This window comes from Bradyrhizobium pachyrhizi, assembly GCF_029714545.1.
GTDB classification, from domain to species: Bacteria; Pseudomonadota; Alphaproteobacteria; order Rhizobiales; family Xanthobacteraceae; genus Bradyrhizobium; species Bradyrhizobium pachyrhizi.
Map to the genome: position 1 here is coordinate 7,269,327 of NZ_CP121667.1, position 57,671 is coordinate 7,326,997.

Consider the following 57,671-nt stretch of genomic DNA (forward strand, 5'->3'; position numbering starts at 1 on the left):
ACTCATTGGTCGCTGCTGCTCGTTGATCGACGAGAGCGGGCAAGGCCAATTGCCTATCACTACGACTCGTTGGCGGGCACCAACAATGCCATTGCAGCAGATCTCGCCGAAAGGCTGGGGGCTCGCCTGCAGCTGGCCCGCATTCCCCAGCAGAAGAATTTTTTTGATTGCGGCGTCTTTGTGGTGGCCGGCACGCGGGCGGTGGTCGGACGATTGGCGCAAGGAGAGCGGCCGGAGCACGAGCCGCTGCATCTCGACAACCTGGTTGCCGATCGGCAGGCGCTCCAGGACCGGCTCAGCGCTCACCCCCGCTTGGGCTGATGAATTTGGCGGGACGGCTCTCACCGACACCAGACTGTGGGGGGCGCCCAATCAGCGGATCAGGACGACAATGACCTCCCGCTGCTTGGAGGACCTGCCGATTTGTCGGCCGGCAAGGCGCCTCACGAGGCAAGCTGACGAGGAACAACACGATCGGCCAGGTCGCAGCAAACGCTCGCCCCCGACCCCCAAGCATCGCCACGCCAAGAACTCGATCAAGTCTAAGCTAAGCAAGATACCGCGGTCGCCCTGGACGCACATCAAAGGTCAGTCGCTCGGCTGCAAGCCCGTGTCGACCGTTGAGTTGAGCTGGTGATGTTGGAGGGGCGCGACAGCCCGCGCCACATGACCGTATTGCCGGGGGGCGGATGCTCGCGCGGGCGAGATAACGTGCAGTGGCGCCCCCTCGCGTCGCAATTGTGCATGGCTCCTGAGCAAGGGCCCACATCACTCGATGAGCCGACTGAGCGATTCTCTCACCATCTGAGAATGCGCCGGAGCTTGCGAACGCCGGTGAGCTCTCGACGTCTCGCGGCACTGATACGGGGCGATGACGATGCTGGTTGCGGCGCGGCAATCAGAATGGAAGTGCGCTCGGGCCGGGCGTCGGCACGGTTCAGCCATACAGTACTTCATATGCCATAAATCGCAATGAATGCGATTTTATGCATACAAAATGTCAGACACAAGGCGGACGGGCGCCTCGGTAAACAGGACTTCGCCTATTTCAAAAGATCATCAGTGAAAGGCCCGAACAATCAATTGCAGCCGCAGCCCGCCGATCCAGGCGACAGCGGTGGCTAACGATCGACATGCAGAATTGGCCGAACAGGCCAAGGCGACGCGTGGTGCGTGCACCTCCTAGTAGAAAACCCCGGCATTGCTGCCAGGGCTTTCGCATTTCGTGGTTCGGCGTGACGCAGCTGGATCAGAAGTCCATGCCGCCCATGCCACCCATGCCGCCGCCAGGAGGCATCGCGGGACCGGCCGCCGGCTTCTTCGGCAATTCGGCGACCATGGCCTCGGTCGTGATCAAGAGCGCCGCCACGGAGGCGGCGTTCTGGACTGCGGTTCGCACGACCTTGGTCGGGTCGATGATGCCCTTGGAGACCAGATTGCTGTACTCACCCGTCTGCGCATCGAAGCCGTATGAGTACTGCGTCTTCTCCAGGACTTTGCCGACCACGACCGAGCCATCTTCACCGGCATTGATCGCGATCTGACGGGCCGGCCAGGACAACGCCTTGCGCACGATCTCGACGCCGGTCTTCTGGTCATCGTTCTTGGTACGCAAGCCCTTGAGCGCTTCGGTGGCACGCAGCAGGGCGACGCCGCCACCCGGCAGGATGCCTTCCTCGACAGCCGCGCGGGTCGCATGCATCGCGTCATCAACGCGATCCTTGCGCTCCTTCACCTCGACTTCGGTCGCGCCGCCGACGCGGATCACCGCGACGCCGCCTGCGAGCTTGGCGAGACGCTCCTGCAGCTTCTCACGGTCGTAGTCCGAGGTGGTCTCCTCGATCTGCGCCTTGATCTGGGCAACGCGGGCGTCGATGTCGGCCTTCTTGCCGGCGCCGTTGACGATCGTGGTGTTCTCCTTGTCGATCATCACCTTCTTGGCGCGGCCGAGCATCTGCAGCGTGACGTTCTCGAGCTTGATACCGAGGTCTTCCGAGATGGCCTGGCCGCCGGTCAGGATCGCGATGTCCTGCAGCATGGCCTTGCGGCGGTCGCCGAAGCCCGGAGCCTTGATGGCTGCGACCTTCAGGCCGCCACGCAGGCGGTTGACGACGAGGGTGGCGAGCGCTTCGCCTTCGACGTCTTCGGCGACGATGACCAGCGGCTTGCCGGTCTGCACCACGGCCTCGAGCAGCGGCAGCAGCTCGTTCAGCGAGGAGAGCTTCTTCTCGTTGATCAGGATGTAGGCGTCGTCCATCTCGACGCGCATCTTGTCGGCGTTGGTGACGAAGTAGGGCGAGATGTAGCCGCGGTCGAACTGCATGCCCTCGACGACGTCGAGTTCGGTCTCGAGCGACTTGGCCTCCTCGACCGTGATCACACCCTCGTTGCCGACCTTCTTCATGGCGTCGGCGAGGAACTTGCCGATCTCGGCATCGCCGTTGGCGGAGATGGTGCCGACCTGGGCGATCTCCTCGTTCGAGGTGACCTTCTTCGAGTTCTTCTGGAGGTCCGCAACGACGGCTTCGACCGCGAGGTCGATACCGCGCTTCAGGTCCATCGGGTTCATGCCGGCAGCGACCGACTTGGCGCCCTCGCGGACGATCGCAGCCGCCAGCACGGTCGCGGTGGTGGTGCCGTCGCCGGCCGCGTCAGCGGACTTGGAGGCGACTTCGCGCACCATCTGGGCGCCCATGTTCTCGAACTTGTCCTCGAGCTCGATCTCCTTGGCGACGGTGACGCCGTCCTTGGTGATGCGGGGAGCGCCGAACGACTTCTCGAGAACGACGTTGCGGCCCTTTGGACCGAGGGTGACTTTCACGGCGTTGGCGAGGATGTCGACACCGCGCAGCATACGGTCGCGCGCCTCGACGGAGAATTTGACTTCTTTGGCTGACATGATGAGTTCCCTGAGTTTGATGTCTACTCACCTTGGCGGAGCGCCCGGCAGGCGCTCCTCAGGGCGAGCGGTGCGAGCGGGTGGATTAGGCAGCCTTCCTGCTGGACGACACGTCGGTGAGAACGCCCATGATGTCACTCTCCTTCATGATCAACAACTCATGGCCGTCGATCTTGACCTCGGTGCCCGACCATTTTCCGAACAGGACGCGGTCGCCGATCTTGACGTCGATGGGGATCAGCTTGCCAGCCTCGTCGCGACCGCCCGGGCCGACGGCGATGATTTCGCCCTGCGAGGGTTTTTCCTTGGCGGTGTCTGGAATGATGATGCCGCCAGCGGTCTTCTCGTCTGCGTCAATGCGTTTGACAACGACGCGGTCATGAAGTGGACGGAAATTCATGCAGCCCTCCTGAGTGTTTGCACGGTTTGATAACTCCAAGCTGTCAGCACTCGATGCCGATGAGTGCCACAGACGAAAGTGAAATAGGACAAGGGTTTTTCGGGAGCAAGTGTCCGTAGCAGAAAAAATTGGATACTTCGCCACCTGATCTGGGAGTTGCGTTAGCGATCATTGCCTCAACGCGGCCTCGGACCGTGTGGCCCAAGCTGCGACGCAGGCGCGGCACGACCGTGCGCCGACCATCTCTTGCGTCGCAGCAGACGGGGGTCTTTGGCCGCCGCTCAGGACAGTGGCTGGAAAAGCACAACAGCGATGAGTGGCGCGTATGCGAAATCACCCCTGAAGCGCAACTGCAGTCTATTGCTTCGTTATGCGCATGTGGCGCGCAACTTTGTCCGTATCGTACGAAGTTCGCGCATCGAACACGACGCCATTCAACATAAGCTCAATCCGATCAATCGCCGCTCGACCGTGGTCAGTGCCCGGCGAGAAGCTTGAGCAATTCGAGCGATGGTTTGTGAAGCTCTTCGTGCCGGCAAAGCGCGAGAGACGCATTTTTGGGCGGTTAGCAAGGAGCCTGAAGCCGGTGGAACGAGGCCTGGGCAACATTCTACCGGAGAGCGGCTGTCAATTAAGGAAGACGCAGGTTGACGCTTGACAGCCTACCGAGCAACTGATCGATGCATTCAGGCATGGTGGTTTTGAACATTCATTAGAGCACCCTCAAATTGCACGTCGGGATGTGCCCCCAAATGCGCACGGATGAGGACAATTGCGATGAGCGATGCATCCGATACTTCGACGCCACAAGTAGAGAATGCGCCCAAGCGCGATAGCTGGGTCACACGCTATCTCGGCGACTTCCGACCCGTCCGCGTTTTGGGCGGCTTTGTATTGAGCCTCCTCGTAGTCCTCTCCGCGGCGGGCGCCGTGACCTTTTTTGCGGCAGCCCAATTCCAATCGAGGATCGCTGAATTGAGCTTGAAGGGTGCGCCTTTGACGATCTGGCGGATTGATCAGTTTCGGGAGGACTTCAAAAATTGGCCCGAGGCGATCAGAAAATTGCGCGAAGGCATTGCGCAAGACAAGATAAACCTCGCAAAAGACAAGCAAAATAATCTGGTGCTCGCGGCCGAACAGCTAAACGAGGCTGCCCGGCTTGCCGAGGACGTCAGATCTCTGAAGCAAAAAATCACTACAGCATCAGGTCAGTTGACGTCGATTTCTACGACCTCGCCGCCAGAAAGCACCTCGACTGTCCCTGAGCTGCTTACCCAACTGGAACTACTGCTTTCTCGCGACGACCTGCAAAAGCAGTTCGGCAGCGAACTTGCGCAGGCGAAAAAGAGATACATCGAGAATATAGAACTTCGTGCGACGGTTGAAACGAATAAAGCCAAGATAACGGGCAAAGAAAGCTGGATCGCCAGCCTCCAGGAACAGCGGCAAGATCGCGAACAGGCGGCTGCCAAGCTATTTGGAGATTCCAGTTCGACAACCGCGCCCGAACTCGTCGAGCGCATCCTTAATGTCACCGCTGAACTGTCTTCGCTCTCCAGCGTCTGGGGCGGAGCGGTCTACACCGTGGCGCTGTGGACGAACGATATGGTCGTCTTGTCGTTGCTCATCTCAATGGGAGTGCTCGGCAGCGCCCTGAACTTGCTCGCCGCATTCATCAGCAACGATCAGGACTCACTTTCGTTCGGCGAATACCCGCTTCGGCTTGCATTCGGCGCAGTCTTGGCCATCGTCATGTTCATTATAGCAAAGGCCGGAGTGCCTGTGCTTGCCGACACAGGAAAACTCGCCGGCAACGCTCCACTCAACCCCTACTTCATCTCGTTGCTGGCGGTTGTTTCGGGATTGATGTCCGATCGCTCGATGGCCGCGATCCGCGGGGTCGCCAGCTCGCTGCTGCGAAGCGTCGGCGGCGCCGACTACAGCCCGCGCTACAGTCGCCTCGATCTGGATGAGGCGCTCAAGGCCACGAACCGCGATATCGCTGGCATGGCACGCCTGCTGGAGCTGGATGTCGACGATGTTCAGAAGCTGTTTTCCGGCAACGACAAGGTGTCTCCCGACCAACAAAAACTAGTCTCCGCGTACCTAGGGCTTCCTTTGCGCGACCTGTTTTCTGACTTACCGGCAACGTGATCGCGGGGTGTCCGATCTTACGATGCAAGCTGATGTCGTTCGATTGAGCAACATTTGTGAACGGACTGACGCGTTAACTGGAGGATATCTAGACAAAGAATATCGTGGTCTATTCGGACGGGACCGGCCAAGATGGCGGCGTGCGTCCCGAGCAGCGAGTCAGTAACGTCTACAAGATGTACCGCGCATCCCGGACAAGCCCCGATAACCCTATCGATCCTCACGAACAGGTGGCCTTCTACGACCCAGGGCTCGGTACCGATATCGGGGCCACCGCCCTAACCGCGCCCTGGCGATTCATTCAAAAATGCTCGGTTCGGTTACTGGCAATGACATCGTTAGAAACATCGCCGATTGCTATACCTTCATCATCAACCAATACGAACCCGGTGATCTTCCTTGTCGGCTTTAGTCGCGGCGCCTACACCGTCCGCAGCCTGGCGAACCTACTTATGTTGTGCGGGGTGCCGACTAGGACACCAACAGGCCCGCTAATGCGCTTCCGGAAGTAGGTGGGCGACATCGCCACAGAGGCTGTCACGGTGGTGCTCGAGCACGGTGCCGGATATCCTCGTGATCGATATGCAGCCGAACGCCTCGAACAAGCGCGACGATTTCGCGAGAAGTATGGATCCGATGGAGATTTTAACTCCAACGTAGCTCCCTACTTCATTGGCGTCTTCGACACGGTTGCCTCGCTGGGAGCCAAGGGTTTCCGTCGTTTCGTCATCCAAGCCGGATTGGCTCTGGCAATCGCGCTTACAGTCGGCTTGGCTGCGGCTTTCCCCATGCTCGCAGTCACCTTGCTCCTGACTCCGTGGACGGCATTTTGGCCCACTTGGTGGGGTCTCCTCGCGCTGACTGTCCTCGGCATGGGCGGCTGGTGGGCGCGTGCACAGAAACAATCTCGCCTGAAGGTCATCGGAGATTTTCCCAACGCTGGAGATCCTCCGCGCAAACACTATGCAGAATGGAAGGACGAGAACTTCGATCGTCTGCTCAGCGTCTACGTCCGTTTCGGCCGTGCGGCGAACGCGATCGACGAAAACCGGAAGGATTTCCAGCGAGTGCAGTGGGGGACCGTTGCCGATGATCCAGCGGTCAAGTCGGACGCGGAAGGACCACCCAAATTGGTGCAGATGTGGTTTGCGGGCAATCACTCCGATATCGGAGGTAGCTATCCTGAGACGGAGTCGAGGCTCTCAGACAATGCCCTTGCCTGGATGATCGAACAGGCTACTTCCATACCAAATGGCCTGAAGCTTGGTCCGGTGCTCGTGAATGGCAACAAGCTGGAGAACACCGGCGGCGCTGGCACGCACTTGAACCTCTATCCCCGGGCGGACGGCGTCGAGCATTGCGAACTTGCGGGCATGCGAGACGCCATCGATGACTACGTGGAGAAGTTGCCGGGATGGATGAAATGGCTCCGTGGGCAGCTTAGCCGACTCAATTGGGACGAAGAGATCCGAAAAATACCACATGACGCACGCGTCCATCCGTCCGTGAGGGAACGGTTCAAATTGGACGAGGTAACACAATGTGCGGGACATGGCCCATACAGGCCTGAGTCAATGAGACATCACGACGAATTCAAGATCTACTATCCGCCTTCTTGAAGGTGGTGAGGGCCGTAAACGTGAGCGAGGTTAATGGCCGTCCCGTCGGAATCGCCGGCTGCTCAGCGAGACGGTTGACAATTCGGGAGCTCACCAGACCGATGGGCGCTTGAATACCCACCCAGAAGGGAGCCAAATCGCTATCGGCTGTGCACGGCATCGTTGATCTCCGTAATGACCGGATATGCCCGGCGGCCGAACAAGTTCATGAAACTTCGATTTCATCGGCCCTCGCCGCACTGGTGCGTGCGCGAGCAACTCCACCATGATCCCCTCGCGGAAGCAGGTTTCGTCTTCCGTTCAAATCGAGCGGACCGTTTGATGATTGACGTAATTCTTCAGCTACGTTCTGGGTAGATGCGAACGCGTCGGCGACCGCCCGTTTCGTCCAATTCGCCCCTGTAAGGCACGCCGCGGATGTTGAAATACGTCGGGTTCTCGGCGTCCGGCATCAGGTGCTGGCCCTCCAGTGCGCGGACGAGGTGAGGCGGAAGGAAGCGTTCGCGGTGCTCCCACCCGCCGCGGATGAGATACCCAAGGTCGACGGCGCCTTCGTGTGATGCACGAGCAGCACTTGTCTGCGGCGGGCGATGGGGCTGCTGCGACGGCCCGGCTGCTTCATTTGTCTGCCTGGCGCGAGGATGATGGATAAGACGAACGTCCCGGCGCCCTCCCGGTCCGAGCGTGGCCGAGTAGCGCTCACCGTTGATCGCAAACTGGCTTGGCCCGAACTGGTTTGGCAGCAGATTGATATTGCCCAGTACGTCAATCAGGACGTCTGAGGCCGGTTGCGAGCGGTGCTCCCAGCCGTCCCCAACGATAGTCCCGATATCCCGCAGTTCTTGAGAGGCCCCTGATGGAGCAACGAACGACGGCGGTCCGGCAATGCCAGATGCCGGCATCGAGTGACCTTCGTGCTGCAAGTCATGAGACGTCGGCGGATTCAGATTAACCTCAAGATCGCCGTATATGTCTGAGGGCGGATGCCTTGCGGATGATGATGGGGCGGGTCCTCCCGCCGTTCCCCTCAACAAATCCCAAGCTCCCTCGCTCGGAGTGGCCGGCATTGCTGGAAGTTCGTAAAACGAGCTGAACTGGGGACCACGGTACGGCGTGGATGATGAGGGTCCGGGTTCTCGGCTCGGCTCCCTCAACAAGGTCGGCGGCGTCCCGTCGTAAGGTACGCTCGATGATCGAGAGGGTCCATGGATCGTCTCCCGAAACAAATCCCAGGCTCCTTCGCTCGGGGTGGCCGGCGTTGCTGGAAGGTCGTAAAACGCATTGAACTGCGGACCACGGTACGGCGCGGACGATGAGGGTCCGCGCTCTCGGCTCGGCTCCCTCAACAAGGTTGCTTGCGTTCCGTCGTAAGGTACGCTCGATGATCGAGAGGGCCCATGGATCGCCTCCCGAAGCAAATCCCATGCTCCCTCGCTCGGGGTGGCTGGTGTTGTGGGCAGCGCGTGCGGCGCCCCATACGGCTGCTCGGGTACCGGACCGGCTGAATGCGCTTCGGGAGGAGGCATCCCTAACTCTCTATTTGCATCGTGAACCTGTTGATATCGGCCAAGCCTCAGCAAATCAGGGCCGATTTTCGTGTCCTGGGTTTCACGCTTGTACGCCTCAACGTCACCGGCAAACCCGTTGGTGAAGAGACGACCAGCCATGGCTCCTCTGTTGTGAGTTTGCAGCCAATCACTCAGCCTGGAAAGGCGCCGAGCCTGCCTATCGACAGTCTCCGGCTCGATCCTGTGTGTCGCCTTTTCCGCCGCAGCCCACATGTCGATCAAAGTAGCGTCTGCGGGGTAAGGATTCAGACGGCGGATATCGGCTGGCAGGGCCCCTCCCGCGCGGGCCTCCCGGAGCTTATTCAACGCCGTCTTCATGCGACTGCCACGTTTTTTTACCTTCGCATAGGTCTCTGCATCGATGTCCAGCCCAGAGGTCAACGCGGGGTCGTCAATTCGGGCTGCAATTGACGGCCGACGGTTCTCGCTCAGGAGGGCGCTTAAAGCGCGCAGATCGGCCACGGCATTTCTCAGGGTGCCATCGCTCAAGTTGCCAGTGGCGCTCGCCGCGAACTCCTGAATGATCGCCTCGTCCTCGTCGCGAAGCCCTCGCGTTCGCGCCGGCTGCTTGGCAGGGTCGGCACGAAACGTGATCGAAGAAAACTCTTGATGCGCCCCGGAGCCAGACGAATTTCCGCTGCTGTTTCCCCGGAACGCCTTTCCAACTTCTGACTTGATGCGCGACCACAGTCCACGTCGTTTGCTGTTCTTGGGCTCGATCGCCGACTGTACCTCTGGTAAGGCGTAGCGCGCGCTGCTGAAAAGATCTTCCTGCAAATTGGACTGCGGCGATAGCTGGGTCGCCCCTCCGCGTCGTCCATGGGAGATATCTACGCTGTGGCGCGCGCTGCTGAACGAATCGTCCGTCAGCCGCGAACATGATGGCAACCGCATCGAACCGCCGAGTTCAGCGGGCCGAATCTGTCCAGACCGCGCCTCAGGACTCTCGTCAGGTGAATTCGAGCTTGCCGTACTTTCATCGGGTGAATTGAGTTGCAACCTCTCGATCTGCTGCTCAAAGCTGCTTTGCCGGCCATGGGGCCGTTGTCCCGCCCGCTGCCCTTGCTGCATGGCGGCGTATTGCCGCACCCAAGCTCCTGCATTGAATGGGTCGACTGGATCCATCATGCACTCCTGTTCTCAGCAAAGGTCATGTGCGCTCGCACACCTATGCCCTCATTGCGGGACGCGGGCGTGGCTAGAGCGAGACTTAGGCCTCTATAGGAGACAGCTGTCGAAAAGCTGACGAGTGTAAGAAATCCCGGATCACAACGGCGATCGAACTCAACTTCATCGAAAAATGCAGTCAAAAGCGTCTGCGCGCCGGCGACGCCTGTCTGAGTGCGCTGATTTCCGACGAAGTCGTCCGCTGTTCCAATTTGATCTCGCCAAGTGCGAGGTTTCGGCCCGTGGACTCTCTGGCATGGAGCCAGGTCAACCGGGAATGGCGGCCTGAACCTCGGCCACTTCGATTGCTGTGAGCATGGGCAGCGCATTCGACAATCACAGCTCACTCATCGCGCTACATTTTGACCAGCTTCGTCAACCATCAATTGCCAAACCGGCACATCCCAACGAGCTGATCGGGAAGACCCGGACCTCATGCACGATCAACTCCTGGCAAGAGACGTATTGCGCACGAAACGTACACTGCAATGACAGCCCCGCGACGCACCTTCTGAAGCAACATCGGGCATGCTGGATGCGCGACGAATTTAAGATCATGCGCGGCCGTCTACGTCGCGACGAGTGCAGGTGCAATGAAACGCATGGACCGAGATAGTCGCGATCCGCGAGGGGCCGATGATCGATGCCTCAACGCTACACTAAAGCGAAGCGCACCGAGCCGCCATGCGCGATCTTCTAGACGCCCCTCTCAGATTCGAAGGCGACAACAACGAAAAGCTCCCAGCAGTCGTCTTGATATCGGCCTCGCACCTCGGCTAGATAGACATGGCTTCAAACTGGAGATACTGCAGTGGCGATGGGTACCGTGAAGTGGTTCAATCCGACCAAGGGATATGGCTTTATCAAACCCGATGATGGGGGACCGGACGTCTTCGTGCACATTAGTGCTGTTGAGAAAGCCGGCCATGACGGCCTCCCGGAGGGCGCTCGCATTAGCTATGAACCAAAGAGCGGCCGTTCGGGTAAGGTCTCCGCCGAAGATCTTCGAATTGGATAGGTACGATCAGGATAGGTCGAGCTGATTTAACGCCTCGGCGCTCGACCGTCCTGGCATCACACCTTCGCTCTGCCATATTCCTTCCATAGCATGACTTCGAGCTCTCCTGGGACATCGAGATGCTCAGGGAAATCCGGGAAGGGAACTGAATTTCCGTCGCGCACGAAGAGGGCGAGATCGGTCTCGCTGTTCGTTTCGATATGATGTTCTCGCCTCACCTTTCCGCGACTGGTATCCAGCACAAACCGCGTCGAGTTGATCCATGATGGCGAAAACAAGTTGAGTTGATCTGCAATGTGCCAGATACGACCCAAACGCACGCGGAAAGCCGCGGAGAAGTTGATCGGATCTGGAATGAAGATTGACAGATTGCGCACGCCCATCCCGTCGAGCTTTTCCAGTAGACGATGAAGTACGAGTTGATGATCATTGGTGTTTCGCAGCAATGGAAATTGATTGTAGAGCCTAATCTTGTGGCCTCGAAGGTCTGCGATCTTTTCGGAGACCTCTTCGCAGATTTCGTACGGGTGTACGATGTGGAAGGTGATGCGAAGGCCGTGTCTTGCCAGGATACCAATCTTCTCTGGGGTGAACGCCTTTGGTGCAAATACAATCGATCTGGTATGAATTCGGATCGACTTCACCGATGGAACCAATCGAATGCCTTCGATGATTGTCTCCAGCCGCGATGCTGGCAGCATCAAGGGATCTCCCCCTGACAGGATCACCTCAGTGACTTCCGGTTGGCGACGAAGGTATTCAATCAACCGGTCCAGATCCGCACCTTGCTCATTTGGCTCGTCAATAAACTTGTGCTCACTCAACACGTCCATCCGAAAACAATACTGACAGTGTCCAAAGCACTTCGACGTGGTCAGGAAGAGTACACGGTCTGCGTATTTTCGCACTATCGAGGTCTTGTTGGCCTGCCCACACGCATTTGATCTGTCGTTGACGAAATCCTTAACCTCGTTAGGCGCCCTCAATGAAATTCTGTCCTGGGTTGGAAAGGACACTCGGTGAAGTGGCCCCAGATGATTGCCCAGCGCCGCAACCTCTTCCTTGATCTTCTTTTCGTAGAACGGCGTGACTTTCACAGGAAGCAGGCCCTCTCTCATAGAGACGGTCTTGAACTCCTCATTGATATGGCGTTGATTCATGACAATCTCGTTCGATTGTTGCGGTTCGAAAAGTACGCAATGAAGGCAGTAGATGCGATGTAGAGGAGCGAAGACTTTGCGCTGAGCATGATCGGCGCGGATGGAATCACAACCAAGCCAGCGAGCAGCCACGAAACCGATCCGCGCCGCAGCCTGGCGAGCGCGGCGGCCGAAATGACATAAATGGCCAGAAAGTTCATTCCGGCCAAGCAGAACATTGTTTCGATATTTAGCAACCGAATCTGATCGGCGACCACGACCGTGATCAGACACGCAGCCACGAACAATACACTGTTTCGGGGAGTGCCGTTGCGCAAGTAACCAAGACCGGCGGGAAGAAAACCTTGCCCAGCAAGGTAAAGAACAAGCCGCGAGACGGCCACAACTGATCCGAAGAGGTTGGCTGCGATCAGCGATGTACCAAGCAGTGGAACCAGCCAGCCTGGTGCAGTCGGAGCGACTTGTACCGCAGCCTGAAATACTGGTGCATCAAAGTTTGACTTGATATCGGAGACATGCACGAGCGCCGCGCTGGTGATGTACACGCAGCAGACCAGAATGAACGCAAGGAACATGGCTGGGCCAAACGTCCTTCGAGGATTGCGAAAGTCCGCAGACAAGTGGGACGCGATCTCCCAGCCGGCAAAAGAGAAGAAGATCAGTGGAATCTGCCCTGCGATCGACGGAAGATCTGTCGGGCCACTGAATCGGGCACCGTTAGTGCGCACCGCTAGCATGAGCAGGACGACGAGCATGCCCACTAAGAGAAATAATGACGAGCCACCCACGAGCCTTACGCCACTGGAGAGTGTCTCGCTGCTCGACAGAGCAAGGCAGGCAGCAAGCAAGATGAATAGCGCGGCAAGGGGATGAATATCCACGCTGGAGCCGGTCAATTTTTGCAAGTAGGTCGCCCCCACAATCGCGATAGATGGCAAACCCAATACCGTTGCTCCAAAAAAGAGCAGCGCGACCAGCGACTCCAGGTACTGACCAAATGCAAGTTTGGCATAGTATGCCACCCCACCTGTGCTCGGATAAGCACTACCTAGAATAACCATTGTTACCAGGATCGGCGCGGAGAGTAGCGAGCAGGCTAGCCAAGCGTAGATGCCATCCTCGCCGAGCTTTTCGAATACTAGTCCCGGGATCACAAGAATGCCGGATCCAAGGATCACCGTGACGATGAGCAAAAGACCTGAGATAAGTCCCAGGTGTCCCTTGAGTTCGCTCTGGAGTTCACCTTTCACATCAGCCCTCGGAAGAGAGAGGCGCTCGCCCCAGGTCGCAATCACCGCGAACCTCACATTTGCAACCTCTTGATCCTGCCTATGTCACGGTCGGGAGACATCCCTCGCTTAACGCTTAAACCAATGGACCGCCACCCATGGTCTTGACGAGGCGAAATTCAAACCGTGCCGCAACTCAGTAGAAACGTAGAGGGCACTGCAGGGGTTCATCCTCGTTGTTGTCGTCGATCATGTATTGGGGCCACTGGGCTTCGCCTAGAAGGTACGATCCCAGCAACGGGCTGTGGGAGACGTCATCGTAGACGTCAATGTTGCGTCTGATCTTTGCCATGACAGCTCTGCCGCGCCGATTGGCGGGAGCTGCGACGTCAAAGATCTTACGAGGGTTGATGACGAAGGCTAGCCCGGCTCCCATGTTTCTGCTCCTGCGAAGAACGTGCGCTGGATGGCTTACGTTGACGAAGAGCTCGCAGCCGTGGAAGCACATCGTCCACGTATGGTGCGCAGGATCCTTAGACACGTGCGAAGGCCAGGGTCGCTGATCGTGATCTAGCAGATATTGCATCGCTTCGATGAAAATCTGCTTGAAGTTGTTCCTGGTCGTCAGTGAGGGGACCGGCTCAAAGAGCACAAGTAATGGACGGTGGCGGCTGATATCGAGAGTGTCGATATCGATCTCCTCAATGTAGCTGCGTAACCCACAAGCAAGATGGTCTAATTCATATCGTGACTTTTCGAGGTCATATGGGACGAGAAGGAAGCGTAGATTGCCTCGCCTGACCGCGTTCTGCGCGAAAAAGCAGGGAAAACCCGCGCGGCTCCCGGCCTCATCTTCGAACTTCGTTAGAATGTACAAAATCACTGCGCGACCCCAAAGGAACCGTTCAGTGAGGCCGGCGAGTTCACCCTGGTTAATCAGCATGCTCTTTCGCGCTCCAATTAGGGGACAAAGCGTTGAGCGGCGATGGCTGAGGTCGGTACGCCAGAAGGTGTTCCGCCGCCTCGGAGAGCACAATGTCCGGCGCCGATGTTGGGCGGGCCTGTCATGGATGACTTCTCCTCTATGGTGGAGAGCATTTGCGGGTAGACCTGCAGGGGGCGTGCCAAACGAGAAAGTCACCTTCGGATAATGGGATCACTCTGATGACCCTGTGTGATGTCCCTAGGTTTGATGTCGGCAAGTCGACAGTGAGGGTCGCTTTGAGACCACACCTCTGTGGGATTGAGCGCAAAGTTTGCCCAGGGCTTAGCTGGTCGGCGTCCCGATTTGATAACCATCGACGATGCCTGCGGAAATATTCGGTGAGAAGCTTCGTAACCTGACAGACTTGATGGCGGCAGATATCGTTGCATCCATCCGCGAATCTGATGGCGCGGCCGCCTCCAGGTGCTTACATCGAGATCCTTGAGGAGATCCGCGCCGCGGAGATCATGGATGCACAGGTGAGAGACGGCGATACCATCTCGCGTCGCGAGCGAGTAGGTCATTCAGCTTAGGTCTTGGCCTGTGCCGCTCAGTTAGATGTGGAAGCTCGCCAACGGTCTCCGTCGGATTTGTTCGGAGCCAGGGAAGTCAGAGAAGCTGGCGTCGGATAAATCCAGGACGAAGCCGGGACCTCGAACAAAGTCGACGAGGTCGTCATTGAGGTGCTCATCGATAGACCTAGATGCCGCTCACGTCGCGCCTCCACACATCGGATTTGTGATTTGAACTCCGGAGAAATCCCTCTCGTTAACCGTTACGACAGTACATTCGTTTACTCCCGCAACGGCTGCGATGATCATGTCGAGCCCGCTGCGCGGCTGCCTGGCAGTTTTGCCCTCAGCCGTGAGTCGCGCCCAGATAAGCCCGGCTTTTTTTTGTCAAATGCCAGAATGCGGCCGGCGAACAAGGCCTGAGGCCCCTCCGGGCCGGAGAACCACGCATCGAGAGCATCCCGCTTCTTTCCGCGTGGCTTTTCGAGGATGCCGCGCCGGATTTCCGCGACCGTAAGCGATGCGATGAACAGATCCTCATCTCGCTGTGCTGCCATCCAAGCCAGTAGCGCCTCTGACGGCTGCGGCTTGACGACATTCCTGATGATGTTGGTGTCGAGAAGATAGCGCGTCACAGATCGACCTTGCGCCCTTCTACGCGCGGACGCATCAGGTCGAGATCGGCGCCGACGAGTGGCGAGCGACGCAATGCATTCAAGATGCCACCGGCCTTGGGGGGCTCACCAGAAACGGCCTGTTGAACCGTGCGTCGGAGATTGCCAGCTTCCGGCCCCTCCTAGCTCAGCTTGCGCGCAAGCTCCCTGATGAGCTCGCGATCGGTCTCGAGGGCTTGGAGCTCGAACCGCACAATGCCACGCTTCGTCAGCCGGGATCGGTAATTTTGGATCACCCTGTTCTGCGCGCTCTTGCTCAGTGTCGCCTCCACACTATATCTGGATACATAGCCGAAATATCTGGATACATAGCCGAACCTTGGTTCGCTGCAAGGCGTCGACGCCTTTGTTAGGATGCGGAACAATCTGCGCAATGGAGAGACGCGGCGGTGGCGCGAAGCGAGAGGAACGACACGTGGTCTCGATTCGACGCCCAGAACCACTGTTGCCTCGTCGGGTCCAAGCCTGATCCTTGTCAATCAGGTGCGATCGCTCGCCCGGCAAGCCGCGCGGGATTTCGTTCAAGCCGAAACTAACAGCCATAAGCGTGACCGCCTCCCGGACTAAGGGGGCGTCATGAAGATCGAACTTTACGCCCGCTGCTTGTCCCACAATCAGCGCGACGAATCGATCGAAGATCAGTTGCGGCTCTGCCGAGAAGCAAGGTTGGACGATGGTCGATAGCTTCACTGATGGGAAGCTGCAGAGATGAGACAAAAACAGTTTCAAATGGACTGACGGTTAGCGTGCGTTCACAAAGAAATTGTGCGCCTCCGGCCCTTTCGCGCTTATTTGCTGAGAGAAGGCAGCGCGCTCAGTCGTCCTACGAAGCTCCACATCTCGCGCAGGTCATCGAGGGATACGGCAGTGACGTCGCTACACCCTGGTGTGTCCATCAAAACGATGCCGTCTGGCTCGACCCGATCAACGCAGAAAATCTTCGGCACGAAACAAGAATCCGACGCAAATGCGCTGCCGAACGACGACATCATCCCTTAATCACTTCCACGGAAAGAGCTCAACCGTCGCCCCGTGATGGTCCGATCCGTACCAACTTAATCTGCTACTCGAACAGAATTTCTCTAACTTAAATCAGCCAAGGAGCCTCGGGCCGAGATTGAAGCGATGCCACCCGCGAAACGTGCAAGGACAACTCTTCCGGTCCCGGGCAAGCTCGGCAGAGAGCCGGCTTCCTCCACGGACTTGGCTGGGACGTCGAGTCCATCAACGCACATCTCCGCGAGCTCGCTGGCACACACGGCCAGAGAGCTCGGCATTACCCAACCACAATGGATGATCCTCACGGTCTTGGAGGAATCTAGACCAAGGCGATAGCGTCGGGTCAATTGATGGCACGGCAGTTGCTACAGCACGGCAACACCAGTGCAGCGACGCGGTCACGCGCTGTTCTGGTTACCGCGGGGCCCCCTCCTCATCAAACTGAACTAAGAGAGCGAGCCTCTTCAGCACCTCTACCTTTTAGAGAAACTGGAATGTATTGCCCGTTTAAATTGCAAGCCATCCGGTCTATATGCAGCCAGCTCCGCTTCTGGAGCGATATGGAGTCGGGTATGTCTCAAACAAACTGGAAATTGGCGAAATGGATGGGCATGGCTTGCCTCGGGCTGCTACTGGCGGGACCGGCAAACGCGCAACCCCTCTGGACCTGGACCAACCAATATGGCTCAACCCTAGCGGTCAACAGCTACAACCAGAGCACAGGCGCGATTTCCGGCACCTATACCAACAACGCGAGCAATAGCTGCGATGAAGGCGCGCCTCAAGCCATGACAGGCTGGCTTGCCCAGACCAATAACGGCACGGCGATCAGCTTTTCGGTCAATTTCGTAGGCTGCGGCTCGACCACCGTGTGGACTGGACAGCTCAACGCTGCGTCGGGCTTCCAGGGCCTTTGGCTGCTTTCGCTCGCCGAGCCGGTGGCATGGAATGGCATCAGTGCCGGGGCCGATACCTTCACTTTCGCTAACGGCGACAGGTCGAAATTGCCATTAGCTGGTGGCGAGGCAGCCACGGGCGGCGCAGTTGAAAAGCTCTCGAACACGAAGAACCGCAAATGACATAACTAGTCTGCGTGGCGACGTTTCGAACGACGTTCGTCACGCAGTCTTCCTCGATTGCTGGCAAAGAGGCCAAATGCAGCAGGCACTTCACGGCGTCTGCAAAACAGCCGGCTCTCCATGTCGCCGGTTGCAGGCACTCGCTTCCCAAGACGTCGCATCGCCGTCGATGGCCTACACGCGAAACACCTCGGATTCGTCCGATGTTCGCGGCGCGCCCTGAAGGATTCGTCATGGTCATCGTGGACGAGCGTCCCTGCCCGGCTGCCTCTCGTATCGATCTGCGATCTATCTTGCGCTCATCGATTGCCGATGAAGTCCGATGGGCTCACCGGCCGTCGTCCGGGAGAGAAGCGAAAGGCCGGGCCGGCCTACGAGGATCTCGTATGTGGGAACGCAATCAGTCTGTACGTAGTGTACGGAATGCGTCATGAGCTCCGCCCTGATAGCCGTTGCGTGACCGCCCCACTCGCAATTTTCGGTGCGTATCATTGAGAGCGTTGGAACCGAAGACCCGCCGCGTACCTGCCCGCGTGCTTGAGGGGATCGTGTCGGGGCGAACCAAGCGCCATCAGCCCCACGAGCTACTCTCCCGGAACTGGAAAGCAGCCCGCCGGACTTCGCCGCGATCCGTTCCGCCGCAACGACTTCGCCTCCTCTCGACCCCGCCCGATCGCTTCGGGCCGAAGGTCCCCGCAATGGCGATATCGATCCGCGCCCCTGGTGCGAGACGGTTTCTATGCCGCGATGCGGCTCAGACGTCCCCGTGGGGCGCCGTTGCGGGACTCCGGCAACGTCAATCATGGCCGTCCGCTGCTCGGAGCCCATAAACCAGACGCGGGACCGGCGGTTGTCGGCTTGACGCTCACCCCAACGTCCCAGCGGCCGTCAGGGCCGTGCATGAATATTGGATGCCAATCCGCTACTTAGGTAGAGGCCGATCACCACGGACGTGACAGCTTTCCACGCTCACCCAAGTATCACCTCGGAACGGAGACCATTTCGCGGCCCCTCACTGCGCGACTCGCGGTTGTTATGAGCCGCATGACGGCGACGCAGCAGGATCATCGCTCGTATCAAAACGATAGAGCGATCGCACTTCTCGTGACCGCGCGTATGTTTGAACGTGATATCGCACCATGAACATCATTGTGATTCGCACGAGAATCGAATCGTGCTAAATCATGGTGAGCTGATATGATCGATCCAGCCAAAGTCCAGACGCGCAACGCCGACGGCATCACGGCGCCGCTGCGGCACGCGACCTTCCGCCGCATTTGGCTTGCGAGCCTCCTCTCCAACCTCGGCATCTTGATTCAAGGTGTGGGCGCGGCCTGGGCGATGACGCAGATGACGTCCTCGGCCGACAAGGTCGCGTTGGTGCAGACCGCGCTGCTGTTGCCGGTGATGTTGATTTCGATACCAGCCGGCGCGATCGCTGATATGTATGACCGACGTATCGTGGCATTGGCTGCGCTTGGCATCTCGTTCGCCGGCGCAACCGCACTGACGGTGGTCGCCTGGCTGGGTCTGGTCACACCGAACCTCTTGCTTGTGCAAGAACGCCGTGGTTCGCGTTCGGAGGATGTACGTTCCGGCGGTCGGGCTGGTGGGCCTCCGACCTATTCCTCTGACAGCTTTGAATCTGAGACGCGCTCCCGGCGGCTCGGCTTTTCAAAAGATCAGAGCGCGCAACACGTGCGCGACATCCCTCAAGCGCTCATAGACGGAAATCGTCGATTGGTGTCAAAGGGGCGTGTACTACGAACAACTACAATCACAGGGAAGCTGGCGAGACTTGCTTGCGATGCAGCGCGAGGCGCCCGGGTACGGGCCCATACTCGCAATTGACCGTTAGACAATTTCTGCTATCTTAGATTGTTATCTTAGCGAAGTTATATTTTGGAGGAAAGGCCGTGGCTGACACTCCTGCAATCGATAATTCGAAGACGATCTCTATTCCGCAGAACTTGATCTACGCAGGCGTGATCGTAGGTCTCGCCCTCATCTTCTTCGGGATCGGTCTTTGGTCGTACGGACGGGGCTCCCAATTGTCGTCGCTCATGACATGCGTCGGCTTCGGCCTAGTCCTCGCCTCCTTCGGATCGACTGCGAAGGGAGGCTGGGCCGGTTGGACTGTCACCGGCGCGGGCGCGCTCGCGATTGTCCTTTTCCTGATCCTGCAGCACTACCCGTCCCCCTCCTTAGTGCTCAAGAAAGGCCAGCTCCGAGGTGATTTCTCGAAGGTAGCGGACGTCCGCATCATCGATGAACAACCAATGTACGAATACCGCGACAGAACCACGTCCTCCGTACGATTCGTATTGCTGGAGAAGAAGCTGAAGAGCAGCCGCCTCAGTCTGCAGGTGGACACTACGGAAAAGGGCGACGGCCGGGAGTTCTTTGAGCTTATAGGAGACGCGGAGACGATCCAGTCGCGCTATCTTTCGGACGGCTTGGATGCCGACAAGCAGATCCAGTGGACGTTCGACTACGATAAACGCGTCGTCAAAGACGGCCGGGAGGTCATCTTCTCCGAACGCGAAAGCCTTGAGGGGTCCCGGGACGCCACGCGCCATGCAAGCTGGCTCAACTCCGATCCGATCACCCACCTGATCATTTCCGCAGCTAGAGCGCAAACGGCGCCGGATCAACCATCCAACATGAAAGACCTCATCGAGAAGCTGAAAAGTGACGATACTTCCGAACGCAGGAACGCTCGCGACCAGCTCTCCACAGGGGATCCGTCTACGATACCTCAAATGATGGATGCCTTCCGCGGGAGTTCTCAGAACTATCGCGTGCGTCTTGGCGTCGTGTATGCTCTTGATGAAATGATACGGCGATCGCCTAATCAGCGCTCGGCTATTTCGGCTGCGCTCAAGCTGGACGATTTTCCGCTTTTGGTGAGCGCCGCGTCGGACGACGACAAGACCGTCCGTATGCAGGCGGCTGAGTTCCTCTTTCTGTTGCAGGATCCGCGCGCCGTACCCGCCAGCGTCCAAGCCGCGCGCGATGCGTCCGACAACAGCAAAGCAACCAATCAGGTTCTCATCATCCAGCAATCGGCTCAGAGCCTCACCCCAAAGGCCAAGGCCGACGTATTTCACGATCTTACCACCGGCCCGGGAGCCAACAACGACCTGGTCGGTCAATCCGGCTGGATCAGGAGCAGACTAGGTTTCTGAATTCTCAATTGTGCGGAGACCTCCATTGGATAAGCCACTGCTCCGCGGCACGTTGAACAGCTGCGTGCGCTCCCGTTCGACGAGTCCGATCACTCGAACGTCATGATGCGGCCTCAAGAGATACTGGATTTCCTAGCCATGCGCGCCGGCAAGAAACCCGTCGCGCTTCTCGGAAGAGGCTTTGACGACCGCGCATGGACCGACGGCGCGGCGGCCTTCGCGAAGAAAGTTGGTCTTTATGTCGTTGCGGGGGCCGGATGTAATGCCGCCCCTAAAGATCCTGATTTGCCGGACTTGTTTCGAGCGGTCGCGAACTCGTTTGAAACGAGCATTATGGATGAAGAGGCGCGGCTGCTCGGATACTCGAGGCCACCTGCTATGGATATTGCAAAGGCAGCCCCGTCATGGCCTGAGAAAACGCGTCCAGCATTTTTCTTTCCGCCGGATGAATGTGCCCGTCCGCCTCCATCACCCGCACGCATGCGGACAGCGTTTCCACGACCGTCGCCGGATCGCTTTGCGCCATATGATCGACGGCACGATCGATTAGTTCTGGGGTTGGCCGAAGCCGACGAATGTAGAGACGCAATCGATCGTTTTCTCGCTGTCCGCAATCAAAGCTAACTCGCCCACAACACTTCGCGACGAAATCAAGAATAGCTCCCACTTCATCGGGCACCAACTCGCCATCGGCGAGGCCAACGGCAGTTAGGAGCGCCGCTCCATTCTCTCTGCAGATCTTTCTCAATCGAGACCAACGCACCTGAAATTCGGCCGTGGCGGCGAGTTCTGGCCCCGATGGCGGCCATCGCACCCCGAAGGTATCCGCAAGAAACTTACTCGTTGGCTCGATCACGACTCCGTCGAAGTCAGCGACGGCTTCGATGCGATCCACGCGGAAATAGCGTGTTGCCTTTCGAAGATAGCATCTCGCGACTAATACCGGTATCCCAGCGCCGGTATGACGGATGGCCCAAACGCTAACCGATCGAGTGCTGATATTTCCGTCAGCATCTTTGTAATGGAGAACGAACGATTGGCCCTCCGCATGTTCGATCGTACCTGGCGACGGTCGTAAGGCTCCAACTTCATCTTCGGTATCAACATCCGGAACTGTCAGCACTACCGCTGGCGCGACCGGCGGAGGAATGATAGCGTTTATCTTAGCGTGAAAGAATGAGCGAACTTCAGGCACAATAGTAGCCACACCGCACCTCCATTCTTAAAAACTCTATCTTGCGTTGTGTCTCGCCCAACTGCAAGCGCCGTGCTGCCGTTCCGTCGCAATCCGTTGGTCAAGCTGGGGCGCCCACTCGTCCGCCATGAAAGTCCATCCTCGTCACGCTCAACCAGGGGACCAACCCGTAAAATCACGGACTGCGAGTGACGCCCGCCTCACTTTTGGGCCCCGAAATTGATCGATCTGCCAACATGGATTGGTAGCACGCGAGCCGTCCCCGCATGTGCAATCTCTCTTAAGCCACAGGGAGCGCTTTTTCTTCCGCCGCAACCCTATTCTCGACGGCTGCCGTAGGTATGCGCGATTTGCCTCTCCGTCATTTTATAGTCTTGCGTCTTCGCCTCTGGAATGTTCACCAAGCGTGCGTCGGACGGAAGGACAAGACGAGAGCCGATGTTGAAGTGGGGGTACGTACCCCTGACATCGGGGTGCAACTCGGCTGCGACCTCGACATCAGACCGTGACACGTAGCGTCCGCCCCACTTCCCGATGATGTGCTTGATGGGCAAGGTCTGCCGCATCAGCCTCTTGATCTTGGTCTGGGCATCCAGCCACTCATAGGCAATACGGATACAATCGTCGTGCTCGTGCGACACCTCTCTGTTGCCATACCGGACCCGCGTTTTGGCTTCCGAAATTTTTTGCGCCATTAACACTTGTGTCCCCCTCCCGTGGGCGCGCACGCCCTCGCATCCTAGATTGTTGGTATCGGCGGCGGCTGGCTCGCTGCTCGGCTCGGAGCGACATAACCCACCACACTCGACCATCTGACATTCATCAAACCGAATTCAGTATCGACCATGATAAAGTCGTCGCCATGGTGAACATACGATCTCGAAGTCCGGCGCTCGACGTGGTCGTTCACGACATCCGCCTCGGTCTTGCCATACAATTCGAGAAACTGGCGCTTCTCCTTTCGCCCCATTGCACCGACGAAGACAGGCTCCGAGGCCGGCACGTTTCCAACCCAAGCACTCGGTGCCGGTCGGTCTATCCGGCTAATATCGAGAACGCGAAATAGGAGGCCTCGGCGGCTGGTCGCCGTCCACATCTCCTCAGCCTTGGCGAGCAAGCGAAGCCCTGCTTTCTTGTTCGCCTCCGCGACGGCCGACTCGATGAAGCCAAGTGCCGCGCTGGCACCGATAGCCCATGCCGGAGAGCCAATGAAGCCAATACCTGTCGACACGGTACCGAGATTTCGGGCCGCTCCCCAATTCGTCGGCTGGATACAGTTCGATGCCCTGCACCTTCAGCGTTTGTCCCGACGGAAGCAACAAAACGGCCTGATCAGATGCGTTATCGTAAAGAGTCAAAAGTCGCCCTCCGTGACCAAACCCCAGCGCCGAAGTTCGGATGCCGGGGTATGAAGAGTGAATTATCTGTGGGTGCCGTACCGGTTGCCAGTGCTGAGATTCCGATACGAGCCGCCCCTATGAGACGATCCTGATCCGCCGAAGTAGGAACCGCCGTGACTAGAGGTGTGATGACCCTCCACCGTAGGAAACCCGGCCTCCGCCGTGTCCGCCGCCTCTGGCTTGTGCGAACGCCGTTGAGCAAAGCAGTGCGACTGCGACAATCACGATTTTCTTCAAGCAGTTGTCCTTGAATGCCCCAAATTCGAGACGGGCTCTAAATTCAAGAAGCGCAATTCAATCACAAGATGAATATCTTTCGCGCACACACAACTAACGTCTAGTGCGATGACCTGCCACGCCCTATTGATCTCGCCTGCTGGTTGCGCTCTATTTTTTAGATTATGCGAGGCGGGGTTGTTATTTTGCTCTTGGGCGTTACCGCCCTCGGAGCCTATTTAATTGGTCGTCACGGTGCGCCGACAAGCGTGCCAACACCGCCTGTTGCGCAGCAATCCGCCGCCATAGCGAAGCCCCTCGCCTTCACAGTTCCACCGGTCGTTGTCGCGCCGCCAAAGCCGACAATCGCCGCGTGGCCGCCATCATCCATCCCAAGTTCCGCACCGGCCAAAAGCAATCCACCTGACAAGGTGCCCGAGCCCAAGCGCAAGGTCGAGGCCGCTCTGACCGCCGCCGCCATCGTCGCTATCCTGATCAAGGCGAGCCGGGATCAATATCACTCGACTGGTAAGCCCTGCGCGTGTCCGGATGACATAATGCGCAACGGTCGATCTTGCGGTGCGAGGAGCGCCTACTCGCGGCCCGGCGGTGCTGCCCCAATCTGCTATCCGCATGACGTGACGAGCGCGATGATCGACGCCTATCGTCAGCGCGTGGCTTCGAGATGATTTGATACGACTTTAATCCCAACGGCAGCGATCATGCCTCTTTCTGGACTCCATCGCAAGTGACCGACGAGAAAAACAACAACGATGCGAACGGTGACGCGATGTCCGCTGGTACTTTCCTGGAGAGTCTCTATGGAGACCCGCTCGGCGAAGAAACCATGCGCACGGCGCGACATCTTATCGTGACATCGGCGATCTGCATGACGGCTGTGCTCTTCAACGTCCGTCTCCAAGCCACGAGCCTCGTTCCCTTGGATTTCGGATGGCGCTCAGATGTGCTGTCGATGCTGCTTGCGCTTGGAGTCTTGTTGCTACTGGTGACCTTTCTCCTCCGCGCATCGACCGATCTATTGCGTGATCGTGAGACCGGCGTGCTGGTGACCCGATACATCGAGGGAGAGCGCACAAAGGCCGCTCTCGCCTCGGCGAGGTCAGCCGACGATTATATGGTTCAGCAGGAACGCGAGATGCGCGAGGGCGACTATACTCCGGAACCCGAGCCTTGGTGGGATGCGTATGGCAAGGTAGAAGATGCCGCCAATGCTGCTGTCAGAAAGGCGGAGGGCCGCATCGGGATCAGGCGGCTTCCTCGCGTGCTCAGGCACGTGCGCAAGAGTCTGGAGGTTTGCGTGCCAGTTGCCATCGGGCTTCTAGCGCTCACTCTTGCACGAACATCCCTCGCGGGATTTGCAAAGGCGTTGGTCGGCTCCTTTGCGCCGTAGTCTGGGAAATCCACCAATGGCTCGTTTGTTCAGTTGGCCTGCTCTAGGAGTTGCTCTTGCGGTCGGGCTGGCTGGCTTGATAGGCGGCGACCTGCTCTATCAAGCCAAGCAAGACGATTGGTCGATACCCGAGCTATCGGCAATGCGAGCCTACCGTGTCTGGCTCATGTCAGACGAGCAAATTCGTCAGTTGCGAGCGGATGCAGTGACCGAAGAGGCCAACCTCAAACGCTCCGACAAGGTAATGCGAGATAAAGCTTGGTAGGAAATTGGGGCGCGCCAACAGCGATGCAACGATCTTGTCTATCGAATGCGAAACGCGAATGAATGCAGTCGAGGTATTCCTCTCGGCTTGATGTATGACGCTGCGGGCCTCACACCGTCGGTGGATCAGGTCTTCGAGGAGGCACTCCTCGGGGTGTGCCGCTTCGTAAGGACGAAACAGGACGCCCGAATCAACAAGTGTTTGCCTGCAGCGCCCAACTGAGGGCGACGCGGGACCCTCGCGCTAAGGCCGTAACTCGTCGATTGGGACGCTGGGAGTATCGAATGCACAGGTTTGCTCTGCTGATCGTGCTGTTCTCGTCGGGCATCGGCATCGCTCATGCTGAGGACAAAGCGCCACCCAGCCGACTTGAGAGCATCACAAAGTCCGCTCGCGATTTGATGCCTTCGATGCCAGCCGTCTCGCTGCCATCAATGCCTGATCTATCGCTGCCCGATTTTTCGGATGCGACGGGAAAATTTACCGGTGAATTCAGTGCCTTTATGCAGCAACTCGGTGAGGCCCTGCCGATTCTCGAACAGATGGGTTACGAGGTCACGACGTTTCGGGTGACGTGGGGTCTGCCGCCAAAAGCTCGGCTGCGCTTGAAGTCGAGCGGAAACGCGGATGTTCAGAAGGTGAATGCCATCGCCGCTAAAGCGACCGGCGGCGGTCTCTTGGTGTCCACTGTAATCAGCAGCGCCGCGATGGCACAGCGCATTCAAAGCACGATGAAGATGGGAACCGCCTACCTTGATATCGACTTCGCCGTGCCGCCCAAAATCAGCATGAAGTTCATTGGCGCAGGTGCCAACGAAAGCCACGCACCTCGTGACCTGGATGACCTGGAGATCGCCTGCAAATAATCGGGGTTCAACGGTTCCGGGACGCGACGGTGCGCCCGATAGGAAGCTTGCCAAGCCACCACCTCGGACAGACAATACCGAGCCCATGACGTCAGACCAAGATCGAGACCAGAAGGCGGCGGCGACGACGAGGTCGGAAAGGGACCCGCCGTATTTGGAGGAGGTGATCACTGAGGTGATGGCGGCGTACCCTGCCCTGACAAGAGAGAAAGTCCGGGAAGACGCTCTTGGAGGCGGGCGCGTAAGACGATTTCGATACCCGATCGCAGGTCCCGGGGGTTAGGCTGCAGGAGCTTGCGGCGCGCCGCGCACGGGGGATCTATATCGTCCCGCTCCGCCGGTGGCCCTGCCTTGGGCCGTTAAACGCCTGTCAGGATTTTGGCGGGAAAACATCTTTTTCGGTTCCCCAATTTCCGAGGGCGCGAGGCACATGACCAATCAACTGTTAGGGCGTCTTGAGCGAGTTGAGCTTCGCGACATCTGGACCAGCGAGGCCACCAGCTTCACGCCGTGGCTCGCGCGGCCGGAAAATATCACCATTCTTGGTGAGACCTTGAACATCGACCTCGAATTGGAGGCGCAGGAACGGGCAGTCGGTCCATTCCGGGCGGACCTTCTGTGTAAGGACATCGACACCGACCGCTGGGTGCTGATCGAAAATCAACTTGAGCGCACCGACCACACTCATCTCGGGCAGCTCTTGACTTACGCGTCGGGTTTAGAGGCTGTCATCATCGTGTGGATTGCCGCGCGCTTTACGGAGGAGCACCGCTCAACGCTCGATTGGCTGAACAAGATCACCAACGAGAGCTTCCGCTTCTTTGGTTTGGAAGTGGAGTTGTGGCGAATTGGCACTTCACCGGCCGCTCCGAAATTCAACATCGTTTCCAAGCCAAACGAGTGGTCAACCTCGGTAGCGAAAGCCGCGCGCGTGATCGATGATGGCGAGCAGTCCGAGACCAAACTCATGCAGGCGCGATATTGGGCGGCGCTGAATGCGAAGCTCGACGAGATCGGCGGTCCGATCTCGGGAAAGCGCAAGGCGCAGCCTCAATCTTGGATTCATTACCGGATAGGCCGAAGCCACATGGGCATCGGCGGAGCGATGAACACTCAGAAGAAGCAAATCCGGGCTGAACTCTATCTGACCGGATCACCGGCAAAGACGATCTTCGGGCTCCTGAGGGATCAGAAAGTCGAGATCGAGCGTGAACTCGGCTACGCGCTGGAATGGCAAGAGCTCCCCGATGGGCAGGACTCCCGCATCGCCGTCTTTCTCGATCAAGCCGACCCGGCCAACGAATCGGATTGGTCGCGTCAACTCATATGGTTGGCCCAGCGGCTGAACGAAATGCACCGGGTTTTCGCCCCTCGCGTGAGAGACCTCACATTCTGACGGCCTGTTGCAACTCTTGGACATGAAACGGCCGGAGCTCAGGCCGCTGGGGCCGTTGATCAGCACCTGGCGCACTACACCCTCAGGCACTCGCGCTGATTGGAACCCAAAAGCTGGAGGTTGTACAGGGCCGTTTCCTCCTCAGGCCGGCGCTTCATACGCGGGGAGCACGCCGGTTGTCGTTCAGAATCTCGGAGGCGGAGTAGCAATGGCCAGTGGCGGAACTCCAATGTTCGCGCCCAACCAAGGTCTGGTCATTAAAATGTTCAAAGACGGAGATCCGGCATCGGCGAATGCTCTACCCGCGCGCGAAACCTTGGGACCGGACTGGCAAGGGCAAGTCAAGAAAAATACCATCAATTGTCTGGGATGATCTCCCTGGTCGCGAAGAAGAGAAGATTATGACGCTTTCATTCGTGCCGAATGGCGCGGCATTGTTGTTGGTTGGTTGTATCGTTAGCTCATGCCCGGCGCACGCCGATATCTCAAATGATTTGAAGTTCTGCGCCGGACTAGCGAGCGGCAAAGAACGTCTCGCCTGCTATGATGCCGCGGCCCGAATTGAGGAACGATCAAATGCCGTGCAGCAGCATGCTGCGATCCCACCCTCCTCTGCTATCAATCCGAAGCGCGCCATTCCTACAGCATCGCGACCGGTCGGCAGGTTTGACGGCGGCTACATTGGTGGGACAATCGGCTATGACATCAATCTGACTAGCGCGGGCACAGTCTCAAACGCTTACCCGTATCCGTACTTCCTAAATTCATATCCTAACGTTCCCTCCGATTCTGTGCACGGATCAAAATTGGGACTGCTTGCTGGTTATAATGCGACTTCCGGGCCGCTCTTGATCGGCTTTGAAGCTCGGTATCAATACAATTTCAACCGGACATCAGCCAGCGCCACGAATGATCACGGCCGCACAAGCCTACCCTTCACGACATTGAGTTTGACGTGTTACGCTTGCGATCAGAGTTTCTTGGACAACTACCCGATCAACAACATTTCCCAATTCAATCTTCGATCGATCACTACCAGCAAGATTGAACTATCTCGGCCACAACAGGCCGACGTCTCTTTTCGCGCTGGAATCACCCACGAAGATTGGTTGCTTTTCTCCAAGATTGGATTGGGGGCCGAAGAAGTTGTCAGCGTTTCGACGACCGACAATTCGGCATTGTCTGCAATTCACCGATCGCGCAACGGACGCGACCGGACTATAGCTCCGTAGCAATCGCAGTAGTTGGGTGCGGTAGCACGTCTCCGGGGCCGGTCACTTCAGTTGCGTCTCGCAACATTAATCCGCTTGCAATATTCGGTGTTGGGTTTGAGCGTAATTTTGGGGCATATTTTGCCCGTGGCGAAGCAGAGTTTGTCGCGCACTTGGACCAAGCTGGTGCGTACTACACCCCATCAGTAAATATGACGGCAGGATATAGATTTTAACGCCCCGCGCTCGTTCATGCCAACATCCACCGCCTTCGCATCCTTCACCGCAGCAACCACGCGGGTAGGTAATCGCGCAAGCTGCGAAATCGCCGCGGCCCTTTAGTACCGGCAATGAAAGGCACGATATTTCGATACAACCAGCAGTTAAATGTGAACTGGCTAACATTTCTCGACGCGCGGCATCGGTATGATCCTTGTCTGGATCTAGCGCTGGACTAGCATCCAGCTGTATGTCCGCATTGGAGTTCAGCAAGCCGAATAAAGGGATCACAAAACAATGCGTCGGTAACGCATACCCAGGGAGTTGGCCATGCACACGGTCGTAAATCATGGGTTATGGATTGTATCCGGTCTCCTATTATTCGTGGTTGCGCTGATACGCTTCAGTAGACCGCCGACAAACCGAACAGGAACGACTTTCCTCCTGTTCTACACGGGAGTGCTATTCTACTATGCCCTCTTGATTGGGCTCTGGCTCCTGGTCATCATTCTCGTTAGCGCCGGAGGGTATGGAATTGATGGCATTCCAATTGCCCAATCACTAAAGGCAAATGAGTGGCTAAGCCCTTCTCTTCCCGTCGTAGGCTTTCTGCTCATTACGGTGGCTTCACAGTTCAAGCTCGTCAGCAAAATGGATACGGCTGCGCGGCAGTTTTGTATCCAGCTCGCTGCAATCCCGGCCGAAGCTGAGCAACTCGCCGTCGAATTGGCGCATGGCCAATTGCTGCTCTCCGATCGACCTCTCATCGAAACTGTTTCCCGAGAGATCACCAAGAACATTGGCGCGAACGCCCTTCGCTTCGCCAATGATGGGTCGTTGGAGTCACGCTTTACGCGAGCGGTGTCGCTCTATTGGCTGTTCATCATGCCCGACAATGCCGGCATCCCGCTTCCTTTTCCCACGAACGTCAGCGGGCGATCCACCTATACACGAATAATGCGACTTAATGAGAAAGCCGTGGAGCAATCCATTGCTCTGTATGACAGCCTCATGGAGAACGCTCTAGCGTGCTTCACGTCGTCAAAGCCAACGCGAGCAATGGAGGAGGCCCTCAAGAAGAATATTCAGGACCTCTCATTGACGATCTGCAGGCTTATCGCAAGGTGGGTACTCTATCTCGAGGTGACGGAGAACCAGCGGCGTAAGCGTCTTTCAAACATGGGTCTCAATCCGCGAGATCACTCTCCAGCGTTTGGACGCGATCAATGGGTTGCCTCGATTCTGGTCATAATTGTCTTGTTCCTGTTCATGTCGATCGCGATACCCGGACAACAACCGTTTAGCCAGACATTCATGTACTCCGTGCTGATGGCAATCCAGCTAGGAATGGCTGTCATAGCGGGTACGGCGGTAGCTCAACGGTTCATTCGTCGACAGGAAGAGAATGTTTGGAAATTTCCGCCTCTCGCAGAGCTTACGATTTCCGCTCTCGTCGTAGTTGGCTTGTGCATCGTCTTGCGGATCGGGTGGCCGTTGGTGCCGGATCTGCTCAACACCGGAAGTATTTCACTCACGCAGTCGCTCACCGAATTCGCCGACCGCTGGCCATTCGTCCTTTTGCCTTTCCTTTGTACTTTCTCTATCGGATTGATGTGCGCTCACCTTGGTACGCGGACGTGGGGGTGGATACGGTTCGCACTCCTGGGAGGGCTGCTCAACGCAGGAACGTTCGCAATTGCGACGATTTTGATCACACAACTTTTGAGCGGCGAATTCTTGCAAAAGATCCAGGGCAACAGCCCAGGCATCATCAAGCTGCTTGTACCGCTAAGCGTCGCCGGTTTTGTGCTGGGTGCTATCGTGCTTGCGATCTTCCCCAGGTCCATTCGTTCGAACAAGCTGCCGACCATTTTTGCTCCGTTGCGGCCGCTCTCGATAGGCGCAGATGCAGGTTCAGCCGCTTGCGGAGATCAATCAAATGATACGATCAGCGAGGCCTCTGAGCGGATAGGTCCACGTGCTGCATCAAAGGAACTTGGAGCGTATAACCGAAACAGCGTGGACGAGTTGCAGGGACGATACGTTTGCTTCCGGCCGACATTCAGCAATTCTGCTGTCGTCAACGCTTACGAAGTCAGCATCCATTGGGATGACAAACGCGCAAGCCTTGTGTTCGAGGAACGCAATCGGCCGGACAGCAGCCATTCTCAGGTTGGACAAGTTTACATCCCAGACGGCAAGCCCTTCATGAGCTTGGTCACGGCCGACAAAGGAGCGGTCCGCATTATCATGGTTACCCGTCCGGACCATGACGGGGTCGCTCGTGGCTTGATCCTTACGCTCTCGAACCCTGGGGGTACTCACTTCATTCCGGCTACCGCTCCGGTGGTCTTGCGGCGGCTGAGCGAAACGATTCCGCAAATGGGATTTGTGCATCAAGACTCCGAGGACTATCCGACGTATGTCCGCCAGCTAAGCGAGGTTGAGCCAGAGTTTGCGACATTTGCTTCGCTTTCGCTCGGTTTGAAGGTGGTACACAACTCCGCTGCGTGACGGCAGACCGACGCCGCGTATTTGCAAATGCCACGATACCTGGTGGCGAACACGAGCAGGCGCGCCAAGGAGCATTGCACAGGTAGAGCATAGGCCTGTTGATCTTCTTGATTAGATCCGGCCATCCTGAACTATTCTCGAAGGAGCGTATTCCCTGGGTCTGCGCGTGGCCGTTTTCAGGTTCCCCGAGCGCTCGGTCCTCTTTCAATTTGTGCTTGCCCGCTATCGCTCTCCCGGCCACGGTTCGTCTTGGTCCGGTGCTGGAATCGGCGCGCGCTATTGGTCACCGGTCAGGGCATCTCCTGGTCGCTTGGCTGGGGAATGAGCTATTAACCTGTTGAAGAACGAAAAGCCCCAGCACCCTTCTGGGGCCGTGGGGGCCGGAGTGCTGGGGCCATCGTAGCCTAATCCACTGGTGGCAAACGGACAGGCAGACTCATTGTGCATCACCGATTCGATTCGTCAAACCGGCTCGGGACACTTATCTACCGGGTCCAAAAACCGCTCCCGCCGGAGGTTGCCCACCAGTTCGCAGCGGACATGCAGGCCTTTCACGCCTAGCGGGATGACATCCGAACGGATCGTCGTCGGTACGAAGCACATCTTCTGGCACAGCTTCTCGCTCGTGCAATCAAGTTGCCATCGACCGAATCGCCTCATGGCGGGACGACGGCCCGCCCTGTGACCGAGCGTGATCTGGGTCGCCCGCTCGCTAGCCTCTAGTGGATATAAAGCGTTCCAGGGCCCATCCTCAGGAGCTGCAGCCTCCGGAAGGGGGGGACCGGTATGCGATTCAGCGACCCGCGGAATCCAGGTTCTGGAGGCATGACTGAGGGTGTCACCACGAGCGGCAGTCTACCGCAAGACACCCGCAACTCCCTCGCGCGTCGCGTGACTGCGTCGACACGCACTCCCCTTCTACAATTGATAGGGTGGGCAGAAACCAGAGACGGTCCAAAGGTAGGCGTGAGCTTGCCGCGGTAGATCATGATATTCGCCTCTTGGCAGCTCGGGCGTTCCTTCGGATCTACCGCCCGCGTGCCGAACCGGACGGTGTTCCATCCGGGCAAAATAGTGTTTTGCCACGCTGGAAACCAAACGGCTCAGCTGGCCAGACGGAGCGTTGACTGACGCCTCCGGTAGAGTGCGGCTGCCGTGCATGTCTTATTAGAGGGAGATGCGAGTCTTCGACCGAAGCGCTCTTAAAATCCAACCATGCGCGGATCCCGCCCAGACAGCGCGAGAGCAATGGTTGACCGGTCTTGATGATTGCGCCCCCCTATTGCTCGACTCCAGCGGAGGTCCGACGCAAGCAACTTCGACTCCAACTCCCGTCACCACGGTTGCGCCATTCTACGTCATCACACCTCCGCATCAAGAGAATGCGAGTTGGCCTTGCAGCGGGAGCACGCCTCATCTCTTCGAGATGATTGCACCCCGACTCACTCACTGGCCCAGGATCTCTCTTGATTTTCCCCTTAGTTATCGACGCGCGCGCCATATCTTACGTCGCCACTTTTTCCATTTCTACAACCTGACGCTACGTGCGGTTCAAGCCATTTTAGTACCGCTGCATGTTCGAACGACGAGGCAGTTATCCGAGCGCAAACATCCAACTGACCGGCCTTTTGCTAGACGGCTCGATCGAATGATGGAAATCCGTTGGAACCAACATCAGAACTGGCGCCCTCTCCGCTCTTTAATCGTCATTGCTTTCAACGTCCTTGGCAATGGAAGCTGTCGATCAAACATTCTGTTGACGTCGTAATAAACTCGATTGTCCCTCGTTCTGCCATTTTCCCACCCAAAGCAGAGGCCCGACCGCTGGCGCATGTCGCGCCGGCGCGAGAGCGAGTGCCTCAGGGGAATTCTATGGTGAAACCAGTTGTGATTGTGGTCGGCGCGGACAAGGGCGGCGTTGGAAAGACGACAGTGTCGCGAACGCTTCTCGACTACTTCAGCAACAATGAAGTGCAGACACGCGCTTTCGATACGGAATCACCGCGGGGAACGTTGAAGCGCTTTCACCCCGACGTCACCGAGATCGTCGATATGACGACGACCGCGGATCAGATGAGGATCTTTGATACCTTAAACTCCGGACTATCTGTCACGGTGATCGATGCGCGGGCTGGCCTATTGTCCTCGGCGTTGGGCTCTTTGCGCGACATCGGCTTTTTGGATGCCGCGCGGTCCGGCCAAATCACATTTGCCGTCTTCCATATACTGGGCCCTTCCATCGCCTCGCTGGACGAGATCGCCGAAACCGCCGATTTCATGAGCGGCGCGAAATACTTTCTGGTGAAGAACTTCATCAACGACACCCAATTCTTCCAGTGGGACCAGTCGACCTACAACTCCTATTTCCATCGCATCAAATATGCGACCGAGCTTACCATACCCAAACTCGACGCGATGGCCTATGAGCAGGTCGAGGTCGCTTCCGTGCCATTCGTTGACTTCATCGCGAACAAGGGGCGGCGCGACGAGCCGGCGAACCACTCTTTCGTGCTGCGCGGCTATGTCCGTCACTGGCTCGCAAATGTCTGGAGGGAGTATGACCGCATCAACTTGACCGAATTGACCGGCGCCAAGTCGGTGACCCGCGGCGGTGAGAAATAGCCGCGCATTCGGCGAGCGCCGGGCCCACGTACGAAATTCGATTGATTCTGCCGGCTATGTTAGCAACGCCCATCTACATCATCTGCTCTCCTAGCCCGCAGGTCGGTAAGACCCTGATCGCTCGCCTCGTAAGCGAGTTCCTAGTGCTGAAGAACGGCACGGCTCTCTCCTTCGATGTCAATCTGAGGGAGCCGTCATTGCTCGATTACCTTCCTCACATCACGGAGACCGCAGATGTGATCGATACTTACGGCAAGGTCCAGTTGATCGACCCGCTTATCGTCCACGATCGAGTGGCCAAGGTAATTGACCTCGGCTTTCATGCCTTTGATGAATTCTTCAAGACGTGCGAAGAGATCCGCTTCATGAAAGAGACGGTGCGCCGTTTTGTCGTCCCGATCATCCTATTCATCGCAGGCACTGATCGTGTGTCCTGGCGCAGTTACGAGATGCTGCGGCGACAGACCCCTCCAGGGGCGCTGGTCACCGTCCACAACGAATTCGTTCTGCGTGGCCCACTACCTGACATCATGGATGACGGGCCTGTCCTCCGGATCCCCGCGTTGCCGACATTTTTAAAGACCTACATAGACCGACTGAGTTTTTCCTTCACTGGATATCTGCGCAACGAGACGGATTGGTCGACCGAGCTGCATCAATGGATTCGAGGCAACTATACCCTTCTTCGAGACTTGGAAATGACTGCTCAGATACGGAGACCATACTAACTCGCGGATTCAATGTCGGTGGTCTGTATCGCACAATTGCGGGACCCAGACTCACTCACTCGGGTCGACTGCACCAATTGTCCGATTATGAGGGCGGTCGTCGGCCATGGCCAAGACCCTCCGCGATGTGGTCACCGCGCGAACTCGCAATAGGCGATCGCGCGGGCGGTGCGCTGACTGTCGAACCAGCCGGGCGTAGAGCATGGCAGAACGAGCTGAACTCGCTTCGGCCTACATAATCCAGTCCATGGGTCTTCCATTTAAAGTTTGTATCGCCTGGTCCTACTCCGCCCAGATCATGATGGCGCGTGCACTTGAATATAATTGCGGAGCACGGAGATCCTCATAGCCGTTAGCCAACACGCTCGCGAATGCCGCCGACCGGTTACGACAAAACCGGCATGGGACTTGGTTCTGAGCGAGGGACGCGGAACTCGTCGCGTCAGTTCGGAAACCTCACATACGAGTTTGTGACGTTCGATTAGCCTGCGCAATGACTAGCCAGCGGTTGCAACGCATGGTGTTGTCGGAAGGCAAACGCGCCGGATGTTCGGATTCTGCCAAGCTGGTCAAGGATACGACGCCGGGCAAGTTGGTGCTTTCGCGCACTTTGATCTCTATCGAGGAGAATACCATATGCAGTTCAATGGCAGATGCCTGTCGATCCTGTTGTCACTGCTGTCGGCTGCGGGTGTGAACGCGATCGCCAAGGCGGATGAGCTTTCGCCGAAATACGCCGAGGTGCTCAGTGCCCTGCAGGACGGCAAGAATGTGAGGGTCATACTGGACCTGAACCGCTGCACCACCGCCGAAGGCGGCAAGCCCGGTCCGGCCGTGCAGGGTGGGCTGGCTATCCGTGCGTTCAGGGTGTCCCCCCAGAACGGGATCAGCTTCGCCGATGCGCATCAAACCCTGGACGGCTCGGGCCATCCGGTAACCGAATATATTCGCCACAGCCTCGGCCGCGACGGCAAGCTCACCGTGCGGGCGTCCAAGTTGGCAGCCGGAGCCGCGGAAGCCGTGAACCAAGGCGAATTCGTCTGCGAACTGCCGGACGGCGCGAAGTTCGTCTGGTAATCGGGCACAGCGTAGCCATCGGCCGGTTGCAGTTTCGCGCAGCCTGCTGATGGCTGGCGCGCTTTCTGCGCTCTCCCTGGTGACCTTTGCCGGGCGATAAGCCGATCCATCGGCGCCCACACGATCAGGCCACGGACTCCGCCGATGCCATGGCGGCAGCATCAATTATAAGTCGAGGAGCGCTCTCCAAGAGTTCCCGGCGCCCGATGTACGTCTGCCATCCAGCGCCAGAGGCAGCGTGAGATTCAAGGTGAAGTGGCAATCAAGATGAGCCGAGGCAGCGGCCTGCCCGACATCGAACACTTGTCGGCAGACTTGGAAAAGCCCTGTTCGACCCGGCCGCGACCACTCCGGTAATGCTTTGTCGCTGGCTGAGTCAGATTCGAGGTGCTGAAAAGATCTCTGACCGGGCTCGGTCGCGGAAATCGCTAGACGAGCCCCACGAGTGAGACCGTAGGAGGACATGCTCATCCAGTGGGGCGAGCCGGCACAAAAAGCATGTCGGCCCGTCAACGTTTTGTCGCGTTTCTGCAATGACCCGCTGGAGGCATCAATGTCGCAAGTCCGACCAAGGTGCAAGCACCCACGCGAACGTCGCAAAGCCCGTGGTATTTCGTCCGTTTGAGCAATGCTCGCACGCTTCTTGGACGGCATGCCATTTGCTGGATGGGGAGAGAACAAGATAAGCGGCGATCAATGAAGCTTGCGGTCGCCAGTCAGGGAGGTCGGACGTGGCGAAGAGATTCGTCGAAGATGGGTTGCTAAGGAAGATACGACGGATCTTGATCCCGCGAAGGCGAGCCGGCAGTCGTTGGCCGTGCGCGGGATCCTGTCATTGCTACTCGCACGTTGTGGCATCGGCGTACAACCTCGATGCGGTCCACAATCGAAATGTCATCCCCTTTCCGATCGCCCAGAGCCGGAGTGGCGCGAACTATCAAACGACGGTCGCAAAAACCGGCCAGCCTTGTGTAAGATCTGTCGCTGCTCGCGCGGCGACCTTCGACGGCGACGAAATAGCGGCGGTCAAGTGCAACGATCCGAAAATCATTCGCATCCTGCCCTATAGCTTGCTGCGGGTCGTGCTCCAAAATCACGCCTGCCCTGGCTACCTTCTGACTTCATACCGGCGCTACCGGCGTCGCGTTCGAGCTTTGTTTGACTTTGTAAAGCTACTGCTCAGGGCGCCAATCGCATCTTGGCCGGGTAAGACGCGACCCGACACTCCCGGCTCGCTCGGTCACATAAGACCACGAACAGCATTTGCCGGACTGAAAAGGCAAGCTTCGCGTAATCTCACCGATAGGGGACGACCTACCGCGTGGGGCTGCGGCGCGTGTCCTTGTTCGCTTGGGAAAGAACGATCATGGTAATCATCGCAGCCGTTCCGCCGGCAGCGCCCTCGCGCTCCTGGTATAAAATCCCCTACGTCCAAGTGCTTATCGCAATCCTGATTGGCGTCATAGTCGGCTACTTGTGGCCCTCTGTTGCGACAAATGACTGGATAAAGGCCCTCGGTGATGGCTTCATCAAGCTGATCAAAATGCTGGTCGCGCCGATCATCTTTTGCACCGTCGTATCCGGTATTTCGCACATTCAAGATGCCGGAAAGGTCGGTCGAGTCGGCATTAAAGCGCTGGTCTATTTCGAGGTTGTTTCCACTTTCGCTTTGTTACTCGGTCTGGTCATAGGCAATCTGTTCCCAATCGGTCATGGGCTCGCGGTCAAGCCCGATGCCGCAGCTGTGGCTGGCCTGGTCAACAAATCAGAAGCGCAGAAGGGGGTCGATTTCGTCCTCAACATCATTCCAGACAGCGTGGTCGGCGCGCTAGCGCGGGGCGACGTCCTGCAAGTCCTACTGTTTGCTATTCTGCTCGGCTTTTCACTGATGGCCCTGGGCGAAAAGGGTGAGCGGTTGCGTGGCATCATTGACGATGCCGCACACGCAGTATTTGGCGTCATTGCCATCGTGATGAAGGCGGCGCCGATAGGCGCCTTTGGCGCCATGGCCTACACGATCGGGAAGTTCGGACCAGCTGCGCTCGGCAATCTGGTCGGACTGATCATCCTGTTCTATGCCACGGCCGCGCTCTTCGTTGTGCTTGTGCTCGGCCTGATTGCGCGATTGATCGGCTTTTCCATCTTCAAGTTCATTGCCTACATCAAGGATGAGCTCCTGATCGTGCTGGGTACCTCGTCTTCGGAAAGCGCGCTGCCGCAGCTGATGAAAAAGCTGGAACGGTTGGGCTGCTCGAAGCCGCTGGTAGGCCTCGTGGTGCCGACTGGATACTCATTCAATCTCGACGGTACCAACATTTACATGACGTTGGCGACATTGTTCATCGCGCAGGCGCTCGACATTGAACTGACCTTAGGTCAGCAATTCACAATCATCGTTGTAGCGATGCTCACGTCTAAAGGCGCAAGCGGTGTCACTGGCGCCGGTTTCGTCACGCTCGCAGCGACCCTGACGGTTGTCAGTCCTGCGTTGGTACCAGGCATCGCGATCGTCTTCTCGATCGATAAGTTTATGAGTGAGGTGCGTGCGCTGACAAACGTCACGGGGAATGGTGTCGCCGCTATGTTTGTGTCTTGGTGGGAAGGCGAGCTCGACCAGGCGAGCGTGCGCAAGCGCCTCAACCAGGAAGACCGGCCCACCAATGTCGGGACATCCGAATAGGACGGGGTAAGTGGCAGTGTTTCAGCGACCGGCGAAGGAATATGGCGTCGCTCATGAGCGTTCGATTTGCCATCAACGATATCGCCGTCGGCTGAATACGTTGATCGATCATGTGCTGACAGTAGCGCTCAGGCGGTCGCAGCAGCGGAGCTCCTTCGGATGGCGATGGCTCCGTGAGAACACCATTCCTTTATCTTGCAGTAAGCTCGAACGCCATGCACCTAAAAGCAATGCAACGTCAGTCCGGGAGATCCGTCAGGTCATCGGCTTCAATATCAAGTCCACGTGGTGAAAACTCAAATCCTACGGCGCGACGATGATCCATCGCCTCGACACTCACGCCTGGAGCATGCCGGATAGGCTATCTTGCGGTTTAGAACTGATCCATCAAAACGCGCACATCTCATCCGGGTACCGCAAGATAATAACTGCGAAGGCCCGCACGATAGTATCCTTTCTTGCTTCGCAACCGATAGAGACCGCATCCCGCTCGCAGCCACCGACTTCTTCGAGCCTGCGTATGGTGATTTCCGCCACTCACGGAACATGACGTCTCCAATCGAACACTCGCAAGTTCGCAGGCACTGAAGCGTCAAATATCGGCACCCTTATCATCCCACGAGTGTATTGCTTAAGAATTCCCTGGGACTTGCGGCTTCCGCTGGGATCCAGCCGCCGCTTTATGGCCTTTGCTGCTATGTGGTCTGTACCGACCCTTAGGACGTCCGCAGGAATTCCCCGACGAGCGCACCGACAATGCGGATAAACTTCGTGATCCACCGCAAATGGCCATCAAACGCGCGGTGACAGAGTGATATCGATTGAAGCCTCGCGCATACCGAACTATTCGCAATGTCCCGAAGCAACTTGGCCCGCGCGTTGCTAACGCTTAGATACGAAACTAGTCGGCATAACGCGACGTGGTGGAGCGCTGATTTGCTACGTAGTGGCACGATTGGTCGCTTCAAGGATTAGTTGGAAGCTGCGCGATGAGCTCGGTTGATGACAAGCTCAGTGAAATCAGATCGGTACGCAACCACATTTGGCATTTCCGTAAGCTGCTTCAGACAGAATTGCCGAATGCGGATCGAAAGCTCATTGAGAGGCGCCTGCTTGAACAACATTCTGCCTTTGAGCGGCTGTTGGCGACAACATTTCCTTTGACTTTCCGGCTCTGAAATAAAGTTCGAGGCCGGTGCCGCCAAACCGCGTGATGAATGTTTGGATGCTTTCTAGCCATAGCCTGTTACTGGAGGTTGCACGTTCCGAATCATGGCTCGAAATGTGGGTTCACCAATCGTCTCGAGCGGTCCTGAAGACGGTCCCCTAGCGTTACCCGTCCGGCATGTCTCAGTTTGAAGGAACAAAGGAACCGATCCGACTTGCAGATCTCCTTGCACCAAACTGCAGCGTTTCGGTGACGCTTGGCTTTCACGTCGTCGCATCGATGCAAGCTTTGATCTTCGTAACCGAACACGTCTGCAGTTTCATTCCGGCCTGCGACCTAATGGCTCCCGCCTTTCGCAGTCGTCTCATCGCTATCGGAACTTTGGACTTGCCAACGATCGGAGTTCTTCAGTCGAGCTTATAAGCGACTTGGAAGAATATGCCCCAGCGCTCCATGCTGTACTTCGCAAATTCAGGTCCAGCGATCGTGCCCGGGCCACCGCAGCCGCTGCACATGAAATCGCTGTCCTTTTTGGTCCACATAGCCCAATAGCGGCCGCCGATGCCCATGCTGAAGTTGTTAGTGAGGAAGTAAGAGAACACGCCTTCAATCTGCACTCCCCCGCCACCATTGCCGCGTTGATCAAAGAAGGTGGTCGTCGGGCGCAAGAGATGGTTGTCACGACCACTGAAATCGGTCCAGGGCAGGTACGCGACGTCGGCACTGACGCGCCAGCGCTCCGCGAACATGGTCTCTCCGCTCACGCCGATGCGCGGAGCATTCCAATGGGTATCCTGGTTGCCGACGATCCGGTGGTCGCCGGGCGCCAAACATGGAGATGAGGAATTGGCGAGCTGCACGCAGCCTGGCGTGTCCGAGTTCTGGCCGTAATATGTCCAGCCGATGAATCCACTGACCTTGTAATTGGTGCCGCGCAGGAGATCATAGCCAGCGTCAGCCGTGTAGTATGTGAACCTTCCGTTCGCCTGACCTGATATCGTGTCGATATAGGATAGTCTGCCTTCGATCCCCCAGTCTTCGTCGTTCATCTTTCCGCTGTTGAAACGCCCGGTGCCAACATAACCCTTCAAAAATATCCCCCACGGGCTGTCAAGACGGCCAAATAATTCCCCGGAAAGCCCGTCCAGTTCGTGATAAGTGAGCCTCGATTCAAGGATGCTGGGATCTCCGGGGATTGATGGCACAGCGCTGTTGTCCCATTGGAATCGTCCCCGACTGAGCCACAGCCGTGAGCCGCCCTCGAACGACCAACCAGCCGTGTAGGCAATTGGCCGTACGGTGTCGGTTGCTTTTGCGTACAGCGGCGGATCGAACCATTGCGTCGCCCGAGGGTCGGCGCCAAAATGGTAGTTGAGAGCGAGCCTTCCGATCTGATAGCTGCTGGACAGGCTGGTTGTGTTCGCTGGAAGAATTGCAAGCGGTGGAAACTGCACGGTCGGAGCTGTCGCCACGCTCGGCCCGCCAAATTGCAAATAGTCATACTCGAATTTGACGGACCATGCCGGCGTCAGCGCCTGCTCGACGCCGAGGCCGACGATGCCTCCGACACGACCATAGTCGAAGTGGGTTGTCTCCTGGGACATGAAGCCAAAATATTCATTGTTGTTGACGACGTCCCCACGATTGTTCTGCCAAGCCACGCCTCCCTTGAGGTAAGCCACGGTGCGACCCTGCGGGCCAAACGCGTAACCGACACGGCCGGTCCCGGCGACAAAGACGGCCGGGCTTGCCTTGCAGTTTGCACTCACAACAATGCCGGAGGCTGCGAGGCAGCTGTTTGTGCCGTCGGAAATAGCCCGGCTAGCGTCCAGCTCGACACCAAAAACCCAGCTATTGTTCTGCCAATTGTAGCCGATTTGGCCACCTGCCAGGAAGGCAGGGGTATCGACGACGTCGCCATAGATTGAGGGACCATAAGGATTACTGAAGGACGTGCGGCCGTAACCACCGCCGACATGCGCGCCAACATATCCTCCGGACCAGCTCCACAGCGCCGATGGCAGCTTTACTGTTGGCTCAAGGTCCGCGGTGTTGGCTGCACCGCCTCCAAGGATCGCAACTGTGACGGCCGCCCAACAACGTACTCCAGATCGCATCGTAGCTCCACTGTCGCGACGTGCGCCATCTGTCGATGGCCGGATGACAATTAGCTACGCTCGTAGTCACGTGCCCTTCGGTGGACCAGCTACCAATCTTGGTGGGGCGAGGCCTCTTTCCTCCCTACTGCTTGCTTCGATTTCCTCGGTGCAATGACAGCCTGATTCGCACCAGTTCGACGCCTTGTCGCGATACTGTTGCGATCTTGTAGCTCGGACGCTCTTTTCCGAGCGAAGACGTTCGGACGCTGCCGTTTGTTGATGCCAGCTCGTCGCAAACCTGCCCTTCTCTCCACCGCGCCTGGAACCACGCGACGACATTCGTCACGCAAAGTATTAAAGTTCTCTCTGAGACAAAACATAGCGGCGTCTGGGTCATCACGCCCCGTAAAGTGGCCGCAGAAGCGCATCAAGTCCGGCCTGCAAGACGTCAATGTCGCATTCGGCCTCAGATCTCGCGCTCGAGCGTGTTTTGTATGAACAGTAATTGTCGCTAGAACAGCGAGGGCCGCTACAAGGCGATATGCCATGCAGATCCAATAAGTGCGTCGCTTTTGGTTCACCACATTTCTCTTAAGCTAGATGTCCTTCTATCGCCTTGCGAAATGAGCAACATGGCCGGTCAAGCAGAGAACAAGCAAAGCTTTTCCAGCATAGGCGGCAGAGACGCGCTCTCTTATCTTCCCCGATCGGAGCAGCGCTCTCGGGTCGTTCACGCCCCCCATATTCGCAGCCAAACCCAACTTGATTTGCGGCCGAGCAGCGGGCACGAAACTGGCATACGAAGCTCTTGCGGCTGGTCTGAGCGCACGATCAGCCTGTGAGCGCCGCTGGGGCCTGTTGATAATCCGGCCATCACACGATGACCCGATTGGCTCGCGGCAGACCCTAACCATCTTTGCCGCGGTGGGATTTGGACAAACGACATTCCGAGAAGAGGATCGATTCTGGGCCGCGATCCCGGCTAATCCCGCGTCAAGCAAATCCACCGCGCGATGATGCCATAACCGTTTGAAAGAGAGTAAGACGTAAGCCCATGCACCCAGTCGGCACTGGGCGTCTATGACACGTGCTGTCATGCCAAATTCGACTATCCGCGGAAGAGCGGCGCGCGGGACATCGAAGACCGCACTTCGCGCCGGCGTCCGCTCTCCAATCCAGCAGTGTCAACGCTAAGACGTTGCGCTCTGATCTCGCATTGCGCGTCCCGCTTCGGCGCAGCTTGACCCGCACCAGCTATGCCGATCAATACCGCTTTGCATGCTGGACTATTCACAACCAAGGACCTTGCCAATTACGCTTTCCAGGTGACATTCGAATTCTTTACTGCCCGATGTGAGGCATCGAGAGACGACAGCCGCCAGCCTTCTTTCATACAACCTGACGCTACGTGCGCTTCAAGCCTTATTGCGTGCCGCCGCGACGATATTCTTTCCTCGTAGCCTCGAAGCACTTGGGCGGCCCACGGTCGGCAGCGTCGGTCTGCTCACCGGCGAGGGCGTCCGGTTCCGCGTCACCGTTCAAACCGACGGTACGGAGAGACTTAAAAATCGAGACTGTCTCCTCCCTTGGCTGCAACTGGCTGATCGTCAGTTATCCGGGCCATTATCCGACCAATGATCCGTGCCAATCTCAACAGCGATCGAGGCCAGGTGGTCACTTCTAGCGATCCAAAGAGGAGGTGAACGACCTCGTCCGCGTTGAGGTTCGTTGACGGTGGCATTAGCCCGTCGAACCCGTCCTCGCATCGATGCAGATGCCTCCAAAGGGGTCGCCATCGAACCCGCCTCGCGTCGGCTGTCCGTGTCCGATTGAAGATACCAACATCGGACTCCAGACGGATACCTGCCATTGCGGGACACTGCGCTGGGCGGTACGTACACACTTCACCACGATCAAGCAACACGCGCACATTCCTCCAGCGGCACGCAAATTGCTGGGATGAGGAGCCAAGAGTCGCCACAAGGAAAGCGGCGCGATAGTTCTCGTTTGGGGTTCCCGACGAAGCTAAGACTAGCCCAGTTGATTCTGATCGTTGCAGTTCTGATGCTGCTCACGCTCGGAAGCACTGGAGCGCTGAACACTAACGGATCACTCATAGCGCGGCTTACGCTACCCGCCCGGGAAATTTGCAGCGCCGTTTAGACCGAAGATCCAACGTGAGGCCCTAGTGAGCCACGGCGCCAGCCGACTGTTCCACAGCCAGAGTATCCAAACCGTTCCATTTCAGATGTTGCGAGCCTGCCGTCGCTAAGCAACTCACCTGTCTGATCGCCGGCCGCACGGCGCGCAAATCGGCCGCGGCGCTGACGAATGACACGGACGCGCTCAAAATGCCGCGCATCCGCAAAACCGATTGTCCGCAATCCTGCCCCCGCGAGTCGATCGAAACAACGCAGACCTACCTGCATGCCCGTCTCGCACTCAAGGAAGCAGCCCTCGCAAAGCTCAAGCCGTACGAGCACCGCAAGCGAACCCGCTTCCAACCAAGTGATCGCCTGCTCGCCTTCCTTGAGGCGCTGTAAGACGCCAGACTATGCCGAATGGGACCGGGACCACGACTGCTCGATCAGCTGCAAGTGCGCGCAAATGACGGGTTCTTCCCAAAACCATCCGGCATAGTTCGGCAATCGGCATAAACCTGCAAGCTGAACAACGTTGATCCGCAAGCCTGGCTCGCTGACGTGCTGGCCAGGCTTCCAGATCACCCCATCAACAGTGTCGCCGACCTACTCCCGTGGAATTGGAAGGACAGTCCAAGGTCGCTGCCGCCTGAGCGCTACGGCTGACCGGCGCGCCTGCCCGGGGTGCTGACCGGATGCGTACCAATCAGCGCCTATTCCGCATCGGTCAGATCGGTTGCGTAGCGCAGTCCGTTGCGCGGATACTTAACCCGAGTGATTTTGGTCCACGGCATCGTGCCTTCCCTCGAATCTTTGCAAATCCGAATGAATCACAGCCGGATCGAAATCACTCACTTATCTTTCGGTCAGGCTCTCTGCTTGCTTTTGCTTGCGGAGCCGAACAACGCTCTCCGTAACAAGCCTTTTCACCCTTGTAGTTGGCTAGGGCCTGGAGCAACCGAGGTACGTAGAGCTGTTTCCTGTCGTTCTGCATAGGCTTCGGATCCTCCACCGATTTCAGTGCCAGCTCCACCAACTCGATCGCGCGTTCCTTGTTGCCGCTCTCGTAAAAATACTGAGCGACTGCCTCATATGCCTGGAACTTGTAGTAGCCATCTTGCGGGAAATTTAGCGCCAGGATGTGTTCGGAGAGATCCCTACCCATCGCAAAGCGCTCGGCTCGCGGGAGATGGGATGTGTCAATCGCCGGATCGAAGAGTTCGCTTATAGCTATAGTCATCCACTCCTGGGATCTTTGGTCGATCGCGTCGCGAATCAATTGGCCCAGGGCCGGCAGGCCCGTCCGAATGTCGCGCATTTTGTGAAGCAATAGATGGACATGAAGCCTGCGGAATTCGAGTCGATTGGGCATCAAGCCAAGGCCCTCTTCAACGGCCGAGAACGCGGCTTTCCAATCCTTCGCCTTCATTGCCGGCTGAAGTTTGGCGTAGATTGGCTTGATCACCGCTATTTCGCGGGCAATACGTTGCTCTTCGTCGATCCGGTTCGTATCGGCAGCTTTGGCTTCATCACTAGTTCGCCAGATGCCGTCGAGAACTTTCGGCAAAACGTCATCGAGTCGCGTCGGGTGTCCGATAAAGGCGATCTGGCCGTCACGGTCGACCACGAAGGAGGTGGGAATTCCGACAGAAAAACTGGGCTCCATCCAGAGCTTGTTCATTTCGCCTGAGTAGTCGAACGCGATCCGATAGTTCAGCTTCGGAAACTTTTCGATCAACCACGCCTCCAACTTGGTTCGGGCCTCGTCCGCCGTTGGAGCGCTTTCGCTAGCTGCGACTCCGATAACCTCAAGCCCCCTGTCTCTGTATTGCTCTTGCAGCTGCACCAGATGGGGCATCGCCTCCACACATGGCCCGCACCAAGTCGCCCAAAATTCGACGATGTACATTTTCCCGGGCTGAAAATTCTTCAGGTGTTGGCCACGCAGCCAACTCTGCACTTTAATAGGAGGAGCCGGGGATTCCATGCGCAGTACCATGTTGCTCTCCAAAGCTATTGCTAAAGGTTGCCCGACACTATCAGACTCGTTCTGCTCTCGACGAAGGCGACAACGCTGTTTCGGGATCAGTGCCTGCGCGACCAGCGCCTTGATCATGCAGCAGTAGTAGGTGCGAGTAGATCCTTGGGGGATCTGCGCCATGAAAATGACCGCCAATTCCTCCTTTGGATCGATTCAGAAGAACGTTCCGCCGTAAAGTTAAACACCGTCTTACCGGAAGCGTCGACGCTAACAGCTTTACCGCTGCAATCTTCGCCGGCTCGGTGCGGGGCGTGGTCACGGCCACATTGTTGTTCGCCGCTCCCGCATTTCCGAGTATAAGCGGCATAAGAGTTGCGTTGATCAGGATTAATCAGGCGTCTCATCGTGCACCTCCTGGGGCGGACTCGTCGCACCGTTTTGGCCGCGCGACTCTTTGTTGCTCATACCAGCAATCCGCGTGCCACTCTCGAATCTGATGCCGTCTTGGTTCAGGAGAGTGAAATCCGCGTACCTTCTGAAAATGGTGGGCCGCCTTGTCACGTTTCATTGGCCGCCTTGAACCTGACATGGATGACACGAGAAGATCAGCCTTAGTATGATGCCGGTCCCCTCCTCCAATGATTGCAACTCGAGACCAACCGTCCTAGCTATGGGAAGCACTCACGATCCCGGACAACAGATAGCTCAACTGCGCCGGAGAGATCGTTACCGATTCACCGGCAACCGACGGCCAGAGGAACTCTCCTCTCTCGAGTCTTTTGGTAAACAGGCATGCTCCCTGGCCATCGTGCCCGATCACTTTCACAAGATCGCTGCGGCGACTGCGGAAGACGAACAGATGACCGCCGAGCGGGTCTTTGCGCAGCACCTCCTGCACGTGAAGTGCCAACGACGGAAAGCCTCTGCGCATATCCGTGTAACCTGTCGCGAGCCACACCCGCACGTCGGTCGGAACCGGGATCATCGGCGCACCAGGGCATCGAGAACTCGACGCAGCGCGTCTCCATCAACGTCGCCATCGACCCGGATGCGGTGTCCGCTACCAAGATCGATCTCGATGATGCCCTGGCTCCTCCGTCGACGCGCCGTCGGCAATGGCGCTTCGGCCACATCCCGCGGCAGCGCTGACGGCCCAATCTCGACCGGCACTAACGGCGCTATACTCGTTTCACCGTGCTCGCAAAGCTCTTTGCGTCACCTGAACAGCTGGCTCACATGAAGGCCGGCCATGCGAGCCACTTCGGAAACAGTGGCTCCGGGCTCGAGCGTTGCGGCAACCAGCCGCTCCTTCTCTTCCTGCGACCACCGCCGCCGCCGCTCGACCGATGTGATCACCTCTGCCCGCGAAACCGTCATAGCGCTTCTCCTAGGATTACCCCTAGGACCTGCAGCGCTCGCCTCCGTCAAACAAGACGGACCTTAACCGAGGGATACCCACCATCTGCTCCGTGTGTCGAATCACGGAACTCTATGAATCAGTTATCAAACCACTTGGGAATCTTCACTGTCGAACGGCCCTAGCGAACGCGTCATGGTGAACGAAATCGCTCGCAATCGCGACGGAGGCTTTCCAGAACTCAACCTTCTCAGGCCACTTGCTAAAGCTATTCACCAATTTTGTTAGGCCCTGTCGCGCAAACTTAGGGACGACGAATGACATTGCTCGCAATCGCGATTGGGCTTCGCAAGCGACCTGCGGCTACTTGCTAAGAGCATTCACCAAGTACGCCAATGCCTTCCCGGGATAATGTGGGAGTCGAGCCGCCAGGGGCAAGTGCGACTGCGGCTTGGCGAAACGCTGCCTCTTTCCACCACTTGCTGAAACCGCTCACCAGTTTGGCCAATCCCTGCGGCTCTCTACCGCCACCCTTCTCGCCTGGACTAAGGCCCATGATTCTTGTCGGTGGCGCTCCAAACCCTGAGCGCTCCGGCTGTGAGGTGGGCGCGGACCAGTTCTCTCCAAGACTTTCGGAGTTCAATCCATCGGCTTCTTCGAGTGGGCAATGTATCAAGCATTTTTTGGGCGATTGGTGCGAGGCGCGCAGTATCGCAGTTCGGGTCGCGCTCAGCATCTAGGAGGATTTCAAGAGCCGCCTTTTCGGATCTATTCCATGCCGACTCGCTAAACCTGCTCTCGGCGAAATATTCAAAACAGGTCCGGAACGTCAAAGCGCGGCCGATCACCGTATGATTTGGCAATCCTGCTTCGTTGAGCCACCGCCGGAGATGCTCACACCACTCTTCGCTGCCACAGTCGAGAAGTCTACCACCTCCGAAAAGCAAAAGCGTCGCCATACCAGCAATTTCGCGTCGTATCTCCTCATCCTGCTTTTCGAACCAATTCCGAATGACTTGCAACGGTGTCTTTGGCTGATTCGCAATCAATTTCTGTGTCGATCCGGCGCGATGGAATTGAATCACATTGTCTAACGGAGGCATGCGTGGCCACGGCCTTGCATCCGCGTCCCATAAGACCCAGCGCTTGGCAATCCTTCTTGCCTCTTCTGGAGACCTGGTTCGCCAAAGCTCCTTAAGCGCTTCATTAACGTAGTATGATACGTCAGCCTTCAGGCCGCATGTGCGTGCTATTTCTGCAAGTCGCCTCGTGTCAAGGAGCCGCGCTGCGAAGTCGTTCTCTGCGTTCATTTGCCAAGGCCTTTCGCGCCCTCCCCTGCGCATCCCGTTCGTTCGGTTCGATGTCATCGAACCAGGAGCCCAGGGGACGTGACGCGATACGCCTGGCAAAGACGGATTGCGGCTCCCAACCCTGTCCCTCGCGCTTTTCGAACGCGACGACCCCATTACGGGTAAAAATGTGGGGCCCTGAAATATTGCAGTTCACCAAAAGCAGGACGCGCCACAGATCACCTTTTGTAGTCTGCTCCTCACTCACCTTCGGCAAGTAGTCCACGTAAACCGGCTCAACGACGGTACATCGGCCGCGCCGCAAGAGATCGCCCAACTTGCCTTGCGTGGTCGTCACGAAGTTGAAATTGGACGGATCACGCAGGAAACGAAGATTCACGTCCTTTTCGCCGTCTCTGATTTCAGAGGCGATCAAGAAGAGCGCGAAAGCCCGCCAGCCCAGCTCTATCGGCTTTGCATAGAGTGAATCGATCTTAATCACCCCGTCGGGCGCGATCTTCCAGGTGATGACGTATTCTTCGTGTGATCTATTGTCCCGGTGTCTGGTCCAGGAAAAGAAAACACGTTCGGTTCCATCAGCTCCCGCAGTGGTTCCCCACATTCGGGGGACAAAATGTGCCACCTTCGACACGTTAGCGACAATCTGTTCGACACTCTCGCCATCTTGCGCTCGCCAGGTTGATTTGACTTTGTGTACAAAGGAATTGTCGAGAGCGCGAACACTGCTGCTCATGGTGACCAGATCAGCCAAGCATATTAGCAATAGGCCGAGATATGACCATAGTACGTGTCTTTTAGCCATTTTCTGCATCACGGGCCTATCTGATCTCAATCGACGCGTCGCTCCGGAGGCGGACCGCCCGTCGAACGCTATTCGCGAGCATTAAAAGGTAGCGGCGAGGTGACTCAGGCTGCCGCTGATGGTCGGAAGCCAGCCCTGTCCCGCGTCTTTGTCGCGCGCCGCTACCACTGGCGGCTAGCCACCGCCTGCACTTGCGATGGTCACCTGCCCAAGGGAGGGCGCCCTGCGTATGTCGATGGCTTGCATTGTCTGTGCCAGGCAAAAGTCCCAAAATCCGCAACATGTTTGGGTCGGCTTTGTCTGCTCTTCGACTTTCGTGCCATTCTTTCAACTAGCCGACTGGCCTGATGACGTTATCCTCACCTGGGATCATCGATAGCGCGCGAAAGCAGTTTTCAAAGGAGTCCGAACATGGACAGTAAGGCCCGGATTGCAGTCATCGACTCCATTTGAGTGTGCTTGAGTCTGCGTTGCCATGGCGTTGGCGTCCAAGTCCGGCCGCGCCTTCTGGTACATGCGACCAAGCTTCCAGGCGCCGGCGTTCCGCACAGCGGGCTGTATTCCTGACGTTTAGGGTGGCGCTCACCGGCCGTGCACGGCGCTTGACGGGCCGCAACGATGCAAAGCCGGTTTTCAGGGCGCAGCGTTTCGATGTCGACCGGATTTTTGGGCGCAAAGCAGGCGGATTATCCGGTCGACCGTTCGGACCTCCTGCACGCACAATTGTGCGGATAAACCTGCCGCCCATTTCCTGCGCTTCACTATTCATGATTAACCCCGCGCGTCCTCATTGCATCGTTACGGAGTGGGATGGGCTTCGATGCGTTCTAGCTCCTTACCGAACTGCTCAACAATTTCGCGAGCATCCGCCTGACTGGCTCGGTCATAAACTGCTTTGCCAACCACCCGAACGCACCGAGCGCAAAAACGCTACCCGCCAACACGCCAAGCGCACTCCAAACAACCATTTTCATTTTGCTACTCGTGTTACCCAATTCGGTATGTCGATGTCAGCCTAGTATGGTCAAAAGCAGACCGCGAGGCTCCTACCGGAATTGGTGGCGCCTGCTCGCCGGCAAGCTGCCGATCCCCAAACGTCTTGCGCCTTAGTCAAATAGAGCCTGGTATCGCCTGATGAACCATCGGGCAATTGGGTGCGGACATGAAGAACGCCTCGCTGGACACCGGCATCACTGTCGCGCTATCCGCTCCTGCTTCCTTCTGCAGATCTGACCCTAGCGATCTTGCCTTCAGGCGCCCCGTAACCAACTCTGCACAGGAACTGCCATCGCGATCAGCTTCTATCGCAACCTGTCGTGTTCGGTTTGATACTTTGATGTCCCCAGTCCGACTAGAGAGGCACGAGCTTTTTGAGCACGTTGCTAAGTAACTGTTTTCCCGTGCGCTTGAGTTCACTCTCGCATCATCCCCGATGGCACGCTGCTTGCTGAAACAGCAAAGGCATCCAATTTTTGCGGTCAGCCGAACTGCCGCATCGAAAGTTATCTCGACGACAAGGTCTGCCGGCACGTCGAGAACACCCAACGTTAGAAAGGAGATCGTGATGACAAGCGGAACCGGAACCAACGACAGCACGAGCATCGCATCTGACGCGCTCCAGGACCTCACTAAGCGAGCACTCGCAACGCAAACCGAGCTCTCGAAGAGATCCTTCGAGACATTTTGGCACTGGCAAGAACGAATCCAATCCGAAGCGACGCAACTGACGGAGCTATTCAAAAGTGTTTTCTCCACAACTTCAGCTGCCGATCAGATCGGCATTCTTCACGCTTGGATTAAAGGCGTCACGCAGCGGAACGCGCAAGATCTGATCTATTCGATCGAAACCGCAAACGCCCTCGCAAAGGTCGAACCGCAGATTTGAACAACGACTGGGCCCTGGCCGCAGCGGAGTTGTTCGCCGTACTCACGTGCAACCTGCGAAGCGGGCTGGCATTCTTTCAGTTTGACCGCGATAGTTAGACCGCGCCAGTCCCCGACGATTCAGCGAGCCGCTACGCAAATTCGCTTCCTGAGCTGCTTCATCTGCTTCCAGTTCGTCAAGCGGCGAAGCGATTCGTGGCTGTGGAAACAACGAACCTGCCGACGCGCTGTCGCATCGGCGCCTGCAAAGTGAAATACGGCATGCGTGGAGCCGGGATAGTCGGACATCAACACGAGGCTTTTCTAGTGACAACAAATAGCCTCTCCATCTAGGTGGAGGGCCATCATAGTTCAGTGGAGGCTTGTTGCTGTTCGCCTTGATCAGTTTAAGGATCACAGTGTGACCATTGCGAGTTCACAATTCATGGCTGGATCACCATTTTTGTCGCGTGCGGTCGAGAGCCGCGGCATTTGCCAATAAAACCGCGACGATTTCGGTGTGGCCGTTTACGGAGGCCGTATCAACAGGTTCGAACCGCCGCGGTTGCGGACGTCAAGCGAATGGCACGGACAAGCTCAAGATGCCGCACATCGAAAGACTGTCGATCTGCAATCGCGCCGGCGCACTTGTTGGCGTCGCCGCGGCGCAGGGATCGCCTTCCAGCGAAACAAGCTGCCTTACTGGCATCATCGTGACGCTCGGGCTTGCCGTCGTTTTGCTCGTAGCCTTGATCGAACGATACGGCCCGGGCACGCGCACGTGAAGACAGCAAAACCGGGCCGCATCGAAGTCGCCTTCAGCGGCTCTCTCGCGAACATTCCGCTCGATGCGCAATTTGACGTACCAGCAAGCGGCATGACGGCTATTTTCGGCCCACCAGGCTGCGGCAAGACCACGGTGGCGCGTTGCATCGCAGGCTTCCAGCATCTTCCGGCCGGTTTCTGCAAGATCGACGGCGAGGTGTGGCAGGATGCGACCACGTTCCGGCCGGCGCATCTGCGTCCCGTCAGCTATGTGTTTCGGCATCCGACCACCTTTGCTCATTTGTCTGTCAGGTCCCACTTGCTTTATGCGGCGCCTAAATCGGGACCAACGCTGATCGGCTTTGAGGAAGTGGTCGAACTGTTCGGCTTGGCATCGTTCCTTGACCGTGCTCCCTCACATCTCTCCGCCGGCGAGCGGCAACGCGTTGCCATGGCCCGCGCGCTAATGTTTCAGCCACGATTACTTGTGCTGGATGAGCCACTGGTCTTGCTCGATCGCTCCGCCAGGCTCGAGATTCTGCCGTTCCTCGAGCGCATGCATGAAACGCTCACGCTGCCGATGATCTATGTCGGAACCGACCTGGCCGAAGTCGAACACTTTGCCGATCATCTTGTCATGATGAAACACGGCAGGGTGACTGCGGCAGGGCCGTTGCATGTCTTGCAAAGCGATCCAGCGCTGTGGCTTGCGGCACGTAGCGAAGCCGCCATGAGCCTCGATGCCGTGGTCGGCGGCTATGATGGGCGTTATGGGCTCATCATACTCCGCCTCAAAGGTGCACGCCTGTTGGTGCCGGGACCACCACTCAAACCTGGCGCACGTCAGAGGCTGCGCATCGCAGCCTGCGACGTCGGCATTGCTCGCGAGGCACCGCGCGCAAGCTCCATCCTCAACGTCTTTCCGGCGCGCATCAAGGCCGCTTTGCCATTCAGCGCGGCGGAGGTCACATTGGTGCTTGCGCTCGAGACTGGAGATATAGGCGCACACATCCTGGCGCGCATCACGCGCCGCGCCTTTCATGCCATGGGTCTCAGGGATGGAATGGACGTAGTCGCCGAGATCGCGCGCATCTCTCTGGTCTCGGCCTCTGAACGGCCGCTGCACGCCGTTTCGACCTCGAACCTACCGACAGATGCTGGACCCGCAAGCACTGTGAGGTGATGCCATGACAAAGGACGAAGCCGGCGGCTGCCGGCCCCATCCAAGGCGGCCGCCGCTGCGCCTCTAGCCGGGATGTCGTCTGACGGGAGGTCAGGAATAGAAGTTCAGTGAACGTACTGACGACACGGCGGACACGATCACGCACATTCAAGTGTCGTCAGCGTCTTAGCCACTCACCCCGGAATGTAAACGCATCCCGGATCGTCGGGTGGACAGTCACACTCGCCGATGGTCTGAGCCAAATTGGCAAGTTGCGGCCTCTCTTTCACGAAGTGCTTAATTGCCGCCAGGCTTTTGCGGTGCACCTTGACGAACTGTCCGGAACTCGCAAGGTGCGCATTGAGCTGATCACCGAGGCCGGCGTTCTGTATGGCAGTCATGATCTTTCCCAGGCCGTGCACTCCGAAGTCGACGTGGGTTCCTCCCGAACGGGCAGGCTTTGGCGGAGCAGGCTTTGGCGGAGCAGCCTTTTTGCTAGCTTTCCGCGCCTTCTTGGCCCGCGATGGTTTGCGGGTCTTAGCTTTCTTGACTTTTGCCATGTGAGGACTCCCCTATAGTGCTGGCTTGAAAATCTTCAGTGCCAGAAATTGCTGAACTGCCCGCGCAGCGCCTTGTTCGGCTCTTCCACCTGAGGCGGTGATGAGCGAACCTTCGTAAATCGGGCCCCGGGCGGCATCGAGGACCTTTGCCTCGCCCTTGTCCAGATACAAGCCCACCGTCAGCTGGTGCGTATCCTTGCGCGACACGGTGACGGGAAAGCTCACGTCAGTGACTTGTAGCTGCGGCCCTGAGGGCGCGAAGACGATCTTGGGTGATGCCCCGCCGCCGAGGGCGGTGGTGAACTGAAGCTGCTGAACCATGCTCGGCGGCCCTTTTTTCACCGTCGCAACGTCCTTGTTGAGCTCATCAAGATTCTCAAACAGGCTCATCAGGGTGAATTCCTTGATCAACTTGGCGAGCCCGACTTTTCCCGCGATCGGGTAGACGTAGTCCTCGGTTCTCACCAGATGGTTCGCGCAATAGCTCCCACTCGTCTTTTGAACGAGGTTTCCAAAGTTGTCCGTGATCGTAAACGACCATTCGTTCTGTCTCTGCCTGTCGAAGCTGCCACTGAGACCGAGGGTCACCAGTGAAGTTATGGGCGTCGGCCGAATGAGGTTCGCCGCCGGATCTATGTTATTGGTCTCCAGGCCGGTCAGATCGTAATAGTAGGCAATGCCCGTGCTATAGAGCAGCTTTGTCACCGTATGAGCGAAACCAGTCACCTGAGAGGGATCGAAGGCTCTGATCGCCTCGGGATTCTCGTTGTAGGCCCGCCTCAGCTCGTTACCGATGGCAAATGAGTAATCGTCGAGTTTCTTCTTATTCATGTTGTTGTCGACGCTCGTGAGATAGCCGAGTAACGCGTCAATCACAGCCTGCCGTGCTTCACAGCGAATCTGCCTCGCAATATTGGAGGCTGAAACATGCGCGACGTCATCCGTGACCGGCGCAATGGCGCATCCGCTCAGTAGAAACAATGCACTAAACAAAAATGGGCGACTGCCCTTCGTCCAGAATCTCATCGCGCCCCCGCAACAAATCATTGAAAAAGCATCCGAGCAGCTGAAACCAAAAATCGCCTTGGAAATGAAGATAGAGAAATTTGATTCCGCAGGTTATCGATCGAACCTTCAAAAACGCAGGCGCGCGCGGTTGCAGCGAGCGGGGCCACGCTAGCGGATTAAGTCCCGTGCTCCGAAAAGCCGTGAGCCTTCTCCTGCGAACGGTAAGCAAAAAGCGCGATGCGGCAGACCGATCCGACCTGTTCTTTGCGACAAGCCGAGGTCTCACCATAGACCAGAGCTCCCACTTCGGATCCAGGACAGCGGCCCCGGCGGACTTGGCTCGCTCCGAGGCGGCGCCAGCGTTTTCTCTCCAGTGCCTCCACTCGCCGACAGACTTCACAATGAACAGCTCTTTATGAAATTGCTCATTTGCGGCCACGATGCTGCAGCCGGCGCGCTCCCTTGCTCTGGTGGCGGGTAGATCAACTTGCCTCTCGTTCTCCTCGCGGCGAGCGCGGATTATCCAGTCCATGTATTGCCCCTTCACCGTCAAAAAGGCGGAGAGACCCGCTTATCGCTAATTGTTAACGCGTTAGGCCTGTCGGCGCGCGCTGCAGTCCGTCGGTAGGCGTGGAAATTGAACAGCGGCCTTGGATTAGCCGAGATCCTTGCAGTCATCGCAACGCGGCCGTCCAGCCGAACCTGCCTTGCGGTGAGCTTGCTTGATCTTCTTCCCGGCGGGACAATTGTCGTGGTCGTGATAGACGTTACGATGGGCCGGCGGATATTCGGGCGAGTCAGTGTGGTAGGGAGCGACTTTTGACATTTCGTCCTCTAATAGCGACGATTGAGTAATGGTTGATAACAATCGAACGTTGACGGTGCAATCAGACACACGGTCCGAAACGTACGATCGTCAGCCGGCTGCTGGACGTCTCGCTCCAAGCCGCAACCTATCCGTCGAGACCCGGCTCGCTTAACCACACATTCAACAGCTAGCTATCTTGAACGATCCACAGTAAAAACGGGATTATTTGGTGATCTCATGCTGGACGATGAATTTAACAGGCAGCGGGCTCGTCTGGTTCGCGAGCTTGCCGATCGGGCCGACCCGTTTATCAAGCGGCGGCTCTTGGATCTTGCGTCCCGGTACGAGCAGCCCCGGAAGACCAAACCGCTTGTGCTCCCCTCGATAAACGTCGAGAAGCATCTCGACCACGGGGACGATGGCTAGGAGCGTGCGCTAAATAATCCGGTCCCGCTCTTACTCCTTTTAGCATTCTTCTTAAGGCTCGGCTTCGGCCTCGACGTGTTCAAGCACGGCTTTTCGCGTGTCTTCGTTGTCGATCTTCGAGAATGCACGCAATAACCTGAGTGCCTGCAAATTTCGCAGCGCGGTCTTCATTCTATTCTTCCACCGGTGTTATATCCGAAGGCGCGGGAGGACGTCCCTCGATTTCGGCTTGACTTGACACTCCAAGTGTTTCACGTCGTCGCCTCTGACGATGATCGACACGGATGTCAGGTGCGGGGCATGCAGTTGGCCTCTTCCGGTCGGCACGATCCTGTCCGCCCAGGTGACAAGCTTGGCCCAGGATCGGGCGTTAGCGCGACGGACCATCAGATGATCGTTACGTCGTGGATCAGTTGATTGACGGTCAAGTTGGCGATGCCGCCGTTCGTAGCCCCGGTGAGGGTTTTACCTGATCAACGTGCTTTCGACGTTAAGGGCTCCGAGCTGCGGGAACGCGCCGGGCGAGAACTTTGCCGCGAATGAATGGCGATGCTTGCTGTTTGTCGGCCGGCTCATCTCTTTGTCCGTTTAGATCCGATCAGCCTCTGGATCATGCCGAAATGGAGTGCCGCTCAATTGCGACGTTCGCCGCGTCGGTCACTCGATTCTTGTTCGGCCGGCCCGTGCTCGACATCTCTCCCGAAATCCGATTCGGGCAGTTGCTCGTGGACTTGGATAAAAGATGATTGGGCGGACGGCGATGCAGCCCCGGCATAGTAGCGCCTGGTCAGCGGCATCAGAACGGAACCGAAGAGCAGACTCAACGTCGTCACGCCCAACGTCCTGAAATTCATCCAGGCATCCGTGGTCTGAGTTCGCCAGATGACCTCGTTCAAGATCGCCATGACTGCGTAGAACATTGCCCAGCAAAAGGTGAGGATACGCCAACCCTCCGTTGTCAGATTGAAGATGCGATCCAATGTCACCACGATGAAGGAGCGACCAAACAAAAGTCCGCCACCGAGAAGCGTCGAAAGCAGTCCGCTGACGATGGTTGCCTCGACCTTGATGTACGTATCGTCATGCAGCGCCAGCGTCAGCATACCGAACGCCAACACGCTGACGCTGGTGATCAGCGATGTGATCGGCATGTGGCCCTTGACCACAAGGGATGCGATCCCCGTCAAGACAGTCACGACCATGAATGCGGCGGTAGCGGCAAAAATTCGGAATTTGACGTTCACAACATGGAGGACGATCAGCGGACCGAGCTCGGTTGCGAAGTCGAGCATCGGTCCGTTTTGTCTATCACCAGCGCTGGCTGACATTCTCTGACCCTTCTATTCACCTTCTGGACCGCTAAGGTTGAGGATGTACAATCTGACGCGGCGTGAGCTTCAGGCCCCCTTCGAAGCCGATCCTCTCAAGGCATGCTTGCGGTAGCCGCAGCCTTGGTTCAGGGCGGTGCTTGCTTCGTTCAAGACAGCATCACCAAGTCGCCCGATGATTTAGAGGTTATTCGGCGCGTTCGGCATCGATGCACTCGATCGTCAGAACACAGGACACTGCCAATCATCCACTGAGCCGCCGCGCATTCGACGGCTGCTGATGACCCCAGTCTGCCACCCGCGATATCGGGCAGCAGCGCAGGTATAATCATGATTGTCTCGCTCCGCGAAGCGCAAACTTGACGACTTACCGCTGGCTCAGAGCTGTTCTCACGACCGGGCGGCCGCTTCACTGACGAAGCTTAACAGGCGCCTTGTCGAA

At 57.4% G+C, this 57,671-nt stretch carries 42 protein-coding genes and 6 pseudogenes (2 of these 48 cut by a window edge); 24 read left to right on the forward strand and 24 right to left on the reverse strand.

Annotated elements, in window-relative coordinates; genetic code table 11:
* Positions 1 to 321, forward strand: the end of a protein-coding gene (locus QA639_RS34345; RefSeq protein WP_283088296.1) for a Ulp1 family isopeptidase. The gene continues 2,361 nt to the left of window position 1, outside the view; the window shows 321 of its 2,682 coding nt (coding positions 2,362-2,682); its start codon lies off the left edge, out of view; its stop codon occupies positions 319 to 321.
* 928 nt (positions 322 to 1,249) lie between these two features.
* Here the strand turns inward: QA639_RS34345 and groL are convergent.
* Positions 1,250 to 2,899, reverse strand: a complete 1,650-nt coding sequence (gene groL / locus QA639_RS34350; protein ID WP_283088297.1) for a chaperonin GroEL — start codon at positions 2,897 to 2,899, stop codon at positions 1,250 to 1,252.
* An 85-nt stretch (positions 2,900 to 2,984) separates the two neighbouring features.
* Complete coding sequence (locus QA639_RS34355; RefSeq protein WP_283088298.1) at positions 2,985 to 3,299, reverse strand: co-chaperone GroES; 315 nt, start codon at positions 3,297 to 3,299, stop codon at positions 2,985 to 2,987.
* Between the two features lie 777 nt (positions 3,300 to 4,076).
* Between QA639_RS34355 and QA639_RS34360 the strand changes: the two genes are divergently transcribed.
* The 3 genes from QA639_RS34360 to QA639_RS34365 all read left to right on the forward strand — a co-directional run bounded on the left by QA639_RS34360 (position 4,077) and on the right by QA639_RS34365 (position 7,072).
* A complete protein-coding gene (locus QA639_RS34360; protein ID WP_283088299.1) occupies positions 4,077 to 5,453 on the forward strand; it encodes a coiled-coil domain-containing protein in 1,377 nt (458 codons plus the stop codon).
* Between the two features lie 140 nt (positions 5,454 to 5,593).
* Positions 5,594 to 5,965 (forward strand): T6SS phospholipase effector Tle1-like catalytic domain-containing protein, encoded by a 372-nt coding sequence (locus QA639_RS42040; protein WP_428841198.1) that lies wholly within the window; start codon positions 5,594 to 5,596, stop codon positions 5,963 to 5,965.
* Positions 5,966 to 7,072, forward strand: a complete 1,107-nt coding sequence (locus tag QA639_RS34365) for a phospholipase effector Tle1 domain-containing protein (protein WP_346283710.1) — start codon at positions 5,966 to 5,968, stop codon at positions 7,070 to 7,072.
* A gap of 338 nt (positions 7,073 to 7,410) precedes the next feature.
* Here QA639_RS34365 and QA639_RS34370 read toward each other — a convergent pair whose 3' ends face one another.
* Entirely contained in the window at positions 7,411 to 9,765 is a 2,355-nt protein-coding gene (locus QA639_RS34370) for a hypothetical protein (RefSeq protein WP_283088300.1), read from the reverse strand.
* Positions 9,766 to 10,618: 853 nt separating this feature from the next.
* On the opposite strand from QA639_RS34370, the gene QA639_RS34375 reads away from it, so the two are divergent.
* The gene (locus QA639_RS34375; protein ID WP_283088301.1) at positions 10,619 to 10,825 is read left to right on the forward strand and encodes a cold-shock protein; all 207 of its coding nucleotides are present in this window, start codon (positions 10,619 to 10,621) and stop codon (positions 10,823 to 10,825) included.
* 56 nt (positions 10,826 to 10,881) lie between these two features.
* Here the strand turns inward: QA639_RS34375 and QA639_RS34380 are convergent, their stop codons facing one another.
* The 5 genes and pseudogenes from QA639_RS34380 to QA639_RS34400 all read right to left on the reverse strand — a co-directional run bounded on the left by QA639_RS34380 (position 10,882) and on the right by QA639_RS34400 (position 15,645).
* Entirely contained in the window at positions 10,882 to 11,985 is a 1,104-nt protein-coding gene (locus tag QA639_RS34380; RefSeq protein WP_283088302.1) for a radical SAM protein, read from the reverse strand.
* Complete coding sequence (locus tag QA639_RS34385; RefSeq protein WP_283088303.1) at positions 11,982 to 13,280, reverse strand: APC family permease; 1,299 nt, start codon at positions 13,278 to 13,280, stop codon at positions 11,982 to 11,984. Before QA639_RS34385 ends, QA639_RS34380 begins: the two co-directional genes overlap by 4 nt.
* Positions 13,281 to 13,410: 130 nt before the next feature.
* Entirely contained in the window at positions 13,411 to 14,157 is a 747-nt protein-coding gene (locus QA639_RS34390) for a YqcI/YcgG family protein (protein ID WP_283088304.1), read from the reverse strand.
* A gap of 752 nt (positions 14,158 to 14,909) precedes the next feature.
* Positions 14,910 to 15,346 (reverse strand): annotated as a pseudogene (locus QA639_RS34395) (PIN domain-containing protein).
* Positions 15,343 to 15,645, reverse strand: a pseudogene (locus QA639_RS34400) (hypothetical protein). Before QA639_RS34400 ends, QA639_RS34395 begins: the two co-directional pseudogenes overlap by 4 nt.
* Before the next feature lie 1,311 nt (positions 15,646 to 16,956).
* On the opposite strand from QA639_RS34400, the gene QA639_RS34405 reads away from it, so the two are divergent.
* From QA639_RS34405 to QA639_RS34415, 3 genes and pseudogenes are all read left to right on the forward strand, one after another.
* Positions 16,957 to 17,463: an avidin/streptavidin family protein gene (locus QA639_RS34405; RefSeq protein WP_283088305.1), complete on the forward strand. Its 507-nt coding sequence runs from the start codon at positions 16,957 to 16,959 to the stop codon at positions 17,461 to 17,463.
* Between the two features lie 1,197 nt (positions 17,464 to 18,660).
* A pseudogene (locus tag QA639_RS34410) lies at positions 18,661 to 19,020 on the forward strand (MFS transporter); the annotation flags it as partial.
* 359 nt (positions 19,021 to 19,379) lie between these two features.
* Positions 19,380 to 20,651, forward strand: a complete 1,272-nt coding sequence (locus tag QA639_RS34415) for a hypothetical protein (RefSeq protein ID WP_283088306.1) — start codon at positions 19,380 to 19,382, stop codon at positions 20,649 to 20,651.
* A 376-nt stretch (positions 20,652 to 21,027) separates the two neighbouring features.
* On the opposite strand, the gene QA639_RS34420 is transcribed toward QA639_RS34415, so the two are convergent.
* The 3 genes from QA639_RS34420 to QA639_RS34430 all read right to left on the reverse strand — a co-directional run bounded on the left by QA639_RS34420 (position 21,028) and on the right by QA639_RS34430 (position 23,077).
* Complete coding sequence (locus QA639_RS34420) at positions 21,028 to 21,858, reverse strand: WYL domain-containing protein (RefSeq protein WP_283088307.1); 831 nt, start codon at positions 21,856 to 21,858, stop codon at positions 21,028 to 21,030.
* Between the two features lie 305 nt (positions 21,859 to 22,163).
* Positions 22,164 to 22,541: a hypothetical protein gene (locus QA639_RS34425; protein ID WP_283088308.1), complete on the reverse strand. Its 378-nt coding sequence runs from the start codon at positions 22,539 to 22,541 to the stop codon at positions 22,164 to 22,166.
* 44 nt (positions 22,542 to 22,585) lie between these two features.
* Positions 22,586 to 23,077 (reverse strand): hypothetical protein, encoded by a 492-nt coding sequence (locus QA639_RS34430; RefSeq protein WP_283088309.1) that lies wholly within the window; start codon positions 23,075 to 23,077, stop codon positions 22,586 to 22,588.
* A gap of 1,133 nt (positions 23,078 to 24,210) precedes the next feature.
* Here QA639_RS34430 and QA639_RS34435 point away from each other — a divergent pair.
* From QA639_RS34435 to QA639_RS34485, 11 genes are all read left to right on the forward strand, one after another.
* Positions 24,211 to 24,873 carry a hypothetical protein gene (locus QA639_RS34435; protein WP_283088310.1) on the forward strand — a complete coding sequence of 221 codons (663 nt, stop codon included), beginning with the start codon at positions 24,211 to 24,213 and terminating at the stop codon, positions 24,871 to 24,873.
* A gap of 16 nt (positions 24,874 to 24,889) precedes the next feature.
* Complete coding sequence (locus tag QA639_RS34440; protein WP_283088311.1) at positions 24,890 to 25,138, forward strand: hypothetical protein; 249 nt, start codon at positions 24,890 to 24,892, stop codon at positions 25,136 to 25,138.
* Positions 25,139 to 25,422: 284 nt separating this feature from the next.
* Positions 25,423 to 26,004: a hypothetical protein gene (locus tag QA639_RS34445; protein WP_283088312.1), complete on the forward strand. Its 582-nt coding sequence runs from the start codon at positions 25,423 to 25,425 to the stop codon at positions 26,002 to 26,004.
* A gap of 430 nt (positions 26,005 to 26,434) precedes the next feature.
* A complete protein-coding gene (locus QA639_RS34450; RefSeq protein ID WP_283088313.1) occupies positions 26,435 to 27,400 on the forward strand; it encodes a DUF4268 domain-containing protein in 966 nt (321 codons plus the stop codon).
* 293 nt (positions 27,401 to 27,693) lie between these two features.
* Positions 27,694 to 28,632, forward strand: coding sequence for a hypothetical protein (locus QA639_RS34455; protein ID WP_283088314.1), 939 nt, complete (start codon positions 27,694 to 27,696; stop codon positions 28,630 to 28,632).
* 528 nt (positions 28,633 to 29,160) lie between these two features.
* On the forward strand, positions 29,161 to 31,344 hold the full coding sequence (locus QA639_RS34460; RefSeq protein WP_283088315.1) for a hypothetical protein: 2,184 nt from the start codon (positions 29,161 to 29,163) through the stop codon (positions 31,342 to 31,344).
* 1,872 nt (positions 31,345 to 33,216) lie between these two features.
* A complete protein-coding gene (locus QA639_RS34465) occupies positions 33,217 to 33,966 on the forward strand; it encodes a P-loop NTPase family protein (RefSeq protein WP_283088316.1) in 750 nt (249 codons plus the stop codon).
* Between the two features lie 56 nt (positions 33,967 to 34,022).
* A complete protein-coding gene (locus QA639_RS34470) occupies positions 34,023 to 34,694 on the forward strand; it encodes a hypothetical protein (RefSeq protein ID WP_283090665.1) in 672 nt (223 codons plus the stop codon).
* A 636-nt stretch (positions 34,695 to 35,330) separates the two neighbouring features.
* Complete coding sequence (locus QA639_RS34475) at positions 35,331 to 35,771, forward strand: VirK family protein (RefSeq protein WP_283088317.1); 441 nt, start codon at positions 35,331 to 35,333, stop codon at positions 35,769 to 35,771.
* A gap of 1,366 nt (positions 35,772 to 37,137) precedes the next feature.
* Positions 37,138 to 38,451 carry a C4-dicarboxylate transporter DctA gene (gene dctA, locus QA639_RS34480; RefSeq protein WP_283088318.1) on the forward strand — a complete coding sequence of 438 codons (1,314 nt, stop codon included), beginning with the start codon at positions 37,138 to 37,140 and terminating at the stop codon, positions 38,449 to 38,451.
* 989 nt (positions 38,452 to 39,440) lie between these two features.
* Positions 39,441 to 39,629, forward strand: a complete 189-nt coding sequence (locus QA639_RS34485) for a hypothetical protein (protein WP_283088319.1) — start codon at positions 39,441 to 39,443, stop codon at positions 39,627 to 39,629.
* 397 nt (positions 39,630 to 40,026) lie between these two features.
* Here QA639_RS34485 and QA639_RS42045 read toward each other — a convergent pair whose 3' ends face one another.
* Both QA639_RS42045 and QA639_RS42050 read right to left on the reverse strand, forming a co-directional pair.
* Complete coding sequence (locus tag QA639_RS42045) at positions 40,027 to 41,091, reverse strand: omptin family outer membrane protease (protein WP_428841199.1); 1,065 nt, start codon at positions 41,089 to 41,091, stop codon at positions 40,027 to 40,029.
* A 69-nt stretch (positions 41,092 to 41,160) separates the two neighbouring features.
* Positions 41,161 to 41,571: pseudogene (locus QA639_RS42050) on the reverse strand (outer membrane protein); the annotation flags it as partial.
* Between the two features lie 2,498 nt (positions 41,572 to 44,069).
* On the opposite strand from QA639_RS42050, the gene QA639_RS34495 reads away from it, so the two are divergent.
* Together QA639_RS34495 and QA639_RS34500 are read left to right on the forward strand one after the other, a co-directional pair.
* Positions 44,070 to 44,261 carry a hypothetical protein gene (locus QA639_RS34495; protein WP_283088321.1) on the forward strand — a complete coding sequence of 64 codons (192 nt, stop codon included), beginning with the start codon at positions 44,070 to 44,072 and terminating at the stop codon, positions 44,259 to 44,261.
* A 114-nt stretch (positions 44,262 to 44,375) separates the two neighbouring features.
* Positions 44,376 to 44,525, forward strand: a pseudogene (locus tag QA639_RS34500) (transposase domain-containing protein); the annotation flags it as partial.
* 181 nt (positions 44,526 to 44,706) lie between these two features.
* Here the strand turns inward: QA639_RS34500 and QA639_RS34505 are convergent.
* The 5 genes from QA639_RS34505 to QA639_RS34525 all read right to left on the reverse strand — a co-directional run bounded on the left by QA639_RS34505 (position 44,707) and on the right by QA639_RS34525 (position 49,258).
* Positions 44,707 to 45,858 (reverse strand): TlpA disulfide reductase family protein, encoded by a 1,152-nt coding sequence (locus QA639_RS34505; protein ID WP_283090666.1) that lies wholly within the window; start codon positions 45,856 to 45,858, stop codon positions 44,707 to 44,709.
* A 646-nt stretch (positions 45,859 to 46,504) separates the two neighbouring features.
* Positions 46,505 to 46,825, reverse strand: coding sequence for an IS66 family insertion sequence element accessory protein TnpB (gene tnpB / locus QA639_RS34510; protein WP_283088322.1), 321 nt, complete (start codon positions 46,823 to 46,825; stop codon positions 46,505 to 46,507).
* A 230-nt stretch (positions 46,826 to 47,055) separates the two neighbouring features.
* Positions 47,056 to 47,217: a transposase gene (locus QA639_RS34515; RefSeq protein ID WP_283088323.1), complete on the reverse strand. Its 162-nt coding sequence runs from the start codon at positions 47,215 to 47,217 to the stop codon at positions 47,056 to 47,058.
* Positions 47,218 to 47,742: 525 nt separating this feature from the next.
* Entirely contained in the window at positions 47,743 to 48,300 is a 558-nt protein-coding gene (locus QA639_RS34520) for a hypothetical protein (protein WP_283088324.1), read from the reverse strand.
* 169 nt (positions 48,301 to 48,469) lie between these two features.
* Positions 48,470 to 49,258 (reverse strand): nodulate formation efficiency C protein, encoded by a 789-nt coding sequence (locus QA639_RS34525; protein ID WP_283088325.1) that lies wholly within the window; start codon positions 49,256 to 49,258, stop codon positions 48,470 to 48,472.
* Positions 49,259 to 50,873: 1,615 nt separating this feature from the next.
* On the opposite strand from QA639_RS34525, the gene QA639_RS34530 reads away from it, so the two are divergent.
* From QA639_RS34530 to modC, 3 genes are all read left to right on the forward strand, one after another.
* Complete coding sequence (locus QA639_RS34530; protein WP_283088326.1) at positions 50,874 to 51,194, forward strand: hypothetical protein; 321 nt, start codon at positions 50,874 to 50,876, stop codon at positions 51,192 to 51,194.
* Between the two features lie 580 nt (positions 51,195 to 51,774).
* Positions 51,775 to 51,957, forward strand: coding sequence for a hypothetical protein (locus tag QA639_RS34535; RefSeq protein ID WP_283088327.1), 183 nt, complete (start codon positions 51,775 to 51,777; stop codon positions 51,955 to 51,957).
* Positions 51,954 to 53,120, forward strand: coding sequence for a molybdenum ABC transporter ATP-binding protein (gene modC, locus QA639_RS34540; RefSeq protein WP_283088328.1), 1,167 nt, complete (start codon positions 51,954 to 51,956; stop codon positions 53,118 to 53,120). Before QA639_RS34535 ends, modC begins: the two co-directional genes overlap by 4 nt.
* Before the next feature lie 173 nt (positions 53,121 to 53,293).
* Here the strand turns inward: modC and QA639_RS34545 are convergent, their stop codons facing one another.
* From QA639_RS34545 to QA639_RS34570, 6 genes and pseudogenes are all read right to left on the reverse strand, one after another.
* Complete coding sequence (locus QA639_RS34545; RefSeq protein ID WP_283088329.1) at positions 53,294 to 53,659, reverse strand: hypothetical protein; 366 nt, start codon at positions 53,657 to 53,659, stop codon at positions 53,294 to 53,296.
* A 12-nt stretch (positions 53,660 to 53,671) separates the two neighbouring features.
* Positions 53,672 to 54,685 (reverse strand): hypothetical protein, encoded by a 1,014-nt coding sequence (locus QA639_RS34550; protein WP_283088330.1) that lies wholly within the window; start codon positions 54,683 to 54,685, stop codon positions 53,672 to 53,674.
* A gap of 637 nt (positions 54,686 to 55,322) precedes the next feature.
* Positions 55,323 to 55,493, reverse strand: coding sequence for a hypothetical protein (locus tag QA639_RS34555; protein WP_283088331.1), 171 nt, complete (start codon positions 55,491 to 55,493; stop codon positions 55,323 to 55,325).
* Between the two features lie 204 nt (positions 55,494 to 55,697).
* The gene (locus tag QA639_RS34560; protein ID WP_283088332.1) at positions 55,698 to 55,886 is read right to left on the reverse strand and encodes a hypothetical protein; all 189 of its coding nucleotides are present in this window, start codon (positions 55,884 to 55,886) and stop codon (positions 55,698 to 55,700) included.
* 755 nt (positions 55,887 to 56,641) lie between these two features.
* Positions 56,642 to 57,229: pseudogene (locus tag QA639_RS34565) on the reverse strand (inner membrane-spanning protein YciB); the annotation flags it as partial.
* A gap of 409 nt (positions 57,230 to 57,638) precedes the next feature.
* Positions 57,639 to 57,671: the 3' end of a c-type cytochrome gene (locus tag QA639_RS34570; RefSeq protein ID WP_283088333.1), read on the reverse strand. 357 nt of this gene lie beyond the right edge of the window; the window shows 33 of its 390 coding nt (coding positions 358-390); its start codon lies beyond the right edge, outside the window — the gene reads right to left on this strand; its stop codon occupies positions 57,639 to 57,641.

Coding starts and splice junctions, on each gene's coding strand:
- groL (WP_283088297.1), bottom strand. CDS start 2,899: ATGTCAGCCAAAGAAGTCAAATTCTCCGTCGAGGCGCGCGACCGTATG.
- QA639_RS34355 (WP_283088298.1), bottom strand. CDS start 3,299: ATGAATTTCCGTCCACTTCATGACCGCGTCGTTGTCAAACGCATTGAC.
- QA639_RS34360 (WP_283088299.1), top strand. CDS start 4,077: ATGAGCGATGCATCCGATACTTCGACGCCACAAGTAGAGAATGCGCCC.
- QA639_RS34370 (WP_283088300.1), bottom strand. CDS start 9,765: ATGGATCCAGTCGACCCATTCAATGCAGGAGCTTGGGTGCGGCAATAC.
- QA639_RS34380 (WP_283088302.1), bottom strand. CDS start 11,985: ATGAATCAACGCCATATCAATGAGGAGTTCAAGACCGTCTCTATGAGA.
- QA639_RS34390 (WP_283088304.1), bottom strand. CDS start 14,157: ATGCTGATTAACCAGGGTGAACTCGCCGGCCTCACTGAACGGTTCCTT.
- QA639_RS34405 (WP_283088305.1), top strand. CDS start 16,957: ATGTCTCAAACAAACTGGAAATTGGCGAAATGGATGGGCATGGCTTGC.
- QA639_RS34425 (WP_283088308.1), bottom strand. CDS start 22,541: ATGGCGCAAAAAATTTCGGAAGCCAAAACGCGGGTCCGGTATGGCAAC.
- QA639_RS34440 (WP_283088311.1), top strand. CDS start 24,890: ATGGCTCGTTTGTTCAGTTGGCCTGCTCTAGGAGTTGCTCTTGCGGTC.
- QA639_RS34445 (WP_283088312.1), top strand. CDS start 25,423: ATGCACAGGTTTGCTCTGCTGATCGTGCTGTTCTCGTCGGGCATCGGC.
- QA639_RS34450 (WP_283088313.1), top strand. CDS start 26,435: ATGACCAATCAACTGTTAGGGCGTCTTGAGCGAGTTGAGCTTCGCGAC.
- QA639_RS34455 (WP_283088314.1), top strand. CDS start 27,694: ATGCTCTACCCGCGCGCGAAACCTTGGGACCGGACTGGCAAGGGCAAG.
- QA639_RS34460 (WP_283088315.1), top strand. CDS start 29,161: ATGCACACGGTCGTAAATCATGGGTTATGGATTGTATCCGGTCTCCTA.
- QA639_RS34465 (WP_283088316.1), top strand. CDS start 33,217: ATGGTGAAACCAGTTGTGATTGTGGTCGGCGCGGACAAGGGCGGCGTT.
- QA639_RS34470 (WP_283090665.1), top strand. CDS start 34,023: ATGTTAGCAACGCCCATCTACATCATCTGCTCTCCTAGCCCGCAGGTC.
- QA639_RS34475 (WP_283088317.1), top strand. CDS start 35,331: ATGCAGTTCAATGGCAGATGCCTGTCGATCCTGTTGTCACTGCTGTCG.
- dctA (WP_283088318.1), top strand. CDS start 37,138: ATGGTAATCATCGCAGCCGTTCCGCCGGCAGCGCCCTCGCGCTCCTGG.
- QA639_RS34485 (WP_283088319.1), top strand. CDS start 39,441: ATGAGCTCGGTTGATGACAAGCTCAGTGAAATCAGATCGGTACGCAAC.
- QA639_RS34495 (WP_283088321.1), top strand. CDS start 44,070: ATGCCGCGCATCCGCAAAACCGATTGTCCGCAATCCTGCCCCCGCGAG.
- QA639_RS34505 (WP_283090666.1), bottom strand. CDS start 45,858: ATGGTACTGCGCATGGAATCCCCGGCTCCTCCTATTAAAGTGCAGAGT.
- tnpB (WP_283088322.1), bottom strand. CDS start 46,825: ATGATCCCGGTTCCGACCGACGTGCGGGTGTGGCTCGCGACAGGTTAC.
- QA639_RS34515 (WP_283088323.1), bottom strand. CDS start 47,217: ATGACGGTTTCGCGGGCAGAGGTGATCACATCGGTCGAGCGGCGGCGG.
- QA639_RS34520 (WP_283088324.1), bottom strand. CDS start 48,300: ATGCCTCCGTTAGACAATGTGATTCAATTCCATCGCGCCGGATCGACA.
- QA639_RS34530 (WP_283088326.1), top strand. CDS start 50,874: ATGACAAGCGGAACCGGAACCAACGACAGCACGAGCATCGCATCTGAC.
- QA639_RS34535 (WP_283088327.1), top strand. CDS start 51,775: ATGCCGCACATCGAAAGACTGTCGATCTGCAATCGCGCCGGCGCACTT.
- QA639_RS34545 (WP_283088329.1), bottom strand. CDS start 53,659: ATGGCAAAAGTCAAGAAAGCTAAGACCCGCAAACCATCGCGGGCCAAG.
- QA639_RS34550 (WP_283088330.1), bottom strand. CDS start 54,685: ATGAGATTCTGGACGAAGGGCAGTCGCCCATTTTTGTTTAGTGCATTG.
- QA639_RS34555 (WP_283088331.1), bottom strand. CDS start 55,493: ATGTCAAAAGTCGCTCCCTACCACACTGACTCGCCCGAATATCCGCCG.